This is a genomic window from Amycolatopsis sp. CA-126428, assembly GCF_002904335.1.
Taxonomy (GTDB): Bacteria; Actinomycetota; Actinomycetes; order Mycobacteriales; family Pseudonocardiaceae; genus Amycolatopsis.
The window spans coordinates 1-56206 of the sequence record NZ_PPHF01000082.1 but is presented as its reverse complement, the minus strand read 5'-3'; the positions used below and the strand labels follow the sequence as shown (position 1 = coordinate 56206).

52 protein-coding genes (1 of these 52 cut by a window edge) are annotated in these 56206 nt (G+C 71.5%); 24 read left to right on the top strand and 28 right to left on the bottom strand.

Going from position 1 to position 56206, the window contains the following annotated elements; translation table 11 throughout:
- The 3 genes in view from C2L58_RS22835 to C2L58_RS22825 are tightly spaced (at most 41 nt apart) and all read left to right on the top strand, a layout consistent with a single transcriptional unit that may run on beyond the window.
- Positions 1-446, top strand: partial view of a sensor histidine kinase gene (locus tag C2L58_RS22835; protein ID WP_103339655.1) — the 3' end only. It extends 718 nt beyond the left edge of the window; 446 of the gene's 1164 nt are visible here — the last part of the coding sequence; its start codon lies off the left edge, out of view; the stop codon is at positions 444-446.
- Positions 443-1123, top strand: a complete 681-nt coding sequence (locus C2L58_RS22830; protein ID WP_103339654.1) for a response regulator — start codon at positions 443-445, stop codon at positions 1121-1123. The genes C2L58_RS22835 and C2L58_RS22830 overlap by 4 nt, the downstream gene beginning before the upstream one ends.
- Positions 1124-1164: 41 nt before the next feature.
- Entirely contained in the window at positions 1165-2604 is a 1440-nt protein-coding gene (locus C2L58_RS22825; RefSeq protein ID WP_103339685.1) for an amino acid permease, read from the top strand.
- Here the strand turns inward: C2L58_RS22825 and C2L58_RS22820 are convergent.
- The 3 genes from C2L58_RS22820 to C2L58_RS22805 all read right to left on the bottom strand — a co-directional run bounded on the left by C2L58_RS22820 (position 2582) and on the right by C2L58_RS22805 (position 6175).
- Positions 2582-3364: a DUF6885 family protein gene (locus C2L58_RS22820; RefSeq protein WP_103339653.1), complete on the bottom strand. Its 783-nt coding sequence runs from the start codon at positions 3362-3364 to the stop codon at positions 2582-2584. The two genes, C2L58_RS22825 and C2L58_RS22820, sit on opposite strands and share 23 nt — an antisense overlap.
- 8 nt (positions 3365-3372) lie before the next feature.
- The gene (locus C2L58_RS22815) at positions 3373-4725 is read right to left on the bottom strand and encodes a glutamine synthetase (RefSeq protein WP_199191391.1); all 1353 of its coding nucleotides are present in this window, start codon (positions 4723-4725) and stop codon (positions 3373-3375) included.
- 655 nt (positions 4726-5380) lie between these two features.
- Positions 5381-6175 (bottom strand): EamA family transporter, encoded by a 795-nt coding sequence (locus C2L58_RS22805; protein WP_103339650.1) that lies wholly within the window; start codon positions 6173-6175, stop codon positions 5381-5383.
- A gap of 341 nt (positions 6176-6516) precedes the next feature.
- Between C2L58_RS22805 and C2L58_RS22800 the strand changes: the two genes are divergently transcribed.
- Positions 6517-6696 carry a DUF7455 domain-containing protein gene (locus C2L58_RS22800; protein ID WP_020645063.1) on the top strand — a complete coding sequence of 60 codons (180 nt, stop codon included), beginning with the start codon at positions 6517-6519 and terminating at the stop codon, positions 6694-6696.
- 130 nt (positions 6697-6826) lie between these two features.
- Here the strand turns inward: C2L58_RS22800 and C2L58_RS22795 are convergent, their stop codons facing one another.
- The 5 genes from C2L58_RS22795 to C2L58_RS22775 all read right to left on the bottom strand — a co-directional run bounded on the left by C2L58_RS22795 (position 6827) and on the right by C2L58_RS22775 (position 13790).
- Positions 6827-8008 carry an ROK family transcriptional regulator gene (locus tag C2L58_RS22795; protein ID WP_103339649.1) on the bottom strand — a complete coding sequence of 394 codons (1182 nt, stop codon included), beginning with the start codon at positions 8006-8008 and terminating at the stop codon, positions 6827-6829.
- 11 nt (positions 8009-8019) lie between these two features.
- Complete coding sequence (locus tag C2L58_RS22790; protein ID WP_103339684.1) at positions 8020-9483, bottom strand: sugar ABC transporter permease; 1464 nt, start codon at positions 9481-9483, stop codon at positions 8020-8022.
- Between the two features lie 20 nt (positions 9484-9503).
- Positions 9504-10277 (bottom strand): ATP-binding cassette domain-containing protein, encoded by a 774-nt coding sequence (locus C2L58_RS22785; RefSeq protein ID WP_103339648.1) that lies wholly within the window; start codon positions 10275-10277, stop codon positions 9504-9506.
- Positions 10278-10367: 90 nt separating this feature from the next.
- Positions 10368-11507 (bottom strand): sugar ABC transporter substrate-binding protein, encoded by a 1140-nt coding sequence (locus C2L58_RS22780; RefSeq protein ID WP_103339647.1) that lies wholly within the window; start codon positions 11505-11507, stop codon positions 10368-10370.
- A 546-nt stretch (positions 11508-12053) separates the two neighbouring features.
- A complete protein-coding gene (locus C2L58_RS22775) occupies positions 12054-13790 on the bottom strand; it encodes a DEAD/DEAH box helicase (protein ID WP_103339646.1) in 1737 nt (578 codons plus the stop codon).
- A 244-nt stretch (positions 13791-14034) separates the two neighbouring features.
- Here C2L58_RS22775 and C2L58_RS22770 point away from each other — a divergent pair, with 244 nt between their 5' ends.
- On the top strand, positions 14035-15186 hold the full coding sequence (locus tag C2L58_RS22770; protein ID WP_103339645.1) for a YihY/virulence factor BrkB family protein: 1152 nt from the start codon (positions 14035-14037) through the stop codon (positions 15184-15186).
- Between the two features lie 87 nt (positions 15187-15273).
- On the top strand, positions 15274-18408 hold the full coding sequence (locus C2L58_RS22765) for an efflux RND transporter permease subunit (RefSeq protein WP_103339644.1): 3135 nt from the start codon (positions 15274-15276) through the stop codon (positions 18406-18408).
- Positions 18409-18455: 47 nt separating this feature from the next.
- Here C2L58_RS22765 and C2L58_RS22760 read toward each other — a convergent pair whose 3' ends face one another.
- Both C2L58_RS22760 and C2L58_RS22755 read right to left on the bottom strand, forming a co-directional pair.
- Positions 18456-19295 (bottom strand): hypothetical protein, encoded by an 840-nt coding sequence (locus tag C2L58_RS22760; RefSeq protein WP_199191390.1) that lies wholly within the window; start codon positions 19293-19295, stop codon positions 18456-18458.
- Between the two features lie 163 nt (positions 19296-19458).
- Positions 19459-19701, bottom strand: a complete 243-nt coding sequence (locus C2L58_RS22755) for a DUF3039 domain-containing protein (RefSeq protein ID WP_034284335.1) — start codon at positions 19699-19701, stop codon at positions 19459-19461.
- Positions 19702-19769: 68 nt separating this feature from the next.
- Between C2L58_RS22755 and C2L58_RS22750 the strand changes: the two genes are divergently transcribed.
- The 4 genes from C2L58_RS22750 to C2L58_RS22735 are packed head-to-tail and all read left to right on the top strand — an operon-like array spanning position 19770 to position 22956.
- Complete coding sequence (locus C2L58_RS22750) at positions 19770-20555, top strand: sporulation protein (protein ID WP_103339643.1); 786 nt, start codon at positions 19770-19772, stop codon at positions 20553-20555.
- The gene (locus C2L58_RS22745; RefSeq protein ID WP_103339642.1) at positions 20555-21172 is read left to right on the top strand and encodes an HD domain-containing protein; all 618 of its coding nucleotides are present in this window, start codon (positions 20555-20557) and stop codon (positions 21170-21172) included. Before C2L58_RS22750 ends, C2L58_RS22745 begins: the two co-directional genes overlap by 1 nt.
- Before the next feature lie 9 nt (positions 21173-21181).
- Complete coding sequence (locus C2L58_RS22740) at positions 21182-22087, top strand: pseudouridine-5'-phosphate glycosidase (protein ID WP_103339641.1); 906 nt, start codon at positions 21182-21184, stop codon at positions 22085-22087.
- On the top strand, positions 22084-22956 hold the full coding sequence (locus tag C2L58_RS22735; protein WP_199191389.1) for a carbohydrate kinase family protein: 873 nt from the start codon (positions 22084-22086) through the stop codon (positions 22954-22956). Before C2L58_RS22740 ends, C2L58_RS22735 begins: the two co-directional genes overlap by 4 nt.
- Positions 22957-23007: 51 nt before the next feature.
- Here C2L58_RS22735 and C2L58_RS22730 read toward each other — a convergent pair whose 3' ends face one another.
- Positions 23008-23343 (bottom strand): DUF3099 domain-containing protein, encoded by a 336-nt coding sequence (locus C2L58_RS22730; protein ID WP_199191388.1) that lies wholly within the window; start codon positions 23341-23343, stop codon positions 23008-23010.
- Positions 23344-23360: 17 nt separating this feature from the next.
- Complete coding sequence (locus C2L58_RS22725; RefSeq protein WP_103339638.1) at positions 23361-24626, bottom strand: amidohydrolase; 1266 nt, start codon at positions 24624-24626, stop codon at positions 23361-23363.
- Between the two features lie 28 nt (positions 24627-24654).
- Between C2L58_RS22725 and C2L58_RS22720 the strand changes: the two genes are divergently transcribed.
- From C2L58_RS22720 to C2L58_RS22705, 4 genes are all read left to right on the top strand, one after another.
- Positions 24655-26157, top strand: coding sequence for a DUF7782 domain-containing protein (locus tag C2L58_RS22720; protein ID WP_199191387.1), 1503 nt, complete (start codon positions 24655-24657; stop codon positions 26155-26157).
- Positions 26154-26579, top strand: coding sequence for a D-aminoacyl-tRNA deacylase (gene dtd / locus C2L58_RS22715; RefSeq protein WP_103339637.1), 426 nt, complete (start codon positions 26154-26156; stop codon positions 26577-26579). The genes C2L58_RS22720 and dtd overlap by 4 nt, the downstream gene beginning before the upstream one ends.
- A gap of 289 nt (positions 26580-26868) precedes the next feature.
- A complete protein-coding gene (locus C2L58_RS22710; protein ID WP_103339636.1) occupies positions 26869-27900 on the top strand; it encodes a sigma-70 family RNA polymerase sigma factor in 1032 nt (343 codons plus the stop codon).
- A 711-nt stretch (positions 27901-28611) separates the two neighbouring features.
- Positions 28612-30270: a fumarate hydratase gene (locus C2L58_RS22705; RefSeq protein WP_103339635.1), complete on the top strand. Its 1659-nt coding sequence runs from the start codon at positions 28612-28614 to the stop codon at positions 30268-30270.
- 48 nt (positions 30271-30318) lie between these two features.
- Here the strand turns inward: C2L58_RS22705 and C2L58_RS22700 are convergent, their stop codons facing one another.
- From C2L58_RS22700 to C2L58_RS22685, 4 genes are all read right to left on the bottom strand, one after another.
- Complete coding sequence (locus C2L58_RS22700) at positions 30319-30990, bottom strand: hypothetical protein (protein ID WP_103339634.1); 672 nt, start codon at positions 30988-30990, stop codon at positions 30319-30321.
- A 203-nt stretch (positions 30991-31193) separates the two neighbouring features.
- Positions 31194-31709, bottom strand: a complete 516-nt coding sequence (locus C2L58_RS22695) for a hypothetical protein (protein WP_233225865.1) — start codon at positions 31707-31709, stop codon at positions 31194-31196.
- Between the two features lie 96 nt (positions 31710-31805).
- Positions 31806-32327, bottom strand: a complete 522-nt coding sequence (locus tag C2L58_RS22690) for a hypothetical protein (RefSeq protein ID WP_233225864.1) — start codon at positions 32325-32327, stop codon at positions 31806-31808.
- A 40-nt stretch (positions 32328-32367) separates the two neighbouring features.
- On the bottom strand, positions 32368-33129 hold the full coding sequence (locus C2L58_RS22685; protein ID WP_103339632.1) for a GntR family transcriptional regulator: 762 nt from the start codon (positions 33127-33129) through the stop codon (positions 32368-32370).
- An 80-nt stretch (positions 33130-33209) separates the two neighbouring features.
- Between C2L58_RS22685 and C2L58_RS22680 the strand changes: the two genes are divergently transcribed.
- On the top strand, positions 33210-34427 hold the full coding sequence (locus C2L58_RS22680) for an APC family permease (protein ID WP_199191386.1): 1218 nt from the start codon (positions 33210-33212) through the stop codon (positions 34425-34427).
- 125 nt (positions 34428-34552) lie between these two features.
- Positions 34553-35359 (top strand): S1 family peptidase, encoded by an 807-nt coding sequence (locus tag C2L58_RS22675; RefSeq protein WP_103339630.1) that lies wholly within the window; start codon positions 34553-34555, stop codon positions 35357-35359.
- A gap of 54 nt (positions 35360-35413) precedes the next feature.
- Here C2L58_RS22675 and C2L58_RS22670 read toward each other — a convergent pair whose 3' ends face one another.
- Complete coding sequence (locus tag C2L58_RS22670; RefSeq protein WP_103339629.1) at positions 35414-36514, bottom strand: NAD(P)H-dependent flavin oxidoreductase; 1101 nt, start codon at positions 36512-36514, stop codon at positions 35414-35416.
- A 13-nt stretch (positions 36515-36527) separates the two neighbouring features.
- Complete coding sequence (locus tag C2L58_RS22665) at positions 36528-38144, bottom strand: acyl-CoA synthetase (RefSeq protein ID WP_199191385.1); 1617 nt, start codon at positions 38142-38144, stop codon at positions 36528-36530.
- 62 nt (positions 38145-38206) lie between these two features.
- On the opposite strand from C2L58_RS22665, the gene C2L58_RS22660 reads away from it, so the two are divergent.
- From C2L58_RS22660 to C2L58_RS22645, 4 genes are all read left to right on the top strand, one after another.
- Complete coding sequence (locus C2L58_RS22660) at positions 38207-38995, top strand: crotonase/enoyl-CoA hydratase family protein (protein WP_103339627.1); 789 nt, start codon at positions 38207-38209, stop codon at positions 38993-38995.
- A gap of 81 nt (positions 38996-39076) precedes the next feature.
- Positions 39077-40054: a Zn-ribbon domain-containing OB-fold protein gene (locus C2L58_RS22655; RefSeq protein ID WP_103339626.1), complete on the top strand. Its 978-nt coding sequence runs from the start codon at positions 39077-39079 to the stop codon at positions 40052-40054.
- A gap of 7 nt (positions 40055-40061) precedes the next feature.
- The gene (locus tag C2L58_RS22650; RefSeq protein WP_103339625.1) at positions 40062-41075 is read left to right on the top strand and encodes a thiolase domain-containing protein; all 1014 of its coding nucleotides are present in this window, start codon (positions 40062-40064) and stop codon (positions 41073-41075) included.
- Positions 41072-42238 (top strand): thiolase domain-containing protein, encoded by a 1167-nt coding sequence (locus C2L58_RS22645; RefSeq protein WP_103339624.1) that lies wholly within the window; start codon positions 41072-41074, stop codon positions 42236-42238. Before C2L58_RS22650 ends, C2L58_RS22645 begins: the two co-directional genes overlap by 4 nt.
- 28 nt (positions 42239-42266) lie before the next feature.
- Here C2L58_RS22645 and C2L58_RS22640 read toward each other — a convergent pair whose 3' ends face one another.
- Together C2L58_RS22640 and C2L58_RS22635 are read right to left on the bottom strand one after the other, a co-directional pair.
- The gene (locus C2L58_RS22640; RefSeq protein WP_103339623.1) at positions 42267-43289 is read right to left on the bottom strand and encodes a YhjD/YihY/BrkB family envelope integrity protein; all 1023 of its coding nucleotides are present in this window, start codon (positions 43287-43289) and stop codon (positions 42267-42269) included.
- Positions 43290-43338: 49 nt separating this feature from the next.
- Positions 43339-44130 (bottom strand): transglutaminase-like domain-containing protein, encoded by a 792-nt coding sequence (locus C2L58_RS22635; protein ID WP_103339622.1) that lies wholly within the window; start codon positions 44128-44130, stop codon positions 43339-43341.
- A 35-nt stretch (positions 44131-44165) separates the two neighbouring features.
- Here C2L58_RS22635 and C2L58_RS22630 point away from each other — a divergent pair, with 35 nt between their 5' ends.
- On the top strand, positions 44166-44747 hold the full coding sequence (locus tag C2L58_RS22630) for a dienelactone hydrolase family protein (protein WP_233225863.1): 582 nt from the start codon (positions 44166-44168) through the stop codon (positions 44745-44747).
- Here C2L58_RS22630 and C2L58_RS22625 read toward each other — a convergent pair.
- Entirely contained in the window at positions 44719-45945 is a 1227-nt protein-coding gene (locus tag C2L58_RS22625; protein ID WP_199191384.1) for a cytochrome P450, read from the bottom strand. The two genes, C2L58_RS22630 and C2L58_RS22625, sit on opposite strands and share 29 nt — an antisense overlap.
- Positions 45946-46177: 232 nt before the next feature.
- Between C2L58_RS22625 and C2L58_RS22620 the strand changes: the two genes are divergently transcribed.
- Positions 46178-47335 carry a steroid 3-ketoacyl-CoA thiolase gene (locus tag C2L58_RS22620; RefSeq protein WP_103339619.1) on the top strand — a complete coding sequence of 386 codons (1158 nt, stop codon included), beginning with the start codon at positions 46178-46180 and terminating at the stop codon, positions 47333-47335.
- Here C2L58_RS22620 and C2L58_RS22615 read toward each other — a convergent pair.
- Positions 47332-47718 carry a RidA family protein gene (locus C2L58_RS22615; protein ID WP_103339618.1) on the bottom strand — a complete coding sequence of 129 codons (387 nt, stop codon included), beginning with the start codon at positions 47716-47718 and terminating at the stop codon, positions 47332-47334. The genes C2L58_RS22620 and C2L58_RS22615 overlap by 4 nt on opposite strands.
- Before the next feature lie 43 nt (positions 47719-47761).
- Between C2L58_RS22615 and C2L58_RS22610 the strand changes: the two genes are divergently transcribed.
- Complete coding sequence (locus C2L58_RS22610) at positions 47762-48559, top strand: alpha/beta fold hydrolase (RefSeq protein WP_199191383.1); 798 nt, start codon at positions 47762-47764, stop codon at positions 48557-48559.
- Between the two features lie 78 nt (positions 48560-48637).
- On the opposite strand, the gene C2L58_RS22605 is transcribed toward C2L58_RS22610, so the two are convergent.
- The 4 genes from C2L58_RS22605 to C2L58_RS22590 are packed head-to-tail and all read right to left on the bottom strand — an operon-like array spanning position 48638 to position 52644.
- Positions 48638-49840 (bottom strand): metal-dependent hydrolase family protein, encoded by a 1203-nt coding sequence (locus C2L58_RS22605; RefSeq protein ID WP_103339616.1) that lies wholly within the window; start codon positions 49838-49840, stop codon positions 48638-48640.
- The gene (locus tag C2L58_RS22600; RefSeq protein WP_103339615.1) at positions 49837-51252 is read right to left on the bottom strand and encodes a sodium:solute symporter family protein; all 1416 of its coding nucleotides are present in this window, start codon (positions 51250-51252) and stop codon (positions 49837-49839) included. The genes C2L58_RS22605 and C2L58_RS22600 overlap by 4 nt, the downstream gene beginning before the upstream one ends.
- Positions 51249-51446, bottom strand: coding sequence for a hypothetical protein (locus C2L58_RS22595; protein ID WP_103339614.1), 198 nt, complete (start codon positions 51444-51446; stop codon positions 51249-51251). Before C2L58_RS22595 ends, C2L58_RS22600 begins: the two co-directional genes overlap by 4 nt.
- Positions 51447-51450: 4 nt before the next feature.
- Positions 51451-52644 carry a M20 metallopeptidase family protein gene (locus C2L58_RS22590; protein ID WP_103339613.1) on the bottom strand — a complete coding sequence of 398 codons (1194 nt, stop codon included), beginning with the start codon at positions 52642-52644 and terminating at the stop codon, positions 51451-51453.
- A gap of 68 nt (positions 52645-52712) precedes the next feature.
- Here C2L58_RS22590 and C2L58_RS22585 point away from each other — a divergent pair, with 68 nt between their 5' ends.
- Entirely contained in the window at positions 52713-53777 is a 1065-nt protein-coding gene (locus C2L58_RS22585) for an Lrp/AsnC family transcriptional regulator (protein WP_233225862.1), read from the top strand.
- Between the two features lie 733 nt (positions 53778-54510).
- Here the strand turns inward: C2L58_RS22585 and C2L58_RS22580 are convergent.
- The gene (locus tag C2L58_RS22580) at positions 54511-55437 is read right to left on the bottom strand and encodes an SCO0930 family lipoprotein (RefSeq protein ID WP_103339612.1); all 927 of its coding nucleotides are present in this window, start codon (positions 55435-55437) and stop codon (positions 54511-54513) included.
- 40 nt (positions 55438-55477) lie between these two features.
- Positions 55478-56206, bottom strand: a 729-nt coding sequence (locus C2L58_RS22575) for a DUF1996 domain-containing protein (RefSeq protein WP_146073646.1), incomplete at its 5' end; no start/stop codon positions are given.

The following is a 56206-nucleotide window of genomic DNA, read 5'->3' as shown; positions in this document are numbered from 1 at the left end:
TGGAGGAGATGCGCACGATGATCGGGCTGCTCAAAACGGACGGCGGAGCCGCGGAAACGACCGCGCCGGCCCGGCTCACCGAACTGCTCAAACTGGTGGATTCGGCGCGGGCGAGCGGGCTGGACGTCGCGGTCGGGTCCACTGTGGACGTGGTGCTGCCGGCGGCGGTCGACCTGACCGCGTACCGGATCGCGCAGGAGGCGCTGACGAACGCGGCCAAGCACGCGCCCGGCGGCCGGGTCGACGTCGACGTCTGCTTCGTCGACCAGGTCCTGCAGGTCGAGATCCGCAACGACGTCTTCCACGCCGACACCGAGCCCGCCGACGGCGCCGGTCTGCTGAACATGCGCGAACGCGCGGACGCGGTCGGCGGCACGCTGACCGCGGGCCCGGCCGACGGGGGCTGGCTGGTTCGCGCGGACCTCCCGGTGAGCGACCAGCGATGACCGTCACCGTTCTCATCGCCGACGACCACGAAGCCATCCGCTTCGGGCTCACCACCATCCTCAACCACGCCGAGGGCATCGAGGTCGTGGGCGAAGCCGCCGACGGCGCCGCCGCCGTGCGGAAGGCACGCGCCCTCCGTCCGGACGTCACCCTGATGGACGTCCGGATGCCGGGCACCGACGGCATCGCCGCCACCCGGCAACTGGTCGCCGAAGGGCTCACGCAGGTGCTCGTGCTGACCACGTTCGACCTCGACGAGTACGTGGACGGGACGCTGCAGGCGGGCGCCGCCGGGTTCCTGCTCAAGTCGGTCGAAGCACCGCGGCTGATCGAGGCCGTGAAGCTCGTCGCGGCCGGAAAGGGCGTGCTCGCTCCGCAGATCACCCGGCGGGTGATCACCGCCTTCGCCGCGTCGGGACGGGAGCCGGCGCCGGCACCCCAGGGCCTCGGCGACCTCACCGAGCGCGAGCGCGAGGTGCTCGGCTGCCTGGGCGAGGGTTTGTCCAACGCCCAGATCGGCACCCGGCTGTACATCGGCGAGACGACGGTGAAGACGCACGTCTCGCGCGTGCTCGCCAAACTCGACCTGCGCTCCCGCGTGCAGGCCGCGATCCTCGCCCAGGAGAACGGCCTGACCCGGGAAAACTCCGTCGCCGATCTGCGGGAGGGCCCATGACCTTCTAACTTCTCCTCATGGGTGAGCGGCGAACGCTGAACGTGGACGAGGTCCTGGAACGCCAGGACTCCGGGGAGCTCAAACGGCGGCTGCGCGGACGCGACCTGGTCGGGTTCGGCGTCGGGATCATCATCGGCACCGGCATCTTCACCTTGGCGGGCGTCGAGGCGAAGACCCACGCCGGGCCCGCCGTGACGCTGTCGTTCGTGCTCGGCGCGGTCGTCGCCGGGCTCGCGGCGCTGTGCTACGCCGAGCTCGCCTCCAGCGTCCCGACGGCGGGAAGCGCTTACACCTACGCGTTCGCCACCCTCGGCGAGGTCTTTGCCTGGATCATCGGCTGGGACCTGCTGCTGGAGTTCGCGCTCGGCGCCGCCGTGGTGTCGCGGGGCTGGTCGGGGTACCTGGCGAACCTGCTCGGGCTGTCGCCGGAGTGGTTCGGCGAAGACGCGAAGGTCAACATCGGGGCAGTGCTCATCATCGCCGTGCTGACCGTCGTCGCCGTGCTGGGCATCAAGGAGTCGGCCTGGCTGACCAACCTGCTGGTGTGCGTCAAGGTCGCGGTGTGCGTGCTGGTGCTCGCGGTCGGCTTGTTCTTCGTCAGGAGCGCGAACCTGACGCCGTTCATCCCGCCGGCGAAGGCTCCCGAAGCCGGAACGACGGTGCTGGAACAACCGTTGGTCCAGGCGGCGCTGGGGCTGGAGCAGTCGGTTTACGGCATCGCCGGGATGATCACCGCGGCGGCCGTGGTCTTCTTCGCCTACACCGGGTTCGAGGCGCTCGCGAACCTCGGCGAGGAGACGCTGAACCCGCGCAAGGACCTCCGGGTCGGCATCCTCGGGGCGCTGGGGGTGTGCGCGCTGCTCTACATCGGCGTCTCGATCGTGCTGACCGGCATGATCCCGTTCACCGACATCGACACCGGCGCGCCGCTGGCCGACGCGTTCGACCGGGTCGGCCAGCACTGGGTCGGCGCGCTGATCTCGCTCGGCGCGGTGACCGGGCTGACGTCGGTGATGATGGTCGAACTGGTCACGATCGGCCGGATCGGGTTCGCCATGGGCCGCGACGGCCTGCTGCCCAAGGCGCTCGGCACCGCGCACCCGCGCTGGGGCACCCCGCACCGGATGACCATCGGCGGCGCCGTCCTGATCGCGGTACTGGCCGCGTTCATCCCGATTTCGGAGCTGGCCGACATGGTCAGCATCGGCGCGCTGTCGGCGATGATCATCGTGGCCGTGGCGGTCCCGGTGCTGCGCCGCCGCCGTCCCGACCTCGATCGGCCGTTCAGGGTGCCGTTCTCCCCGGCGATCCCGGTCGTGGCCGCGCTGGCGTGCCTGTACCTGATGCTCAACCTGAACGTGCTGACGTGGCTCCGGTTCGCCGCGTGGCTGGTGATCGGCCTGGTGATCTACTTCGCCTACGGCCGCCGCCACTCCCGCTTCGCGCCCGGGGCGCCGGTCAGTCCCAAAAGGACGGACTGAGCCCGGCGGTGCGAGCCGCCGCGCGGACCACGTCGGCCTGGTCGGCGTCGACGACCACGAGCACGCCGAGGCCGGCCAGCGCCGCCGTCACCCATTCGACCGGCTGGTCGTGGCGGCCGTTGTCGCCGAGGGACGGATAAGTGTCCACAACGGACAGCAGGGTGCCCTCGGCGCCGATGCGGATGCCCGCCAGGAGCACGAAGTGGCCGCCGGGCGGGCGCCAGCGGGACGTCCACAGTGGCGGGACGCCGGTGTCGAGGTAGTCGAGCAGCGCGCGTTCCGGGGTGTCGTGGGCGCCGAGCTCGGCGCCGTCGATCCGGGCGAGCACTGCCACGCGAGGGACGTCCCACAGCCCGACGAGGAGGTCGAACAGGGCCTCGGTGGTCCACTCCCCCGTCACCGGCACCGCCGCGAGCGCGCTCCGCGTCAGCGACCCGACGGCCGCCGCCAGCCCGGAAACCCGGGTGCCGGCCGCGGCCGGGTCGTCGACGACCGGCAGCGGCAGCCGGAAGTCGTGGCGGCCGGGCTCACCCGGCGGCCGCACGGCCGGACCCCGGACCGTGCCCGCGGCCGCCGCGACGGTGTCCTGATCGGCCACGTCGAGCCCGGCCGCCCGCAGCGCGGCGAGGCCGCAGAACGCCGCGGCCAGGCCGTCCTTCTGGGGCAGTTCCGCCTGGGCCACCGCGGCCAGCCGGGCGCCGCCCGGCAGCCACCGCACCCCGGACAGGTCGAGCTGCCCGCCGTCGATCCCCGAAGACATCGGTCCCTTCAGTAGCGCCAAAGGTGGGCGGCGACGATCTCGTCGGCCGTGCGTTCGGCCGCCCACGCCGCGTCGGAGGCCCGGACGGCCCGGAAGGCGCCCAGCAGCTCGTCACCGAGCACGCCGGCGATCCGCGGCGACGCCATGAGCGCGGCGTCCTGCTCGGCGGGGTTCGCCGGCAGCCGGCACACCCCGCGGGCCTCCCGGTCTTCGTCCGTCCAGCCGCCCGGGTCCTCGCCGATCGGCTCGGGCAGCGCGGGCGCGTCCTCGATGCCGGCCATCCCGGCGGCGAGCACCGCGGCCAGCGCGAGGTACGGGTTGGCCGAGGCGTCGGACGTCTTGAGCTCGACGTTCGCGTGGCCCTCACCCAGCATGGCCGAGCCGGGGACGTACCGCAGCGGCGCTTCCCGGTTCTCGACGCCCCAGAACGCGTACACGCCCGCGAAGTACCCGGGCCGCAGCCGCAGCGTCGACGGGACGCTCGGCGCGGTGATCGCGGTCAGGGCCGGCAAGTCGCGCAGCAGCCCGGCGAGGTAGCCGGCGCCTGCCCCGTCCGGCCGCCCGTTGCCGTCGAGCAGGTTGCGACCTTGACGGCGGACCGAGGTGTGCAGGTGCCACCCGTTGCCGGCGGCGCCGAGGCCGATCACCGGCGCGAAGCTGACGGCGAGACCGTGCACCCGCGCGGCGGCGTGGATGGTCTGCCGGGCGAGCAGCTGGTCATCGGCGGCGGACACGGGATCGGTGGCGGCCAGAGACAGCTCGAGCTGCGCGACGCCGTACTCGGCGTGGAGCTGGCCGATCCGCAGGCCGTTGGCCGCGAAGTCGTGCAGGAGGGCGCCGACGAAGCCGTCGAGCCCGATGAGGGCGTGCGGGCTGTAGGCGGGCCCGGGGTGGCCGGGAGCGGCCAGGACGTCGGCACTGCCGGCGGGAGCGACGGCGAACTCCAGCTCGTAGCCGGCCCGGAATTCGAGCCCGCGCCTGCCGGCCTCGGCCACCTGCGCTTCGAGGACGGTGCGCTGGCAGTAGGGCCAGGGATCGCCGTCCCGGGTGAGCTGCCGCACGGGCGCCCAGGCGAGCGCGGGCTGCCCGGCGAGCCGCCGCAGCCGCTCGACGACGGGCACGAGCCGGATGTCGCCGGACGGCGTGCCGAGGTTTTCGTGCCGGTAGGTGATGGCGTCGTGGGTGTCGAAGACGGCGAAGAGCGAGGTCGCCCCGACACCGCGGGTGGCGGCATCGGCCAGCCCGGCGACGGGCACGATCCGCGAGCGCGGAATGCCGTTGTTGTCCGCCCAGGCAAGGTGCACCCCACCCACTCCGGCCGCGGCGAAGTCCTTCGCCGCGGCCGACGCCGCCTTGGTCATGGCCACCCGCTTCCTGCCGCCCGCGCTCAGTATCCCGGGCGCGCGCGGCCGGGGCCATCACGATCCGATCCTGGCACGGGCCACGGCTTGACCGGCTGCCGATCCGGCCGGTCGCGCCGGGGGTGGCATCGCGAGCGAGCCGGGGTCCGCGTGGCCGGCTCCGGGCGGGACGGCGAGGTCGGGGGAACATCGGGAGGTCGCTGGGGCCGGAGCGCTCGCCTCCGGCGGCCCTGACCGGGCGGGGTCGGGGAACATTCGGGAGGTCGGCTGGGCCGCCGCAGAGCCCACCGCCGCAGAGCCCACCGCCGCAGAGCCCACCGCCGCAGAGCCCACCGCCGCAGAGCCCACCCTCCCTGGGGGATCCGCCCCGCTTCAGCCTATCGGCAGCAGCCGACGGAAACCGGCGAAAAGCGCTCCCCGCGGAGCGGTTGTCCACAACGCCGGAGGCATGTGGACAACCCGCCTCGACCACCTGAACCAGGTGCCCGGAGCGCCGCATTCACCTCACGCGGTACCCAGGACGCCCCACCCGGTAAGCCCCTGGCGCTCGAGCCGCTCAGGCGCCTTGAAGCCCCCGCTCGGCACCCCCGGGCCAAAGCCACCCGTTCGCAGCCCCGCAGAGACCCCACCAGAGCCCACCAAAGCCCCCAGAGCGTCACCCCGGCGGCTCCACCGCCCGCGACTCCCGGCTCCGCAACGCCACCCCCGCCACGACAGCCAGCGTCCCCGCCGCCTCCGGCACGCTCGGCACCTGCCCCAAGAGCGCGAACCCCATCACCCCCGCCGTCACCGGGAGCAGGGCCAAGAGCGTCGCGAACCGGGCCTGGCCCACGCGTCGCAGCACCAGCTGGTCCAGTGCGTACGGCACCACCGTCGACAGCACGCCCACCCCGATGCCCAGCCCCAGCAACCGTGGCGAGGACCACACCTGGCCCGTCCCCAGCGCCAGCGGGGACAGCACGACCGTCCCCGCCGCGAAGCCGATCGCCAGGCTGTCGATGCCGTCGCCGTCGGTGGCGACCCTCTTGCCCAGGAGGATGTAGCCCGCCCACGCCGCCGCCGCTCCCAAGGCGAACATCACTCCCGCGAAACTGCCGCCGAGGTGGACGTCCGTGATCGCCACGACCCCCGCCGCCACCAGGAGCAGCGCGAGGACGTCGCGCAGGGTGCGGGAGCCCAGGGCCGCCACCACCACCGGGCCGGCGAACTCCACCGCCACCGCCGTGCCCAGGGGCAGGCGGGCGATCGACTCGTAGAACAGCACGTTCATGCCCGCCGTCACCACGCCGAACACGATCGCCAGCAGCAGGCGCCTGCCCCGCCACGCCGCGCGGCCCGGGCGGCGCCAGGCCAGCAGGACCACCGCCGCGCCCAGGCAGCGGAGCCAGGCCACCCCCGCCGGGGTCGCGTGGCCGAAAAGGTCGACCGCCACCGCCGCTCCGGCGTACATCGAAATTCCGCTGAGAACGAACAAGAGCGGAGCGGGCACCGCGGAAAGCCGTCGTGGGGAAGTCACCGTACTCACCAGCTCATGGTGCCTGACCACGGAAAATGTAACTCTCCGGGTAATCGTCTCCTGGAATGCGGGACTGCGCTACGGCATCCGGGGTAAATCGACGTGACTCAGGTCCCACCGGCGCGGGAACACTTGCGAGCCGCGAAACGTCTGGAACAGTGGAAGCACGAACACGCGGAGCCGGAGGCGATCGCCGTCACCGGCAGCAGTCCCGAAGTGGGCGTAGCTGGATCGATGGCACCGGGCGACCGGTGCCGGGACGGAGGGAGACCCCCATGACATCGCCGACGCTCACCCGCCCCGAACTGACCGCCACCGACCGCTGTGACCGGTGCGGAGCAGCAGCTCAGGTACGAGCCATCCTCAGCACGGGTGGCGAACTACTGTTCTGCGGGCACCACGCCCGCGAGCACGAGGCCAAGCTCAAGGAACTGTCCGCCGACATCCAGCGGTAACCCTGCAGACGCGAAAGGCGGCTGGTGCGCACAGGCACCGGCCGCCTTTCTGCATCTTGCAGATTGCGTGGTATAAATCACGGTTCGGCCGCGATAAGCGGTGATTCCGGACACGAAACCGGACAGGAAATCAGACAGAATCCAGCACGACTTCGAACGCCACCTCGGCGGCGCCGAGCAGCTTCCCGTCGGCCCCCAGCGCCGAGCTGATGATCCGCGTGCCGCCGACCGCCCGGCTCACCAGGCTGCGCCGGCGGACCTCGGTGCCGACGTACCGCAGCACCGGCTCCGGCAGCACCGTCAGCAGGTCGCCGAGGATCACCAGCTGCGGCCCCAGCAGGTTGACGACGTTGATCAGCCCCAGCGTGAGCCACTCGGCGAACTCCGCGAGCCGCGTCATCGCCGTCTCCGGGTCGCGGCCCAGCTCGCGCAGCTCGAACAGGATCGCCCCGCGGGCGGTGTCCTCGGCCAGGCCGAGCGCGCGGCACAGCGCCGCCTCGCCGACCTCGGTCTCCCAGCAGCCGCTGCTGCCGCAGTAGCAGGGGCGCCCGTCGGGGCGGATCACCATGTGCCCGATCTCGCCGACGTACCCCGAGCCGCCGCGCAACGCCGAGCCTTCGGCGATGACGCCGCCGCCGACCCCGACGTCCGCCGAGATGTACACCACGTCGGACGCCCCGCGGGCGGCCCCGCGCAGGTGCTCGGCGACCGCGCCGAACTCGGCGTCGTTGCCGACCAGGATCGGGATCTGCAGCACCCCGCCGAGCCGCTCGCCGAGGGCGACGTCGGTCCAGCGCAGGTTCGGCGCCTCGTGCACGTGCCCGTCCGCGCGCCGGACGACGCCGGGCACCGACACCCCGGCCGCCACCGGGCTCACGTCGAGGTCGCCGGCCAGGATGGCCGTCGACTCGATGATGTGGGTGATGACCTCGTCCGGCTGACCCATCCGGCCGCGCAGGTTCCAGCTGTTGCGGCCCAGGATCTGCCCGCCGAGCCCGACGAGGGCGATCGCGACGTGCTCGACCTGCAGGTCGACCGCGAGCACGACCGCCGCGTGGGGCTGGGGCAGGACCAGGAGCGAGGGGCGGCCCGCCCCTCGTCCCGGCCTCGGCACCTTCTCCTCGACGACGCCGGCTTCGGCGAGCCCGTCGACGAGGGTCTTGATCGTGCTCCGGTTGAGCCCCAGCTCGGCGGCCAGGGTCGCCCGGGTGCTCGGCCCGCCGACGTGCAGCAGGCGGAGCAGGGTCGTGCGGTTGTGCCGGCGCACCTCGTCGGGTCGAGCAACGGGCGAGCTGGTCACGGGTTTGATCATCCCATGCTGGTTCAGCGCGCCGACGCAGCCGCGCGGCGCCGGGACAGCGCGTCGACCGTGGCGGCGAGCAGCAGGACCAGACCGGTGATGATGTTGACCACCGCGGCCGGCTGCTTGAGCAGGCCCAGGCCGTTGATCACGACGGCGATCACGAGCCCGCCGACCACGGCGTCGGACACGCGGCCCTTGCCGCCGAACAGCGACGTGCCGCCGATGACGGCCGAGCCGACCGCGAACAGCAGCGTGTTCAGGCCACCGGACTGCGGGCTGACCGAACCGACCTTCGACGCGGCGACGATGCCGCCGACCGCGGCGACCGCCGAGCCGATGACGAACACGCTCGCCCGGATCTTCGGCACGTCGATACCGGCGCGGCGGGCGGCTTCCTTGTTGCCGCCGACCGCGTAGACGTACCGGCCGTACTTGGTCCGGTTGAGCACGTAGGTCCCGGCCACGAGCAGCACCAGCATGATCGGGATGACGTACGGGACGCCCTCGATCGTGACGACCGCCTTGTTCGGCGAGCGGTTGATCGTCAGCAGCCAGGTGCCCAGCGCCGACAGCACGACCAGCACGGCGACCTTGACCATGACCAGCGCCGTCGGCTGGACGACCAGGCCGCGCTGGAGCCGCTTGAAGTGGCTGATCAGCGTGATCACCGCGAACCCGCCGGCGGCGATGAGGAAGAAGATCCAGCTGCCCAGGATGTTCAGGTTGCCGTTGGCGATCTTGTACAGGACGTCGGAGTTGCTGATGCCGATCGTGCCGCCCTCACCGATGAACTGCAGCAGGACGCCCTGCCACACGATGAACAGCGCCAGCGTCACGACGAAGGACGGCATGCCGATCTTCGACACGAGGAAGCCGGTGATGCAGCCGATCGCGGTACCGACGCAGATGGCCAGCAGGATCTCGAGCCAGGCGTTGGCGGGCACGCCGATCGCGACGATCAGCAGGCCCAGCAGCGAAAGCGCGGCACCGGCCCAGATCCGCTGGTAGGCCGAGAGCAGCATGGCGACGGCGAGGACGCCGATGAACGTGATGAACACGCCGGGCCCGAGGGTCCCCAGCATGTTCCCGGCGTGCACGTAGTGCAGGGCCATCACGGAAGCGGCGACACCGGAGGCCACGCCGGCGGCGAGGTCGATCTCGCCGAGGAGCAGCACGAACACGATGCCCATGGCGATGATGATGACGCCCGCGCCCTGCGGGAACAGGTTGGCGATGTTGGCCAGCGTGAAGAAGTTGTCGGACAGCGCGCTGAACAGGATGACGAGCACGAGCAGGCCGAACAGCGACGGCAGCGCGCCGAGCTCACCGGCCCGCAGGCGGGCGAAGTAGTCGCGGATCGCCTCGCCGGTTGACATCGATGTCGTGTCGATCCCGAAGTCGGTGATCGCCGCGGACGGGTTCTGGGTCTGCGCGAGCGCTTCGGCGGGGGTGCCGACCTCGTGCTTGGCAGGGGTTTCAGTCATTTCCGGTTCTTTCTTCCCGCTCACAGGACCACGGCTTCGGGCCGGGCAAGGCCGAGGTCACCGGAGCGACCCGCGGTGATCAGCTCCACGACCTGGCCGTGGGAAACGTCCTTCGTGTGCACCTCGGCGACGAGCCGGCCGAGGTAGAGCACGGCGATGCGGTCGGCGACCTCGAACACGTCGGCCATGTTGTGGCTGATGAGCACGACCCCCAGGCCCTGCTCCGCCAGCCGGCGGACCAGGTCCAGCACCTGCCGGGTCTGCGCGACACCGAGGGCGGCGGTGGGCTCGTCGAGCACGACCACCTTGCTGTTCCACAGCACCGACTTCGCGATGGCGACGGTCTGCCGCTGGCCACCGGACAGCGACGAAACCGGCGTGCGGACGGACTTCACGGTCCGGACCGAAAGGGAGGCCAGCGTCTCGCGGGCGGCCTTCTCCATGCTGGCTTCGTCGAGCTTCCACGCACTGCCGCGCTCGCGGCCGAGGAACATGTTCTGGACGATGTCGAGGTTGTCGGCGAGCGCGAGGTCCTGGTAGACGACCTCGATGCCGAGGTCGGCGGCGTCGCGCGGACCGCGGATGTGGGCGTCCTGCCCGTTGAACCGCACGGCCCCCGAGTCGTACGGGTGGATGCCGGCGATGCACTTGACGAGCGTCGACTTGCCGGCGCCGTTGTCGCCGACCAGCGCGGTCACTTCGCCCGCACGCACGTCGAAGTCCACGTCGTGGAGGACGTGGACCGGGCCGAAACTCTTGTTCAGACCCTTGATCTCGAGAATGGGCTCACTCATGGATGGCATTTCTCCTGGGTGGGGACCGGGCCGGGACGCGCCGTCGGGGTGCGCGTCCCGGCCCGGCTGTTCATGGGGTACTACGGGCGCTCAGGAGATGCCGAGCGAGGTGCACTTGGCGGCGAGTTCGCCACCGCAGATCTCGGCCGCCTTCACGTAGCCCTGGGTCACGACGGTCTTGATGTCCTTCGCCAGGATCGTCGTCGGCGTCAGCAGCACGGACTTGATGTCGCGGTTGCCCTTCGGGTCGTGCAGCTTGCCGGTGGCGATGGCGTCGGCACCGGCCTTGTCGCCCTTGGCCAGCGCGGCGGCCAGCTTGGCGCTCGCCTCCGCCTCTTCCTTGATCGGCTTGAAGACGGTCATGTACTGCTCGCCGCGCATGACCGCCATGAGGCCGTCCGCGGTGGCGTCCTGGCCGGTGACCGGGATCTTGCCGTTGAGGCCGTTCTTCTTGAGGATGGTGATGACCGCGCCCGCCAGGCCGTCGTTCGCCGCGACGACGCCGTCGACCTTGCCGCCGTTGGCCTGGAAGATCTGCTCGAACGTCGTGCCGCCGAGCTGGTTGTCCCAGTCGTTGATCGGCTGCTTCTGGATCCGCTTGAGCGCGCCGGAGGAGAACAGCGGCTCGAGGACGGAGTCCTGGCCGTTGGTGAAGAGCGTGGCGTTGTTGTCGGTCGGGGCGCCCTCGATCTGGACGACGCCCGCGCCCTTCTTGTCCTTGAGCGCGTCCGCCATGGCCTGGCCCTGCAGCTGGCCGACCTTCTCGTTGTCGAACGAGACGTAGTACTCGGCGCTGCCGCCGAGGCTCGGGCGGTCGTAGTTGATGACCGGGATGCCCGCGGTCTTCGCCTTGGCCTCGACCGCGGCACCGACGGCCGGGTCGGACGGGGCGATGATCAGGACCTTGACGCCGGAGCTGATGAAGCCGTCGGCCAGGGTCGAGAACTTCTGGGCGTCGCCCTGGGCGTTCTGGACGTCGGCGTCGAAGCCCTGGGCCGCGAGGGCGGCCTGCAGCATCGGCTTGTCGAAGGCTTCCCAGCGGGCCGAGCTGGCGGTCTCCGGCAGGATGACGCCGACCTTGCCGTTGGCACCGCCCCCGGCGGCCGGGGCCGAGGAGGAAGCGGAGTTGCTCCCCGTGCCCCCGCTGTTCGAACTGTTGGTACCGCAGGCGGTCAGCACCAGGCCGGCGCTCACCGTCGCGGCGAGGAGGGTAAGGGTTCTGCTGCGCATCCTCGTTCCTTCCGGATCCAAGCATTGGTGACGAGTGGCCGTCGGCGTGTGCGTCGGGCCGGCGCTGCGGTGATCCGGGGAGGCCCGGCGCACCGTCGCGCATATGTTGTGGGCGACAACATATGCCGCTGAGCGGCTGCGGGGAAGATAGCTGGATCGATTAAATGACACCAATTGGACACGGTTCGGCAACACAGGCTGCCCCTCGCCCGGAAAGAGTAGATCCGCTGACGATGTGATCGCCAGCACTCACGGTAAGTTACATCCAGGTTTCACGAGGGCGCCAGGTTGCTCCGGTCGTGTGCACCGAGCGCAACCCGTGGCCGATCCACGACCCGCCGGCGCGATTGGTCGCCGACTTGCGAAATCGGGGCGAGGAGGTGCCCGGGAGACCATCCGCCAGGGGACGGAGGGGCAGCCCGCTCGTGACAACGGGATACGCAGCGTCACAAGCCTGGCGGTGGGGTGAAGCCGCCGTCCCGGAGACGGACGGTGATCACCGGAACTTCAGCCTCCCGGGCGACAGCGCACCGGGACCGGCCGCCCTCACCAGGATCGCAGCGTGACGATCCGTTCTTCCAGCTGCTCGACGGTCGCCATGGCGGTGACCGGGCCGCCGCACACCCGCCGCAGCTCGTTGTGGATCGCGCCGTGCGGCTTCTTCGTCCGGTGGTGGTACATCCCCACCAGCGCGTTCAGCTCCTTGCGCAACGCACCCAGCCGCTCGCTCACCGACTGCGGGCGGGCCGTCGGCGGTGGGGCTTCCTCCTTGGCCGGCTTGCGGCGCTTCTCGTCCGCGACCTGCTCTGCCTGCCGCTTCCGCAGCAGCGCCCGCACCTGGTCCGGCTCCAGCAGCCCCGGCAACCCCAGGTACTCCTGCTCTTCGTCCGACCCGGAGAACACCGCCGTGCCGAACGAGTTGCCGTCGTAGATGACCTGGTCGAGCTCGGCGGAGGCGCCCAGGGACGTGAACGCCTTCTCCTCCTCGCCCGGCTCGTCCTCGGTGCGGTTGGCCTGGGCGAGGAGCTCGTCCTCCCAGCCTTCCTTCTCCCGGTGCGGCTTGCCGAGCACGTGGTCGCGCTGGGCCTCCAGCTCGCTGGCCAGCTCCAGCAGCACCGGCACCGACGGCAGGAACACGCTCGCCGTCTCGCCCTTCTTGCGCGCCCGCACGTACCGGCCGATCGCCTGGGCGAAGAACAACGGCGTCGAGGCGCTCGTCGCGTACACGCCCACCGCCAGGCGCGGGACGTCGACGCCTTCCGAGACCATCCGGACCGCCACGATCCAGCGCTCGTTCGTCTCGGAGAACTCCTTGATCCGCCCCGAGGCCTTCGGGTCGTCCGAGAGCACCAGCGTCGGCATCTCGCCGGAGATGCGTTCCAGGATCTTCGCGTACGCCCGCGCCGACTCCTGGTCCGTCGCGATCACCAGGCCGCCCGCGTCCGGGACGCTCTGGCGGACCTGCGACAACCGGGTGTCGGCGGCCTGCAGCACCGCCGGGATCCACTCGCCCGCCGGGTCGAGGGCCGTGCGCCACGCGCGGGCGTTCTGCTCCGCTGTCAGCGGCTCGCCGAGCCGGGCGGTGAACTCCTCCCCCGCGCTGGTGCGCCAGGAGGCCTCGCCCGAATACGCCAGGAAGACGACCGGCCGGACCACGCCGTCGGCCAGCGCGTCCGCGTAGCCGTACGAATGGTCGGCCTTGCTGCGCTGGAAGCCGCCCGCGTCGGGCTCGTACGTCACGAACGGGATGGCCGAGTCGTCGGACCGGAACGGCGTGCCGGTCAGCGACAGCCGCCGCACGGCCGGGGTGAAGGCCTCGCGGATCGCGTCACCCCAGGACTTCGCGTCGCCGCCGTGGTGGATCTCGTCGAGGATGACCAGCGTCTTGCGGTTCTCCGTGCGCACCCGGTGCAGCGTCGGGTGCGCCGCGACCTGCGCGTACGTCAGCGCGACGCCGTTGTAGTCGGACGAGGTGACGCCGGTGGTGTTGCGGAAGTTCGAGTCGATGGCGATGCCGGCCGCCGCGGCCGAGGCCGCCCACTGGTGCTTGAGGTGCTCGGTCGGGGTGACGATGGTGACCGCCTCGATCGTGCGGTCGCTGAGCAGCTCCGCGGCGATCCGCAGGCCGAACACCGTCTTGCCGGCCCCCGGCGTCGCCACCGCCAGGAAGTCCTTGGGCTTGCGGGTCAGGTACTTGGTGAGCGCCCGCCGCTGCCACGCCCGCAGCGGGCGCGCGGTCGAGTCCTTCTCCGCGGGAGGCGCCCCGAGCTGCGTCTCCGTCATCGCCGGTCCTCCCCCTCGCTCAACTGCCTCGACTGCCTCAAGTGCTGTGACGTGCGAAAACCCTCACTGTGGTACCGACTTCTGCTGCGTTGACCGGTCGGCGACTGCGGTGAGGGCACTGGAGCGAGTCTACCGGCCGGGTCCGACAGTTCCCGGCACCGGCACGGGTGACGTCCGCCGACACGCCCGGCCGCAGGGGGCGTGACGAGCCAAATCAGCGCCGATGGACCATGCTGGACACGTCATGGGTGAGGTGCAGCCGTCCACAGCGACGAAGGTGGCCCGCAAGGGGCCGTGGCGGCTCGTCACGCGCACGTTCGCCAAGGCCTGGGAGGGCAACATCTTCTCCGAGGCCGCCGAGGCGGCCTTCTGGCAGACGCTGTCGCTGCCGCCGCTGCTGCTCGGCCTGCTGGGCAGCCTGGGCTTCGTCGGCGAGTGGTTCGGGCAGGACGTCGTCGCCGCGGTGCACGACCGGATCATCGGCTTCTGCCGGACGGTCTTCAGCCAGAACGCGGTCCACGACATCATCGAACCGACCGTGAACAGCATCCTCACCGTCGGCAAGGGCGAGATCGTCTCGGTCGGCTTCCTCATCTCGCTGTGGGCGGGTTCGTCGGCGATGTCGTCGTTCGTGGACGCCATCACCGTCGCGCACGACCAGTACGGCGTCCGCAACGACGTCTGGCAGCGGATCTTCGCGCTCCTGCTGTACCTGTGCGGCCTGGTCATCCTGGTGGTCGGGCTGCCGCTGCTGGCGATCGGCCCCGACCTGCTGCCGGAGTTCTTCCCGGCCGCGTGGCGCCCGACCGTGACGTCGTGGGTGAGCGCACTGTACTTCCCCGCGCTCGGCGCGATGATCACCCTCGCGCTGACCACGCTGTACAAGCTCGCGCTGCCGCGGAAGCTGCCGTGGCACCGCGGGCTGCCGGGCGCGGTGCTCGCCATGGTCGTGTTCCTGCTGTCCTCGGTCGGCCTGCGCGTCTACCTGAACTGGATCACCAAGACCGGCTACACCTACGGTGCGCTGGCCGCGCCGATCGCGTTCCTGCTGCTGATGTTCTTCATCGGGCTGGCCGTGGTCGGCGGCGCGTACTTCAACAGCGCGATCCAGGAACTGTGGCCGGCGAAGGCGACCCGGCGGCAGCGGCGCAAGTGGCGGCGGCTGGAGATGGAACGCGCCTCCGAGCGGCTGCGCTCGGAGGAGGGCCGCAAGCTGTGGGACCGCTCGACCACGCCACTGCGGCGCCCGCGCGCCGAAGACGCCGCCGCGAACGGCGGCGAGCCCGAGCCGTCCGAAGAGGACACGTCGTCACCGAGCGCGCCGGAACCGGCACCGAGCGCAGCTCAGGGGCGCGGGTCCTCCGAAGGGACGACCCGGAATCCACCCTCAGACTGAGTCGCTCTCAGCAACGGCGTGAAAAGCTCAGCGGGCCATTGACGCCGGCGGGGGCCGCCGCGTCTTTCCCGAGGGGGTTTTCACGTCATGTCCGTGCTGGCCAGACTGAGCCTGCGCAACCGGAGCCTGATCGGCCTGCTCGCGCTGGTCGTCGTCGGCTTCGGCGCCTTCGCGCTGCCGCAGCTCAAGCAACAGCTCTTCCCGTCCCTGCAGTTCCCGCAGGCGCAGATCGTCACCGCGTACCCGGGGGCGTCGCCGGACGCGGTCGACCGGCAGGTCTCCGAGCCGCTGGAGGGCGGGCTCCAGGGGCTGAAGGGCCTCGAGCAGGTCACTTCGACGTCGTCGGACGGCGTTTCGCGGGTCGTCGCGCAGTTCGAGTTCGGCACGGACATCGACGCCGCCGTCTCGCAGATCCAGCAGGTGGTGAACCAGGTCCGGTCCCGGCTGCCGCAGAACACCGAGCCCGCCGTGTCCGCGGGCAGCACCGACGACCTGCCGGTGGCGCTGGTCGCCGCGGGCACCGCCGGGGACCCGCAGGCGCTCGCGCCCGCGCTGACCGACCAGGTCGCGCCGGAGCTGCGGAAGATCGAGGGCGTCCGCACGGTGACCGTCACCGGCGTGCGCCAGCCGCGCGTCACCATCACGCTCGACTACGCGAAGCTCGCCGCGGCGGGGGTCGACCCGGCGTCGATCGCGACCACGCTGCAGACCGCCGGCGCCTCGGTGCCGGCGGGGACGCTGAGCGAAAACGGCAAGACGCTGTCGGTGCAGGTCGGCGGCGGACAGACCACTGTGGACAGTCTCCGCAACCTGTACCTGACCCCGGCCGCCCGGGCGGGCGCTCCGGCGCGCGGCCCGGTGAAGCTGGGTGACGTCGCCGACGTCCAGGCCGGGTTCGCGCCGCCGACGTCGATCACGCGCACCAACGGCAAGCCGAGCCTCGGCCTGTCGATCACCATGGTGGACAACGGGAACGCCGTCGCCATTTCCGGCGCGGTCCGCGACAAGCTGCCGGACCTGGCGAAGAAGACCGGCGCCGAGATGAGCGTCGTGTTCGACCAGGGCACCCCGGTGAAGGACGCGATCAGCGGCCTGACCACCGAAGGTCTGCTGGGGCTGGCCTTCGCCGTCATCGTCATCCTGCTGTTCCTGCTGTCGGTGCGCTCGACGCTGGTGACCGCGGTGTCGATCCCGCTGTCGGTCGTCGTCGCGCTGCTGGCGCTGTGGACCGGCGACCTGTCGCTCAACCTGCTCACCCTCGGCGCGCTCACCATCGCGATCGGCCGGGTGGTCGACGACTCGATCGTCGTGCTGGAGAACATCAAACGCCATCTCGCGTACGGCGAGGAGAAGGAACGCGCGGTGCTCGACGGCGTCCGCGAGGTGGCCGGCGCGGTCACCTCGTCCACGCTGACGACCGTCGCGGTGTTCCTGCCGATCGCGTTCGTCGGCGGGTTCGTCGGCGAGCTGTTCTCGCCCTTCGCGATCACCGTGACGGTGGCGCTGCTGGCCTCGCTGCTCGTGTCGCTGACCGTGGTTCCCGTGCTGGCGTACTGGTTCCTGAAGCGGCCCGCGGTCCCGGCGGACGCCGTCGAGGCCGAGCGGGCGCGCGAGGCGGCCGTCGAGAAGGAACGCCGCAGCATCCTGCAGCGCGCCTACCTGCCGGTGATCCGGTTCGCGACGCGGCGGCGGCTCACCGTCGTGCTGCTGGCCCTGCTGATCTTCGCCGGCACGGTCGGGCTCGCGACGCGGCTGAACACGAACTTCCTCGACCAGTCCGGCGGCACCACGCTGAACATGACGCAGAAGCTGCCGGCCGGCACCAGCGTCGAGGCGAAGGAAAAGGCGGCCACGGCCGTCGAGCAGGCCCTCGCGGCCGAGCCCGCGGTGCAGACCTACCAGGTCAGCATCGGCGGCGGCGGGGCGTTCGGCTTCGGTGGCGGGACCAACACGAGCATCTCGGTCACCGTCGCCAAGGACACCGACCTCGACGCGCTGTCGGACCGGCTGCGGTCGAAGCTGACCTCGCGCCCGGAGCTGGGCGAAATCAAGATCGGCGCGGACGCGTCCGGGTTCAACTCCGACCAGGTGTCGGTGTCGGTGACCGCGCCGTCGGAGGCCGCGCTGAAGCCGGCGTCCGACCAGGTGGTGCAGGCGCTGCGCGGGGTGTCCGGGCTGACCGAGGTCTCGAGTGACCTGGCCGTCGGCTCGCCGCGGGTGCAGGTCGAGGTGGACGACGCCGCGGCCGCGGCGCGTGGGCTGTCGGCGAGCACCATCGGGCAGATCGCCAACCAGGCGATCGCCGGGCGCACGGTGACGCAGCTGCCGGTCGACGGGCAGCGCACGGACATCGTGCTGCGCGCCGGCACGGCGCCGGTGACGGTCGACCAGGTGAAGGGCCTGCAGATCCCCGGCCCCGGCGGCGTCGTCCGGCTCGACGAGGTGGCCAAGGTGTCCACTGTGGACGGGCCGGCGTCGGTGCATCGCACCGGCGGTGACCTGAGCACCACGGTGACCGCGAAGAACACTGGTGACGACCTGACCAAGACCACCGCGGACATCAAGTCCAAACTGGACGGACTGACGTTCACCGGCGGGGCGGCGTACTCGCTCGGCGGCGTCAGCCAGGATCAGCAGGAGGCGTTCTCCAACCTGTTCCTGGCGCTGCTCGCGGCCATCGCGATCGTGTTCCTGATCATGGTGGCGACGTTCCGGAGCCTGATCCAGCCGCTGATCCTGCTCGTGTCGATCCCGTTCGCGGCGACCGGCGCGATCGGGCTGCTGCTGGCCACCGGCACCGCGCTCGGCCTGCCGTCCCTGATCGGCATGCTGATGCTGGTCGGCATCGTGGTCACCAACGCGATCGTGCTGATCGACCTGATCAACCAGTACCGGGCCGAGGGGATGAGCGTCGCCGACGCCGTCACCGAAGGCGGCCGGCGCCGGCTGCGGCCGATCCTGATGACCGCGGCGGCGACGATCTTCGCGCTGGTCCCGATGGCGCTGGGCATCACCGGCCAGGGCGGGTTCATCGGCCAGCCCCTGGCGATCGTGGTGATCGGCGGCCTGGTCAGCTCGACGCTGCTGACCCTGGTCCTGGTCCCGACCCTCTACACGATGGTCGAGACCCGCAAGGAACGCCGTAAGGCCCGGCGCGCGGCTCGCCGCACCCCGGCCCAGGCCCCGGAATCGGAGTCCCTGGACCCCGCCCCGACCGCCTGACGAACGCACGAAGGCCCGGCACCGGACAGGTGCCGGGCCTTCGTGCGTCAGCGCTGCTGGAAGCGGTAGGTCTTGCTGTCGAAGAGGATGCAGATGCTCGGGGACATCACGACCACGCGGAGGGTGCTGTCGCGCTCGTCGAAGTCGATGCCCTCGACCTCGAACGAGCCCGAGCACCCGCTGCGGAGCGGGAGCTGGCCCAGGGACGTCACGTGGCCGGCGACGTCCGAGCCGGAGAGCGGGCCGGCCAGGTCGACCTGCAGCAGCGGCTTCGTCGTGCCGAAGAGGCTGCCGTCCGGGTCGTCGGACGAGCAGAGCAGGCGGGTCGCGGTCCGGAAGTCGCAGCCCTGGACGTCGCGGACCGGGTGGTCCAGGCGGATGGTGCCGGCCAGAGGCAGGTTCTGGGCCGGGTTCGTGGCGACCACGCCGGGCATCGGGTGCACCAGCAGCCGGTCCATGGTGCCCCACTCCCCCGCCACCAGCCAGCGCGCGTCCGGCGACACCGCGGCGAAGGAGTTGTTGTTCGCTTCCCACGACTCGAGGGTGTGCTTGTAGTTGGCCCACGAACCGTCCGGGGCCTGGACGCGGAAGAGCTTCGCGCCGCGGTCGTCACGCTGGTAGGGCTCGACGTACCAGCCCTGGGCCGAGCCCGGGTCGCCGACGTGGTTCCAGCCCTGCGAGTTCAGGTCGGCCGGGATCGTGCCGATCCCGGTGTAGCGGATCGTCGTGCCCGACGGGCGCACGATCGTCGCGAGCCCCTGGCTCTCGTCGAGGGCCCTGGCGTTGTCGGAGCCGACCTCCGTCCAGCCGGTGACGGCCTGGGCCAGCGCGGGTGCGGCCACGGCGAGCAAGGCGACGAGGGTGAGCACGATCCCGGTTCTGCGCATGTGCGACTCCGGTGGGTGAGGGAACCTGGTCCGCTGGATCTACCAGGACTCCCGCACCCGGCACACCCGCCGAATGAAGGTTTTTCACGTTTGTTCGGCTATCTGTACGTTTCCGGACAGCCGAAAGACCCGGCGGGCTCACCCGCCGGGATTCAAGCCCGGATCACTTACCGGGGCGGAGGCTGTCGTAGATCTCCTTGCAGGCCGGGCAGACCGGCGACCCGGGCTTCGGCGACTTCGTCACCGGGAAGACCTCGCCGCAGAGCGCCACCACGTGAGTGCCCATGACCGCGCTCTCGGCGATCTTGTTCTTCTTCACGTAGTGGAACATCTTCGGGGTGTCGTCGTCGGTGGTGTCCGTGCCCTCGGGCGTGGTTTCCGGCTTCGTCAGCGTCTCGGTGCTCACCCGCCCATTGTGCCCGAGTCCCGCCGAACCTCCCGCGATCGGCCCCTCGGCCTGGCAGGATCGGCCGCATGTTCCAAAAGGTGCTCGCGACGTTCGGCTCGGGCGGAGCGCGGATCGACGCCCGCCTGCTGGAGTCCACCGCCGCTCCCGGCCACCCGCTGCACGGCGAGGTGCTGCTGCTCGGCGGCGAGGTCGACCAGGAGATCAAGGGGCTCGCCGTCACGCTGCTGGCCCGCGTCCAGGTGCCCGGCGACCGGACCGAAGACCTCCCGTTCGAGACCCGGCAGCTGGTCGGCAGCGAAGTCATCCGGGCCGGGCAGCGGATCCGGGTGCCGTTCGAGGTGCCGCTGCCCTGGGAGACGCCGGTGACCAGCGTCTACGCCAAGCCGCTGACCGGCACGGCGGTCGGCGTCCGGGCCGAGCTCGACCTGGCCGCCGCGGTCAGCGACCCGTTCGACGCCGACGCCGTCGCGATCGAACCGCTGCCGGCGCAGAAGCGGATCCTCGACGCGCTGAGCCGGCTCGGCTTCACCTTCCGCGAGGCGGTCCTCGAGCAGGGCCGGGTCGACGGCGCCCGCCAGCAGCTGCCGTTCTTCCAGGAGATCCGCTTCACGCCTTCGCCGCGCTTCGCCGGCGTCTTCGCCCAGGTCGCGGTCACCTTCCTGACGTCGGCCGAGCGCACCGACGTCGTGCTGGAGGTCACCAAGCGGGTCCGCGTGAGCAAGAGCGGCGGGTTCGGCGGCCGCGGCCAGGACTTCCTCGGGATGTTCACCGTGCGGCCGGACGTGCAGTGGGAGAAGCAGCTCGAGGACTGGCTCGACCAGGTGGCGCGGCCCCGCGGGATCTTCGACTGATGCGGTGGCACGACGCGGTGGCCGCGCTCGGCGGCGAACCCGAGGCCTGGCCGCGGCTCGAAGCCCGGTACGCCGAGCCCCACCGCCGCTACCACACGCTCACCCACGCGGCCGCCGTCGCGCGCGACTCCGCGTGGCTGGCGGCGGGCCTCGGGGAGACCGACCGCGCGATCCTCGCCGTCGCGGCCTGGACGCACGACGTCGTCTACGACGCGAAGCCCGGCGAAGACGAACGCGCCAGCGCCGCCTGGGCTCGCGAAGCCCTGGCGGGGGTGGCCGCGGCGCACGTCGAGCGCGTCGAAGGCCTGATCCTCACCACGATCAAGCACGACGCACCGCCGGACGACCTCCTGGCCACCGCCCTCCTCGACGCCGACCTCGCCATCCTCGGAGCGCCCGAAGAGCAGTACGCGGAGTACGCCCGCGGCGTGCGCGAGGAGTACGCGAAGTACCCCGACGACGTCTGGCGCGAAGGGCGCATCGCCGTCCTCGAGCGCCTGCTGTCCCGGCCGCTCTACCGCAGTGAAACCGCGAGAACACGCTGGGCGAGCGCCGCCGGAAAGAACCTGACCGCCGAGCTGACCCACTGGCGCCGCGCGCGAGGCGATCACCGATGATGGTCCCTCGTGACTACCGCACTCTCCCTGCACGAAGAGGTCGCCTCGGCGCTGCGTGACGGGCACCCCGTCGTCGCGCTGGAGAGCACCATCCTGTCCCACGGCCTGCCGCCGGGCCGCAACCTCGACGTCGCCCGCCGCCTCGAAGGCGTGGTCCGCGACGGCGGGGCCGTCCCGGCCACGATCGCGGTGCTCGACGGCCGGGTCGTCGTCGGCCTCTCCCCCGCCGAACTCGAGCGCGTTTGCGCCCCGGACGCCGGGCTCGACAAGCTCTCGCTGCGCGACCTCGGCCCGGCCGTCGGCCTCGGCCGCTCCGGCGCGACGACCGTGGCGAGCACGTCGGCGCTGGCCGCCGCGGCCGGGATCGGGATGTTCGCCACCGGCGGGCTCGGCGGCGTGCACGTCGGCGCCGCGCAGAGCTGGGACATCTCGGCGGACCTCGGCGTGCTGGCGAAGGTGCCGACCGTGGTCGTCTGCTCCGGCGTGAAGTCGGTGCTCGACATCCCGGCCACCCTCGAAGTCCTCGAGACGAACTCGGTGCCGGTGCTCGGCTACCGCACCGGCGACTTCCCGGCGTTCTACCTGCGCTCGTCGGGGCACCAGGTCGGCTGGCGGGTCGACGACCCGAAGCAGGCCGCCGCGGTCATCGACGCGCACCGCGCGTACGCGAATTCCGGCGTCCTGCTGGCGAACCCGATCCCGGAAGCGTCCGAAATGGACAAAGAACTGCACGACCGGCTGCTCGCCGAGGGCCTCGCGCTCGTCGAGGAGCGCAACGTGCACGGCGCCGAAGTCACCCCGGGGCTGCTGGAGCACTTCCACACCGCGAGCGGCGGGGTCAGCATCGACGCGAACGAAGCGCTGGTGCTGAACAACGCGAAGCTGGCCACCGAGGTCGCGGTGGCGCTGGCATGAGGGGGATCGTGGTGGTCGGTGACGCGGCCCTCGACGTGATCGCCCGGCACGACAAGCCGTTGCCGCACGGCGGCGATGCCCGCGCGAAGATCCGCTTCACCGGCGGCGGCGCGGGCGCCAACACGGCGCTGTGGCTGCGGCACCTCGGCGCGGAGACGACGCTGCTCGCGCGGATCGGCGACGACCCGGGCGGCCGGCTGATCAAGGCCGAACTGCAGGCGGCGGGCGTGCGGTGCGCGTTCTCCGTCGACCCCGAGGCGCCCACCTGCTGCGTCGTCGTCATGGTCGACGGGTCCGGGCAGCGCAGCATGCTGGCCGACCGCGGCGCGAACCAGCGCTTCGCGCCCGGGGACGTCACCCTCGAGGCCCTGTCCGGCGCGAGCCACCTGCACCTTTCGGGGTACGTGCTGCTCGACCCGCCGTCGCGCGCCGCCGGTCTGGCCGCACTGGCCGCGGCCAAGGAAGCCGGGTTGACCACGTCGGTCGACCCGCAGGCCGCCGCGCACATCACCGACCCGGCCGCGTTCCTGGCCGACGTCCGCGGGGTCGACCTGCTGATGCCGAACACCGAAGAGCTGGTCGCGCTGACCGGTTCGGCCGACCCGGTGTCGGCGAAGGAACTGCTCGGCACGGTCGGCGCGGTGGTCGTCACCGCCGGGCTCGGCGGGGCCAGCTGGGTCGACGCGGGCGGCGTCACGAGCGTGCCCGCGGTCGAGGCGGAGTGCGTCGATTCGACCGGCGCGGGCGACGCCTTCGACGCGGGCGTGCTCACCGGCTGGCTGGCCGGGGAGTCCACTGTGGACGTCCTGCGGCACGGGACACGGCTGGGCGCGCTGGCCGTCGGGAAGGTGGGCCCCCAGCCGTCGTGAGTGGTAAGGCGGGTTCTAACCCGCCTTACCACTCACGACCCGCGGTGGGGTTCAGCCGTCGATGACGCGGTGGGTGGTGCCCTCGATCGCCGTCGCCTCGCGCCGGTAGGTGTTGACCTGCTCGGACTTGCGGGGCGGGCGGTCGTTGGCGATCAGCACCGCGATCCACGGCAGCGGTACCGAGATCGCCAGGAAGCCCAGCGCCAGCCACCACACGTGGTAGGTCAGCCCGGCCGCGATCAGGCACGGGATGCGGCAGCCCATCATGATCACGTACTTGCGTTTGCGCGTGGCGAGCTGCTGTTCGTACGACGGGGCTGCCGCGGTGATCAGCACCGGGTCCGAGTCGTTGGCGGGCATGGTCACTGCACCACCTCCGCTGTCCATCGTCCCACTTGCGGGGTTCATCCGACACCGGGGTGACGCAACTTGCTCAACGCGGCCAGCACCAGGGTTTCGATGCCCGTGCGCAAGGTCGGGTGCAGGAGCGGCGCGAACCGCGGCGAGTGGTTGGACGGGATGTCGCGCTCGAACCGGCCCTCGGTCATCGCGGTGATCACCGTCTGCGGGTCGAAGCCGCCGACCAGCCAGAACACCGACGGCACGCCGGCCGCGCGGCCGAACTCGCTGAAGTCCTCACTGCCGGTGATCAGCGGCGCCGGCAGCACCACGTCGGTGCCGAAGTGGCCGCGGAAGACCTCGGTGAGCGCGTCGTTGGCGGCTTCGTCGTTTTCGGTGATCGGGTACGAGCCGGACCGGACGATTTCCGGCGGCTTCGGCGCGCCGGCCGTCGCCGCCTCGCCGTTGACGATCCGCTCGACCGCGGCCAGCACGCGCTCGCGCACGGCCTGGTCGAACGACCGGACGTTGACTTCCAGCACGGCGTCGTCGGCGATCACGTTGCTCGCGGTGCCCACGTGCAGCGAACCGACCGTGACCACGGCCGAGTCGGTGGCGGCGATCTCGCGCGACACGATCGTCTGCAGCTTGAGCACCACGGACGCGGCCAGCACGGCCGGGTCGACGGTGGTCTCCGGGCGCGAGCCGTGGCCCCCGCGGCCGTGCAGGGTGACGCGCAGCGTGTCGGTGGCGGCCATGATCACGCCGGGCCGGGTGAGCACCCAGCCGGCCGGGCCGGGGACCAGGTGCTGCCCGAACACGACGTCCGGCTTCCCCGCGACGTCGAACAGGCCGTCGCGGACCATCGCCACGGCGCCGCCCGCGCCCTCCTCCCCCGGCTGGAACACCACCAGCAGCGTGCCGGCCCAGGTGTCGCGGCCCTTCGCGAGCAGCGCGGCGGCGCCCGACAGCCAGGTGGCGTGCATGTCGTGCCCGCAGGCGTGCATGACGGGGACGTCGTTGCCGTGCTCGTCGGTGCCGCGGACCGTGCTGGCGTAGGACAGCCCGGTCTTCTCCTCGACCGGCAGCGCGTCGATGTCGGCCCGCAGCAGCACGGTGGGCCCCTCGCCGTTGCGCAGCACGCCCAGCACGCCGGTGCCGGCGATGCCGGTGTGCACCTCGTAGCCGTCGCCCTCCAGCCGCCGGGCCAGCTCGGCGGCCGTCCGGATCTCGGCGAACGACAGCTCCGGGTGCCGGTGGAGGTCGATGTACAGCGCTTCGAGCTCGGGCAGCGCCGCGTCGAGCGGGGCGAGGACGCGTTCAAGGGTCACGGGGGCCATCGTGGCAGCATTACCCACCGTGAGCACGCGAAGCGTACTGCCCGACCTGTCCGACGACGTCTGCGCGCGGCTGCGCGAGGCCTTCCGGCGCACTTCCTACGACGCCGACGGCGTGGTGGCCGCCCTCGGCGGAGCCGCGCACGCGGCGCTGGGCCGCGGCGAGCCGGTGCCGGCCGAACGCGCGAGCCGGGACGCGGGGGACCTCGGCACGCTGATCCGGCTGTTCCTGCTGGGCGGCACCGAGCCGGAGACCGCGGTCAAGGCCGCTTTCGCGCCGCTCGCGCCCGAGGACGCCGTCTCCGCCGGGGTGCTTTCGGCGGCCGACGGCGGCTACCGGGCCGCGCTGGACATCCGGCCGCACGGCGACGAAGAGGGCTCGTGGTGGGTCGTGTCCGACCTCGACGCCGACGTGCTCGGCACCACCGTGCCCGAGGACCACGTGCTCGGCGTCGGCCACGCGTCGCTGTCGCTGATCCGCGCGACCAGCCGCCGCCCGGTCGGCACCCTGCTCGACCTGGGCACCGGCAACGGCGTGCAGGCGCTGCACGCGACCCGGCACGCCGGGCGCGTCACCGCGACCGACGTCTCCGCGCGGGCCCTGACCCTGGCCGCGGCGACCTTCCGGCTGAACGAGCTGGACGTGGAGCTGGTCCGCGGGGAGTGGTTCGCGCCGGTCGCGCGGCGGAAGTTCGACCAGGTCGTGTGCAATCCGCCGTTCGTGGTCGGCCCGGCCCGCGTCGACTACACCTACCGCGACTCCGGGCTGGCCGGCGACGACGCGAGCGCGCTGGTCGTGCGGCAGCTGCCGGGGTTCCTGAACGACGGCGGCACCGGGCACCTGCTCGCTTCGTGGCTGCACACTTCCCGCGAGGACTGGGCCGACCGGGTGAGCCGCTGGCTGCCCGCCGAGACCGACGCCTGGTTCGTGCAGCGCGACGTCGCCGACCCGGCCCTCTACGTCGGCACGTGGCTGCGGGACGCGGGCCTCGACCCACGCTCGCCGGAGGGCCGGGCGAAGGCGGCGGCGTGGCTCGACTGGTTCGCCGCCAACGACGTGCGGGGCATCGGCTTCGGGTTCGTCACGCTGCGGCGCGCGTCCGGGCGGACACCCACCGTCGTGTGCGAGGACCTGCGGCAGGCGTACGACGACCCGCTGGGCCCGGAAGCGGCGGGCTGGCTGGACCGCGTGGAATGGCTGCGCGAATCGGGTGATTCGCTGCTCGATGTCCGATTTGTGGTGCCCGACACGGTTCTGCTCGAAAGCGTCGAGGAACCCGGTGACGAAGGCTGGGCGACGTCCATCCGGCGGCTGCACCGCACCGACGGCCCGGGCTGGCAGCACGAGGTGGACGAACTGGCCACGCGGCTGCTGGCCGGGTGCCGCGGCGCGCTGCCCCTGGAGGACCTGATCGAGCTGCTCGCGGCGGCGCAGGGCCTGTCGTCCGAGGAGCTGGCGGCCGCCGCGCTGCCCGTCGTCCGGGAGCTCGTCCGGCACGGCATGCTCGTCCCGGCGGGCCGGTGAGGGCGGTCGCGGCCCGCGTCACGCGGGCGGACGTCACCGTCGGCGGCGAGGTCGTCGGCGCGATCGACGAGCCGGGATTGCTTGTGCTGCTGGGAATTCACGTCGATGACGACACCGCGAAGGCCGTCACGATGGCGCGCAAACTGCACGAACTGCGGGTGTTGCGCGACGAGGAATCATGCGCCACCGCGAATGCACCGCTGCTCGTGGTGAGCCAGTTCACGCTCTACGGCGACACGAAGAAAGGGCGGCGGCCGTCGTGGACGCAGGCCGCCCGGCCGGAGGTCGCGGAGCCGTTGGTGGACGCCGTCGTGGCCGAGCTGCGCGGCCGCGGTGCCACGGTGGCGACGGGCCGTTTCGGGGCCATGATGGCGGTCTCGAGCGTCAACGACGGTCCGTTCACGGTTTTAGTAGAGGTCTAGACCACTGAAATCCGGTTCAGTTTCTGACCGGATTCATAGGGAATTCTCAGGTTCCCCGGTCACGGAACGTTCTCAGCAAAAGCTCAGCATTGGTTGAGCAACCGGATCGCTCCGGCAGCCGTCTTCTCCTATGACGAGCCGGGAACGTTTTGGGAACCCGGAGCGTTGTGCCAGATGTCCAGCCAAGCCGGCCGGACCGGCGTACCGGGATCCACAGGCCTCGGTGCGCGGGTGCGCACACCGGTGGACGACCGCAGCAGCACGTTCAGCCCGTGACCGGGGAGGCAGAATGTCAGTCCAGACTCTCGAACGCGAGTCGCGCGGGATTCGCGAGCGTATCCCGGCTCAGGCGACCGAGGAGCCGCTGATGAGCGTGGGGACGCTCACCGACGCCGACCTCGACGCCCAGAGCCCCGCCGCCGACCTCGTCCGCGTCTACCTCAACGGCATCGGCAAGACGGCCCTGCTGTCCGCGGCCGACGAGGTCGAGCTGGCGAAGCGCATCGAAGCCGGCGTGTTCGCCCAGCACATGCTGGACACGGCCGAGGAGCTCACGGCCAAGCGCCGCACCGAGCTGGCCGCGCTGGTCCGCGACGGCCACGTGGCGAAGAACCACCTGCTGGAGGCGAACCTCCGCCTGGTGGTCTCGCTCGCCAAGCGCTACACCGGCCGGGGGATGCCGCTGCTCGACCTGATCCAGGAGGGGAACCTGGGTCTCATCCGCGCGGTGGAGAAGTTCGACTACTCCAAGGGGTTCAAGTTCTCGACCTACGCCACCTGGTGGATCCGGCAGGCCATCACCCGGGGCATGGCCGACCAGGGCCGCACCATCCGGCTGCCCGTCCACCTGGTGGAACAGGTGAACAAGCTGGCCCGCATCAAGCGCGACCTGCACCAGCAGCTCGGCCGCGACGCGACGCACGAGGAGCTGGCGGCCGAGTCGGGCATCCCGGCGCACAAGATCTCGGACCTGCTCGACCACTCGCGTGACCCGGTAAGCCTGGACATGCCGGTCGGCGCGGAGGAGGACGCCCCGCTGGGCGACTTCATCGAGGACTCCGAGGCCACCGACGCCGAGAGCGCCGTGATCTCGGGCCTGCTGCAGGACGACCTGCGCCGGGTGCTGGCGACGCTGGACGACCGCGAGCAGCACGTGATCCGCCTGCGCTACGGCCTCGACGACGGCCAGCCGCGCACGCTCGACCAGATCGGCAAGCACTTCGGGCTGTCCCGCGAGCGCGTCCGCCAGATCGAGCGCGAGGTCATGTCGAAGCTGCGCCAGGGCGAGCGCGCGGACCGGCTCCGCGCCTACGCCAGCTGATCACTTCTCGTCCGAGGGCGGGTGCACCATGTGCACCCGCCCTCGGTCATTTCCGCACCTCGCTGACCAGGCGTTCGGCCAGTCGCGAAAATCTCCCACGAAAACCGGGTTTCACCCTTCACGGGCCTGGGTAGCAACCCTCCGCCAGCACCCGTTCGGCGGCGTTGACTTATGACCTGCGTCACGACAGCCTTCGAAGTGCCGGCGCAGGCCTCGCGACCGGGTGTGCACGCATCCGGGAGCTTTCCCCGGGAGGTCGGGTCCGTCGGGGTGGACCCGGCCTCCCGACCAGCTTCCCGCAGCAGCGCACCCGGCCAGCCAAGGCTCGTACCCAGCCAGTCGGCCCGCGTACCCAGACAGTCGGCCCGCGTACCCAGACGGTCGGCCCGCGTACCCAGACGGTCGGCCCGCGTACCCAGACGGTCGGCCCGCGTACCTGGATGCCGAACGGCCGCAAACGGCATCACCGGCACCCCACCCCGCCCTCCCCCACCACCCCGATCCGAAGCCAGAACGCGGACGGTGGTGCCGGGTCAAGGCACCTTTCCCGCCTTGACGCGGTACCACCGTCCGTAGTCACAATCGGGCTTCGGGGTGGTGGGCCCACGAAAGACGCGTGGGGTGGCCCACAGTGACCACATACCTCTTCGGCGTGGCCGCCGCACCTGCGTAGGGTGGACCGATCCCGGAGCTGGCAAAGGAGCCTGGCAAGTGCCGTCCACCCCGTTTCAGCACACCGAAGTCCTGCCGCTGGGCAAGGACACCACCACCGAATACCGGTTGGTCACCGACGAAGGCGTCGAGACCGTCGAAGCCGCCGGGCGCACCTTTCTGAAGATCGCCCCGGAAGCGCTGACCACCCTCGCGCGCACCGCCATCACCGACATCCAGCACCTGTTGCGCACGTCACACCTGCAGCAGCTGCGCGCCATCGTCGACGACCCCGAAGCCAGTGGCAACGACCGGTTCGTCGCCATGGACCTGCTGCGCAACGCCGCCATCTCCGCCGGCGGGGTGCTGCCCATGTGCCAGGACACCGGGACCGCCATCGTCATCGGCAAGCGCGGCGAAGGCGTGCTCACCGGCGGTGACGACGAGCGCGCCCTCTCGCAGGGCATCTTCGACGCCTACCAGCAGCTGAACCTGCGGTACTCGCAGATGGCGCCGGTCAACTTCTGGGACGAGCGCAACACCGGCACCAACCTGCCCGCGCAGATCGAGCTGTACCACAAAGACGGGCAGCAAAACCCGGCCTACGAGTTCCTCTTCATGGCCAAGGGCGGCGGCAGCGCCAACAAGACGTTCCTCTACCAGGAGACCAAGGCCGTCCTGAACCCGAAGCGGCTCGCGCGGTTCCTCGACGAGAAGCTGCGCAGCCTCGGCACCGCCGCCTGCCCGCCGTACCACCTCGCGATCGTCGTCGGCGGGATGTCGGCCGAGTTCAACCTCAAGGTCGCGAAGCTCGCCTCCGCCCGCTACCTCGACACGCTGCCGCAGGAGGGCTCCGAACTGGGGCACGCCTTCCGCGATCCGGACCTCGAGCAGCAGGTGCTGGAGATGACCCGGCAGTTCGGCATCGGCGCGCAGTTCGGCGGGAAGTACTTCTGCCACGACGTCCGGGTCATCCGCCTCCCCCGGCACGGCGCGAGCTGCCCGGTCGGCATCGCCGTCTCGTGCTCCGCCGACCGGCAGGCCAAGGCCAAGATCACCGCCGACGGGGTGTTCATCGAGCAGCTCGAGCGCGACCCGGCCCGCTTCCTGCCCGACGTCACCGAGGAAGACCTCTCCGACGACGTCGTCACCGTCGACCTCAACCGGCCGATGGCCGAGATCCGCGCGCAGCTCTCGCAGCTGCCGGTCAAGACGCGGCTTTCGCTCACCGGGCCGCTGGTCGTCGCGCGGGACATCGCGCACGCCAAGATCGCCGAGCGCCTCGACGCCGGCGAGGAGATGCCGGACTACCTGAAGGACCACCCGGTCTACTACGCGGGCCCGGCGAAGACGCCCGAGGGCTACGCGTCCGGTTCGTTCGGCCCGACCACGGCCGGGCGGATGGACTCCTACGTCGAGCAGTTCCAGGCCGCCGGCGGCTCACTCGTCATGCTGGCCAAGGGAAACCGCTCGAAGCAGGTGACCGCCGCGTGCCAGGCGCACGGCGGGTTCTACCTCGGCTCGATCGGCGGCCCGGCGGCGCGGCTCGCGCAGGACTGCATCAAGAAGGTCGACGTGCTCGAGTACGCCGAGCTCGGCATGGAAGCCGTCTGGAAGATCGAGGTCGAGGACTTCCCGGCGTTCATCGTCATCGACGACAAGGGCAACGACTTCTTCGCCAGCACCGGCGATCCGGTGCTGCAGATCAGTTTCCGTTAGGGAGCAAGGGAAGGGGACACCGGCCCGCCGCCGGTGTCCCCTCCTCGCTCAGCCGACGCGCTCGATCCGCGCGCGCCGGATGAGGAACTTGCCGGGCTCCCGGACCTGTTCGAAGGCCGCGTTGTTGAGCAGCGTGCAGCTGCCCGACACCGACGTCACCGACACCGTGGTGGACTTCGAGTTGTCCAGGTTGGTCACCTTGAGCTTCGTCCCGGCCGGGAACTGGTTGCTCGACGCGGCCGGCGCACCGCCCTCGCCCGACAGCGTCACGGTCGAGCCGGGACACACGACCTGGCCCACCGCCGCGCCCGCGCCGGCGGCCGGCTGCTCCTGCTTCTTCTGCTGCCCGGGCGCCTGCGCCTTGCCCGGCGCGTTGCCGGAGTTCCCCGGGGCCGCGGCGGCCTGACCGTTGTCGGCCGCGACGTTCGCCGTGCAGCCCGCCACTTGCCGCCGCTGCTGGATCAGGTCCACCACGGCCTGCCGGTTGGTGATCCGCGCGGCCGACTGCGCGTCCGGGTTCGCCTGCTGGCCCGCGATGAAGTTCAGGTTGTTCTGCAACGCGGTGTCGAGTCCACCGCAGTTCTCCTTGGGCGCTTCGGCCGCGTTGCCCGCGGGACTGCTCAGCGCGATGGCGGTCGCGGTGATGCCGGCGACACCCAGCAACGCGGCCATTCCGACGGTCGCCTGCTTGCGGTGCCGGCCACTGCTCAACCGGGGCATGGGCCCCTCCTCTCTGATCGCCACCTCACTCCTGGACACGGCCGGGGTCACGGCGGCGGTTCAGCGGGAGCCCTGACAATTTTCGACAACTTCGACGAACCGGACCACCGGCGTCTCGTGGTCCGGACCACCGGCGGGCAATCGTCCACTGCGGACAGCAAGCGGCCCCCGGGGCGGTTTCCCGGGGGCCGCGGCGCGGCGGTTTACTTCGGCGGCGTGGTCTTCAGCACCACCATGCGCTGATCGAGCGGCGCGGCGAGGGCGACCGAGATCACCGGGTACCGGATGTCCATCGTGCACATCTGATTGGTCTGGGCCTTCGTCTCGCTCAGGTTGACGACGACGTGGTCGCCCGCCTGTTCGGCCGCTTCGCCGAGCGCGTGCCCGCAGCCGCCTTCCTGGGCGCGGATGTTGAGGACCGTGCCGCCGTTGGCCGTCCACACCTCGCGCGGGAACCCGGCGGGCAGCGCGGTCGCGTCGAGCTGGCCCGCCGGCACCTGGGTGCTGCCCTCGGGCACGGTCAGCCGGGGCTTGCCGGGCGGGTTGGGCTCGGGCGGCGCCGGCAGCACCGATCCACTCGGCGACGGCGACGCCGGTGCGGGCACCGACACACTGCCGGTCGATCCCCCGGGCCGGTTGGTGGGCATGTCCTGGCCGGCGCAGGCCGTCACCATCAGCAGGAGTGCGCCTGTCCCGACCACCTTCGCTGAGTACCTCATGCCCCCAAGACGGAACGGGGGCGGCGCGGGGTTGCACCGGAATGGTCCGGGAGGGCGTCCCGGGCATCCCGGGGCCGCCCTCCCAGCGTCCGGGGGTCAGCCCTGGCGGAGCACGACCGTGCGCGTGCCGAGCGGCGCCACGAGGGCGAGCGGCACCTTGATCTCCTTGATGTAGTCCGGGCACATCTGGCCCTTGGGCGCCGACGCCACGGCGACCAGCACGACCACCTGCTGCGCGGTCTGCTCGCTGACGCGCGCCGAGACGCGGCGGCAGCCGCCCTCCTCGGCCTGCAGGATCAGGGTCCGGCCGTCGAGGCTGCGGGTGAGGCTGCGCGGGTAGCCCTCGGGCAGCCCGCGGGCGTCGACCTGGGTCTCGGCGACGACGTCGTCGCCCGGCGCGATGCCCTGCGTCGGCCGGCCGGCCGTCTGGGACGGCGGCCGGCCGGCCGCCGGGGACGATGACGGGCCGAGGGTGGGCGTCACGGTCCCGGGCACGCTCGTGGACGTGGTGGGCGCCGAGCTGGTGCCCGCCGGGGCGCCGGCGCCGGAATTCGCGGCGCAGGCCGTTGCCGTGAGCAGCAGCAGGCCCGCGCCCAGCAGTTTCACCGTGGTACGCATACCTGCCAGACGGAGTGGACCCCCACCGGGTTGCATCGGGTCACCGATGGGCGGCGGCGCGGCCCAGGCGGGTCGTGAAGCTCAGCCGGTCGCCGCGGTAGAGCGACCGCACCCGCTCGAACGGCACTCCGTCCGGGCCCCACGAGATCCGGTGGGTCAGCAGCATCGGCAGCGCCGGGTTCGTCCCGATCAGCATCGCCTCGCGCGGCGTGGCGAGCACCGTTTCGACCCGCTCCTCCGCCCCGGCCGGCTCTACGCCGAGCTGCTCGCTCAACGGTTGATCCGGGGCGAACGCGTCGAGCAGGTCGGGGCACCGCGACGCCAGGAGATATGTCGACTCGAGCCCGACGCGCTCCTCGCCGGCCAGCAGGACCCGCTCGAGGTGGAACACCTCGGCGTCCGACGGCACCTGCAGGTCGGCACCCAGTGCGCTGCCCGCCACGCGCCGCTCCAGGGTGATCGCGCGGCGGCCCGGCCGGATGCCCGGCCGCCGCCGGCTCTCCGTGGCCAGCGGCTGGACGAGCTTCGGGCCGGCGATGTACGTGCCGCTCCCCTGGCGGCGGCTGAGGCGGCCCTCGAGCACCAGCTCCGCGACCGCCTGCCGTACCGTCGCCCTCGACACTTCGAACCGCTCGCACAATTCCCGTTCCGTGGGCAGCACCGCTCCTTCGCCGAGTTCCGCGATCACCGCCAGCAGTTCGACCTTGACCGCGTAGTAACGCGGGACACGGCCGTGTTCGGGAATCCCGTCGAGGACGGGACCGTCGGCGGACAGGCGGGAATGGTGCGAAGGGGCAGGCACGGAATCGACCCTATTCGGTTCTTCGTCCGCCGTGGTTCGCTGTGGCGCGCAACACGGCCGACCGCTGGAGGATCACCCGGATGCCCCCGACTTCCCTCACCCGCCGGCTCGGCCTCGCCGACGCCGTTTTCCTCGGCCTGGGCTCGATGATCGGGGCCGGCGTGTTCGCCGCGTTCGCCCCGGCGGCGCGCGCCGCGGGGGGCGGATTGCTCATCGCCTTGGTGCTCGCGGCCGTCATCGCTTACGGCAATGCGACGTCGTCGGCGCGGCTCGCCGCGATTTACCCGGAATCGGGGGGCACCTACGTTTACGGCCGGGAAAGGCTCGGTGAATTCTGGGGCTACCTGGCCGGCTGGGGATTCGTCACCGGGAAGACCGCCAGCTGCGCCGCGATGACGCTGACCGTCGTCGCCTACGCCGCACCCGGGCTCGGGCAGCCGTGGCGGAGCCTGCTCGCCGTCGCGGTGGTCGCCGCGCTCACCGCCGTCAACTACTTCGGCGTGCACCGGTCGGCGCTCGCCACCCGGGTGATCGTGTCGTGCACCCTGCTCGTGCTCACGGTCTCGGGCGTGGCGATGGCCGCCGGGCCGTCCGCCGGCGGCCCGCTCGTCGCCTGGCCGGGTGGCGGCGGCGTGCTCGAAGCGGCCGGGCTGCTCTTCTTCGCCTTCGCCGGGTACGCGCGGCTCGCCACCCTCGGCGAGGAGGTGCGCGACCCGGCCCGCACGATCCCCCGGGCCATCCCGCTGGCCCTCGGCATCACCCTCGTGGTCTACGCCGCGCTGGCCGTGCTGCTGCTCGTCCGGCTCGGGCCCGCCGCGCTCGCCGCGAGCCCGGACCCCATCGCCGCGGCCGTCCCGGGGTGGCTCGCCCCGGTCGTCCGGGTGGGCGCGGCCGTCGCCGCGCTCGGCTCGCTGCTCGCGCTCATCCTCGGCGTCTCGCGCACGACGCTGGCGATGAGCCGCGACGGCCACCTCCCCCGCTTCCTCGCCGCCGTGCACCCGCGCTACCAGGTACCGCACCGGGCGGAGCTCGCCGTCGGGCTCGTCGTCGCCGTGCTCGCCGCGACGATCGACCTGCGCGCCGCGATCGGCTTCTCGTCCTTCGCCGTCCTGACGTACTACGCCATCGCCAACGCCGCCGCCCTCACCTTGCGCGGGAAGGCGCTGCCGGTCGCCGTCCTCGGCCTCGCCGGGTGCGTGGTGCTCGCCTTCAGCCTGCCGCTGCCGTCGGTGCTCGCGGGCTGCGTCGCGTTGTTGCTCGGCGGTTCGGCCTACGGCGTTCGCCGGATGCGCCGGTGAGAAATCACCCAACCGCCCGAAAGATCCGAAGAAAGTCGGTTGTCCCGGTCTTGATCACCTGGTGTAGTCATGAGGGCCGCCGACGGCAACGGCTTCCACTGTGGACACTGGAAGGACTGATCCCCTTGGTTCCCAAGCGCTGGTTCACCCTGCTCAGAAACGCCACCACCACGCTGGCCGCGGTCGCCGCGGCCGCGGCGTTCGCCACCCCGGCGATCGCCACCGCCGCCCAGCCGCCGTCCACCGACGTCGTCGGCGGCACCCGGGCCGCCCAGGGCGAATTCCCGTTCATGGTGCGGCTTTCCATGGGCTGCGGCGGGGCGCTCTACACCAAGCAGATCGTCCTGACCGCGGCGCACTGCGTCAGCCGGACGGGTTCGAACACCTCGATCACCGCCACCGTGGGCGTGGTCGACCTGCAGAGCTCCAGCGCGCAAAAGATCCGCTCGACCTACGTCTACCAGTCCCCCACCTACGGCTCCTCGACCGGCGGCGACTGGGCGCTGATCAAGCTGGCCAGCCCGGTGAGCGGGCTGGCGACGATGCCGATCGCGACGACCAGCGCGTACAACACCGGCACGTTCACCGTGGCCGGCTGGGGCGCGGCCCGCGAAGGCGGCTCGCAGCAGCGGTACCTGCTCAAGGCGACGGTCCCGTTCGTCGACGACGCCACCTGCGCCGCCCAGGGCGGCAGCTACCCCGACCTCATCCCGAGCGCCGAGATCTGCGCGGGCAACCTCGCCTCCGGCGGCGTCGACACCTGCCAGGGCGACTCCGGCGGCCCGATGTTCCGCCGGGACAACGCAGGCGCCTGGATCCAGGTCGGCATCGTCAGCTGGGGTGACGGCTGCGCCCGGGCGCACGCCCCCGGCGTCTACACCGAGGTGAGCACGTTCGCGTCGAAGATCGCCGCGGCCGCCGCCTCGCTGTAACCGTTCACGCACGAGAAAGGGGGCCCCGCCGCGGCGGGGCCCCTTTTCTCCAGTTCAGCGGGTCTTGTCCAGGCGGGAAAGCGCTTCTTCGTAGCCGGCGACGAGCTCGGCGACGACGTCGGCCACCGGGCGGACCCGGTTCATCCGGCCGACGATCTGCCCGACCGGCATCGACACCACGCTCGGGTCGTTCGCCGCGTGGATCCGGTTGTGGGCCGGGGAAACGAGCAGGTTCTGCAGCGGCATCGGCAACGGCTCGGGCGCGTCCGCCGCCGCCCACGCCTCGGTCCAGCGGGTCTTCAGCAGCCGGGCCGGCTTGCCGGTGTAGATCCGCGTCCGCACGGTGTCCGACGACGTCGCCGCGACGAGCGCCTGCTGCATCGCCACCGATTCGCCCATCGTCTGCAGGTACTCCTCGGTGGCCAGCCACATCGACCCCATCCAGACGCCGGACGCGCCGAGGGCGAGCGCCGCGGCCATCTGGCGGCCGGAACCGATTCCGCCCGCGGCGAGCACCGGCACGTCGACCGCGTCGACGATCTCCGGCACCAGCACCATGGACGCGATCTCGCCGGTGTGCCCGCCGGCTTCGTAGCCCTGCGCCACCACGAAGCCGACGCCGTTCTCGACGTGCCGCACGGCGTGCTCGGCCTTCCCGGCGAGCGCCGCGACCGGGACGCCCTTGTCGTGGCACTGGCCGATCACGTCCACCGGCGGCGAGCCGAGCGCGTTGGCGATCAGCTTGATCGGGTGGTTCAGCGCGACCTCGACGTGCGAGCGGGCGACCGAGTGCAGCCAGCCGAGCACCCCCGCGCGCTCGTCGGTGTCGTCCGGCAGGGGCGGGACCGAGAGCTCCTTCAGGACGCGGTCGACGAACGCGCGGTGCCCGTCCGGGATGAGCTTCGCCAGGTCGACCTGCGTGCCCTCGGCGGGCACCTTGGCCGGCATGACGATGTCGACGCCGTACGGTTTCCCGCCGGTGTTCTCGTCCATCCAGGTGAGCACCCGGTCGAGCTCGGCGGCGTCGTTGAACCGCACGCAGCCGAGCACGCCGAGCCCGCCGGCGCGGCTGAGTGCCGCGGCGACGTGCTCCGACGGGGTGAACCCGACGATCGGCAGGTCGATGCCGAGCCGGTCGCACAGGGGTGTCCGCACGGTGTTGTCCTCCTCAGACGGGCTTGGCCGCGGCCGGTTCGTGCTCGGCGGCGTAGCGCTGGGCCCACGGGTAGTCCGGCTTGCCGCTGGGCGAACGGCCGATCTCGCCGGCCAGCCAGACCGTCCGCGGCACCTTGTAGCCGGCGATCTCGCCGCGGACGTGCTCTTCGATCGCCGTCAGGTCTCCTTCGGCGCCCTCCCGGAGCTGGACGACGGCGGCGACGCGCTGGCCGAGCCGCTCGTCCGGGACGCCGATGACGAGCGCGTCGAAGACGTCGGGGTGGGACTTGAGCGCCCCTTCGACCTCTTCCGGGTAGACCTTCTCGCCGCCGGTGTTGACGCACTGCGAGCCACGCCCGAGCAGCGTGACGGTGCCGTCCTCCTCGTAGCGGGCGTAGTCGCCCGGGACGACATAACGGACGCCGTCGACCTCGACGAAGATCTTCTTGCTCTTCTCGGGATCGCCGTAGTAGCCGAGCGGGACGTGCCCGCGGCGGCCGATCAGGCCGACCGCACCCGGCTTCTTTTCGACGAGGTTGCCGTCGTCGTCGAGCAGGATGGCGTCCTTGCCGAAGCTGACCCGCGGGCCGGCGCTGTGGTCGGAGCCCTTGGCCACCATGCCGATGCCGGTGAAGCCGCTCTCCGACGAGCCGATGGCGTCGGTGATCACGGCGTGCGGCACGAGCTCGACGAACTCCTGCTTCACCGACTGCGAGAACAGCGCGGCGTGGCTCGAGACGGCGACGATCGACGACGCGTCGTAGTCCCCCTCGCGGAAGGCCTCGATGAGCGGCCGCGCCATCGCGTCGCCGACGATCGTGAGGACCTGGACCTGGTGCTCCTGCACGGCCTTCCAGATCTCGTGGGCGTCGAAGCGGGGCACGAAGACGACGGGGCTGCCGGTGAACAGCGCCCCGAACGCGGCCCACTGCGCGGCGCCGTGGATCAGCGGCGCGGCGGGCAGCCGGGTCAGGCTCCCGGCCTTGCCCTGCTCGGCGAGCGTCCACTCGTCCGGGATGTACTCGCCGGTGACGAAGTTGATCCCGCCGCCGAGCGCGCGCCAGACGTCCTCCTGCCGCCAGAGCACGCCCTTCGGGTAGCCCGTGGTGCCGCCGGTGTAGAGGATGTAGAGGTCGTCGTTGCTGCGCTCCTCGAAATCGCGCTCGGGGCTCTGGGCCGCCAGCGCGGATTCGTAGTCGACGCCGCCGTAGCTCTCGTAGTCGCCGTCACTGCCGTCGTCGATCACGACAACGTGTTTCAGTTTCGGCGCCTCCGGCAGCACCGCGGCGACCTTGCCGGCGTAGCTGCGTTCGTGGACGAGCGCGACGATCTCGGCGTCGTTGAAGAGGTAGGCGAGTTCGCCGTGCACGTACCGGTAGTTGACGTTGACGGCGATCGCGCGCAGCTTGTACGCCGCGATCATCGCCTCCAAGGCCTCGATCGAATTGCGGGAATAGACCCCGATGTGGGACCCGCGTCCCACGCCGTGCGCGGCGAGGTGGTGGGCGAGCCGGTTGGCCCGCGCCTCCAGTTCGGCGAAGGTGACCCGCCGGTCGCCGCACACGACCGCGACGCGCTCCGGCACGGCGTCGACGGCGTGCTCCAGAAGATCCGCGATGTTGAGTGCCACGCCCTCAAAGTAGAACATGTTATCGTTCCGGGCAATGGTACTGCTCCTTCAGGAGGTCTTCCGTGGGTGAACCGCACGCGCTGGTGACGCAGGAGGGGCAGACCCTCGTCGTCACGATGAACCGGCCCGAGGCGCGCAACGCGATCACCGGCGAGATGATGTCGATCATGGTTTCCGCGTGGGACCGCGTGGACTCCGACGACTCGATCCGCAGCTGCATCCTGACCGGCGCGGGCGGCGCGTTCTGCGCGGGCGCGGACCTGAAGTCGATGTCGCGCAACTCGCCGTCGGAGTCGTTCGCGTCGGGCAAGTTCGACCCTTCGCGCATCCCGGGGCTCCTGAAGGGCCGCCGGTTGACGAAACCGCTGATCGCGGCGGTCGAGGGCCCGGCGATCGCGGGCGGCACCGAGATCCTCCAGGGGACCGACATCCGGGTGGCGGGCGCGTCGGCTCGCTTCGGCGTGTCGGAGGCGCGCTGGGGCCTGTTCCCGATGGGTGGGTCGGCGGTCCGGCTGCCACGTCAGATCCCGTACACGCTGGCCGCGGACATCCTGCTGACCGGCCGCCACCTGACCGCGGCGGAGGCGCTGGCCATCGGCTTGATCGGGCACGTGGTGCCGGACGGTACCGCCCTCTCTCGCGCCTTGGAGCTGGCTGAGCTGGTGAACGCGAACGGGCCGGTGGCGGTGCGGGCCATCCTGCGGACCATGCGGGACACCGAGGGGCTGCACGAGGAAGAGGCGTTCAAGCTGGACTCGCAGTACGGGATCGAGGTGTTCGCTTCGGAGGATGCCAAGGAGGGGCCGCGGGCGTTTTCGGAGAAGCGGAAGCCGGACTTCAAGGGCCGCTGACCGAGAACGCGTTCTATTCATCTTGACCTGCTCCACGGAGGCACCTTGTCGGCACAACAAGAACGTGTTTCACTCAACGATGTGACCGAGACACCACTAGCGGCACCGCTGAACGTCGGCTTCGACTACACCCGCTCGACCGGGCCCGTCCTCGGCCGGTTCGTCGCCGCGCTGCGTGATCGCCGGATCGAAGGCGTCCGTGGCAGCGATGGCCGGGTGCACGTTCCGCCGGTCGAGTACGACCCCGTCACCGCCGAACAGCTCAGCGAGTTCGTGCCGGTCGCCGAAGAGGGGACCGTCGTCTCGTGGTCGTGGTGCCCCGAGCCTCTCGACGGGCAGCCGTTGAGCCGGCCCTTCGCCTGGGCGCTCGTGAAGCTCGACGGCGCGGACACCGCCATGCTCCACGCGGTCGACGCCGGCGAGCCCGGCAACATCCACAGTGGACAGCGGGTGCGCGTGCGCTGGGCCGACGAGGTCGTCGGGCACATCCGCGACATCGCCTACTTCCTGCCCGTGGACGCCGAGGACACCACGCCCACCGAGCCCGCTCCCCCGGTCGCCGACCGGGAAGAGGGTGCGCCGGTCAGTGTCGTCATCACGCCGGTTCATCTCAAGTACATGCACTCCGCCTCCCCCGAGGAGAGCACCTACCTGCGCGGGCTCGCCGAAGGGAAGCTGATCGGCCAGCGGTGCCCCGCCTGCGGCAAGGTCTACATCCCGCCGCGCGGGGCCTGCCCGACCGATGGCGTGCCGACCACCGAAGAGGTCGAGCTGCCCGACACCGGCATCGTCACCACGTTCTGCATCGTCAACGTCCCGTTCCTCGGCCAGCGGATCAAGCCGCCGTACGTCGCCGCGTACATCCTGCTCGACGGCGCCGACATCGCCTTCCTCCACCTCGTCCTGGGCTGCGCCGCCGAAGACGTCAAGATGGGGATGCGGGTGCGCGCCGCGTGGAAGCCGCGCGAGGAGTGGTGGACGTCGCTGGAGAACATCAGCCACTTCGAGCCGACCGGCGAGCCGGACGCGGCTTACGAAACCTTCGCCCACCACCTGTGAGGTCCTGATGCCAGACGTCGCGATCGCGGGCTTCGCGAAGGCCCCCAACGTCCGCGAAACCGCAGGCACCACCAACGGCGTGGAGATGCTCGTCCCGATCTTCGCCGAGGTCTTCGCGCAGACCGGCTTGTCCAAACAGGACATCGGGTTCTGGTGCTCCGGCTCGTCGGACTACCTGGCCGGCCGCGCGTTCTCCTTCATCGCCGCCGTCGACGCGATCGGCGCGTTCCCGCCGATCCACGAGTCGCACGTCGAGATGGACGCCGCCTGGGCGCTGTACGAGGCGTGGCTGAAGATCAAGATGGGCGAGGTCGAGACCGCGCTCGTCTACGGCTTCGGCAAGTCCAGCGCCGGGCAGCTGCGCCGGGTGCTCGCCCTGCAGCTCGACCCGTACGTCGTCACGCCGCTGTGGCCGGACTCGGTTTCGATCGCCGGGATCCAGGCACGGCTGGGCCTGGAGGCCGGGCTCTGGTCCGAAAAGGACCTCGCCGCGGTGGCCGCGCGCGGGACCGGCAAAGACGTCGCGGAACTCCTCGACACGCCGTACTACGCCAATCCGTTGCGCAAGCACGACATCGCCCCGATCACCGACGGCGCCGCCGTCGTCGTCCTGTCCACTGTGGAACGGGCGCGGGAGATCGTCGAGCGACCGGCGGTGATCACCGGCATCGAGCACCGCGTCGACTCCCCCGTGCTCGGCGCCCGCGACTTGACGCGGAGCCCGTCCACCGAAGCCGCGGCCAAGGCCCTGGACCTCGACGGCGCCGACCTCGCCGAACTGCACGCCCCCTTCACCCACCAAGAGCTCATCCTGCGCACCGCGCTCGGGCTCGGCGACGGCGTGAAGATCAACCCCTCCGGCGGGGCGCTGGCCGCGAACCCGATGTTCTCCGCCGGGCTCGCCCGGATCGGCGAAGCCGCGGTCCGGATCCACCGCGGCGAATCCCGCAAGGCCGTGGCCCACGCGACGAGCGGCCCGGCCCTGCAACAGAACCTGGTGACCGTGCTGGAGGCCCGATGACCAAGCAGCTCACCGCCGTGCTCGGCACCGGCCAGACGCACCACCGCGCCAAGCGGCAGGACGTCTCGATGCCGGGCCTGCTGCGCGAGGCGATCGACCGCGCGATGACCGACGCCCAGGTCGAATGGGCCGACATCGACGCCGTCGTGCTCGGCAAGGCCCCGGACCTGTTCGAGGGCGTGATGATGCCCGAGCTGTTCCTCGCCGACTCGCTCGGCGCGACCGGGAAACCGCTGCTGCGCGTGCACACCGCCGGTTCGGTGGGCGGTTCGACGGCACTGGTGGCGGCGTCGCTCATCCAGTCGGGCGTGCACCGGCGCGTGCTGACCGTGGCCTACGAGAAGCAGTCCGAGTCGAACGCGATGTGGGGGCTGTCGATCCTGCCGCCGTTCCAGATGCCGGTCGGGGCCGGCGCGGGCGGCTACTTCGCGCCGCACGTGCGCTCCTACATCCGCCGCTCGGGCGCGCCCGAGCACGTCGGGGCCATCGTCGCGGCGAAGGACCGGCGCAACGGCGCGCTCAATCCGTTCGCGCACCTGCGGCAGCCGGACATCACCGTCGAGTCGGTGCGGGCGTCGCAGATGCTGTGGGACCCGATCCGCTACGACGAGACGTGCCCGTCGTCCGACGGCGCGTGCGCGATGGTGCTCGGCGACGAGGCCGCCGGGGACGCCGTCGAAGGCGGCGCGGCGTGGATCCACGCGACGGCGATGCGCACCGAGCCGACCACGTTCGCCGGCCGCGACCAGGTGAACCCGCGGGCCGGGCGCGAGGCCGCGGCCGCGCTGTGGGCCGAGGCGGGCATCACCGACCCGATGTCCGAAGTGGACGTCGCCGAAATCTACGTGCCGTTCTCGTGGTTCGAGCCGATGTGGCTGGAGAACCTCGGTTTCGCCCCCGAAGGCGAGGGCTGGAAGGTCACCGAGAAGGGCGAGACGGCGATCGGCGGCCGGCTGCCGTGCAACCCGTCCGGCGGAGTGCTGTCTTCCAACCCGATCGGCGCGTCCGGCATGCTGCGGTTCTCCGAAGCCGCGAAGCAGGTCATGGGCCGGGCCGGGGACTACCAGGTGGACGGCGCGCGCCGCGCGCTCGGGCACGCCTACGGCGGCGGGTCGCAGTACTTCTCGATGTGGCTGGTCGGCTCGGAGAAACCCGCCTCGTGAGTGGAAAAGCGGGTTAGAACGCGCTTTTTCACTCACGACGGGAGCGGCGCCAGCGGAGGGCGAGCAGGGTGCCGAGCACGCCGGTGACCACGCCGACCGTGGCGGGCACGGCCATCGGCGGGTCCACCACGACGACCGGCTCCAGCACCACCGGCGCCGGCGGCTGGACCGGCTTCGGGGGTGCGTCCGAGCCGGTCGCGGTCCACGCCGTGACGAACACGAGCAGCCGTGCCACCAGCGAGATGAAGAAGATGAGACCGATGACCGAGCCGAACGCGATCCCGGTCGGCGAGTCGCCGATCAGCCGGAGGTAGAACCCGCCGAGCAGCTTCAGCACCTCGAACCCGACGGCGAGGGCGACCGCGCCGCGGACCGCGCTGCGCACGCCGACCTTCTGCCGCGGCAGCCGGGTGAGCACCCAGAGGAACACCAGCCAGTCCGCGACCAGCGACAGCGGCACCGACGACGCCGAGACGAGCTGGTGCCCCCAGCTGGTGTCGTCGAGACCGACGAGGCGGAGCAGGTAGCTGCCGAGCGCGGTGCCGGAGATGGTGAGCGTGAACGACACGAGCAGTGCCGCGGTCAGGCCGAGCAGGGCGAGCAGGTCCCCCAGGATCAGCCGCGGCAGCGACTGGTCCGAGCGGTTCTGCCCCCACAGCGCCGTCAGCGAGTCCCGCAGCGCGTTCATCCAGTTCCAGCCGGAGTAGAGGCCGATGGCCAGGCCGACCACCCCGACGCTGGTCCGCTGCTCGACGAAGCCGGTGAGCAGTTCCGTGGCCTTGTCGCCGAGCCCGCCGGGCAGCGTGCTGACGATCGCGTGCACCAGCGTGTCGAGCAGGCCCGGCTGGGTGGCCAGCACGAACCCGGCGACCGACGAGGCGACCATCAGCAGCGGCACCAGCGACAGCAGGCTGAAGTAGGTGATCGAGGCGACGTAGTGGTAGCCGCCGGACTCGATGTAGCGGTTGGTCGCGCGGGCGATGTGGTCCAGCCACCGGTACCGGGCGCGCGCCCGGGCCCAGGGGCTCGGCGCCTTGGGGGAACTCTTCACGAAGACTGTCTACCCAGCCTGAGCCGTCTTTGCGCAGGCAACACGCGGATCAGCCCAGAACGACCAATCCGGATCCGTCGTCGACGGGCAGCGCGGTGTCCGTCGTCGCGAAGATGGTGCTGCCCAGGAAGTCGAGCTCGCCGCCGAGCGTGGCGAGGAAGGCGGTGTCGGCGGCGTCGCGGCCGGTGGAGATCCGCAGCATGGTCTGCCGCGGCGCGAGCCGGGTGGCGTCGAAGACGTACCAGTGCCCGTCGACCGCGGCTTCGAAAACGGCGTGGAAGTCCATCGGCGCGAGCCCGGGCGCGTAGACGCCGACGTAGCGGGCGGGGATGTCGAGGAACCGGCACAGGGTGATGCAGACGTGCGCGAAGTCCCGGCAGACGCCTTCGCCGGCGAGCAGGGTGTCGATCGCGTCGTCACTGGGCCGGCTCGAACCGACCACATAGGACAGTCGCTCGTGGACGTGCCGGACGACGGCTTCGACCTGTTTCCCGGGGTTTTCGATCCCGAGCAGCTCCGGCGGCACGAGCCCGGCGACGCGATCGGACGGGCAGTACCGGCTCGGCCGGGTGAACACGACGAGGTCGGCGAGCGTGACGAGCTCGGGTTCGGCGTCGGTGAGCGCGCGCTCGGCGTGGTAGGTGATCTGGTGCTCGCCGGTGGGCAGGTCGAAGACCTCGGCCCGGGTGCCGTGCGGGAACTCGACGGACCGGCTGTCCCCGTGCCAGGACACGCGCAGTTCCTCGGTGTCGGCGTGCGCCGCGGAGACCGAGATCGCCGCGGGCCCGGGCTGGGTGACGTGGATGGCGAATTCGACGTCGACGGTCGCTCGCGAAGGCATCGTCCCATCATGGCACCCCCTGGCAGAATCGCCGCGTGAGCGACATCGTGGTGTTCCACTCCGTGCTGGGGCTGCGGCCCGTCGAACTCGGTTTCGCCGACCGGCTGCGGGCGGCCGGGCACCGCGTCACCACCCCGGACCTCTACGCCGGCCGCACGGCGGCGACCCTCGAGGAGGGCTTCGCGGTGAAGGACGCCGTCGGCTGGGAGGCCATCACCCGGCGAGCCCGCGACGCGGTGCGCGACCTGCCCGCGGAAACGGTGCTCGTGGGCGTGTCGATGGGGGCGGGGGTCGTCGAGACCGTGCTGCCGCACCGGCCCGGCACCGCCGGTGTCGTGCTGCTGCACGCGGTGGGGGCGCTGCCGGCCGGGCACCGCGCGGGCCTGCCGGTGCAGGTCCACGTCGCCGATCCCGACCCGATCGCGCCGCCGGCGCAGGTCGCGGCCTGGCGCGAAGCCGCCGTGCGGTCGGGCGCCGACGCCCGGGTGTACACCTACCCGGGCCTCGGCCACTTCTACACCGACGCGGACGGCCCCGACCACGACGTGGCCGGGGCCGGACTCACCTGGGAGCGCGTCGCCGCGTTCCTCAGCCGTAGTGCACGGGGTAGTGCTTGATGCCGTTCAGCCAGCTCGACCGCAGCCGGACCGGGGGTGCCGCCTCGGTGATGTCCGGCATCACGTCGGCGATCGCGTTGAAGATCAGGTCGATCTGCAGCCGGGCCAGGTTCGCGCCGATGCAGTAGTGCGATCCGGTGCCGCCGAACCCGACGTGCGGGTTGTCCTCGCGGAGGACGTCGAACTTCTCCGGCTCGTCGAAGACCTCGTGGTCGAAGTTGGCGGAACTGTAGAACATGCCGACGCGGTCGCCCTGGCGGATGTGCGCGCCGCCGAGCTCGGTGTCCCGGGTGGCGGTGCGCTGGAAGGCGATCACCGGGGTGGCCCAGCGGACGATCTCGTCGGGCGCGGTCTTCGGCCGCTGGTCCTTGAAGATCTCCCACTGCTCCGGGTGGTCCAGGAGGGCCTTCATGCCGTGGGTGATGGAGTTGCGCGTCGTCTCGTTGCCGGCGACGGCGAGCAGGATGACGAAGAAGCCGAACTCGTCGGAGCCGAGCTCTTCGCCGTCGACGTCGGCCTGGATCAGCTTCGTGACGATGTCGTCCATCGGGCACTTGCGGCGGTCCTCGGCCATGTTCCAGGCGTAGCCGATGAGCTGGGTGGACGCCTCCAGGGGCGCGACCTCGTACTCGGGGTCGTCGTAGGCGACCATCTGGTTGGACCAGTCGAAGATCTTCAGCCGGTCCTCCTGCGGGATGCCGATCAGCTCGGCGATCGCCTGCAGCGGCAGCTCGCACGCGACGTCGGTGACGAAGTCGCCCGTCCCCTTCTTCTTCGCCTCGGAAACGATCCGTTCGGCGCGATCCCGCAGCGTGTCCTCGAGCTTCGAGATGGAGCGCGGGGTGAAGCCCTTCGACACGATCCGCCGCAGCTTGGTGTGCTGCGGGGCGTCCATGTTGAGCAGCACCAGGCGGTTCGCTTCGAGGTTGTCCTCGGTCATGTTCTCGTCGAAGCGGATGATGGCGGTCTTCTCCCGCGACGAGTAGAGCGTGCTGTCGCGCGAGACCTCCTTGACGTCCGCGTGCCGCGAGACGACCCAGTAGCCGTCGTCGCGGAAGCCCGCGGTGTTGTGCTTCTGGGGGTTCCACCACACCGGGGCGGTTCGCCGGAGTTCGGCGAACTCGGCGACGGGTAGTCGCTCCGCCAAGAGATCCGGATCGGTGAAGTCGAACCCGGCGGGGATGAGCGGAGCGGCCACGTTGCCTCCCACGGTTCGTCTTGGAACACGTTCTAAGTTGGATTGAAGCATACGGCGTTAACCAACGGAAGACCGTAAGTGAAACCCGTTTACTTAACCGATGATGCCAGGTGAGCGTGCGCTCACCGAATGAAGATCAAGAAGGGGGTCAAGCCTGCGCAGACTTGCGCAAAACGATAACTCGTTCTAGTTTTGGCGGTAGTGAACAGTGTTTCCCGACGGAAGGGACGACATGGGCGTGCCGGTCATCATCGAAGCCGTGCGAACCCCGATCGGCAAGCGGAACGGGCTGCTGGCCGGCCTGCACGCGGCCGAGCTGCTGGGCGCCGCGCAGCTCGCCCTGCTGGACCGCGCCGGGATCGACCCGGCCCTCGTCGAGCAGCTCATCGGCGGCTGCGTCACGCAGGCCGGCGAGCAGTCGAACAACGTCACGCGCACGGCGTGGCTGCACGCGGGCCTGCCCGAGACGGCGGGCGCGACGACGATCGACGCCCAGTGCGGCTCGGCGCAGCAGGCCACCCACCTCGTCGCCGGCCTGATCGCGGCGGGTGCCATCGAGGCCGGTGTCGCGTGCGGGGTCGAGGCGATGAGCCGGGTGCCGCTGGGCACGAACCGGGCCGGCGCTTCACCGCGGCCGTCGTCGTGGTCGATCGACCTGCCGAACCAGTACGGCGCGGCGGAGCGGATCGCGGTCCGCCGCGGGCTGACGCGCGAGGACGTCGACGCGTTCGGCGCGGCGTCCCAGCAGAAGGCGGCGGCCGCCTGGGCGGCGGGCCACTTCGACCGCGAGGTGGTGCCGGTGAAGGCCCCGGTCCTCTCCGCCGACGGGGCGCTGACCGGGGAAACGCGCTTGGTCGCCCGCGACCAGGGCCTGCGCGAGACGACCGTGGACGGCCTCGCCCGGCTCAAGCCGGTGGTCGAGGACGGCATCCACACGGCGGGCACGTCGTCCCAGATCTCCGACGGCGCGGCCGCCCTGCTCCTGCTGGACGCCGACCGCGCCGCGGCGCTGGGGCTGCGTCCGCGGGCCCGGATCGTCGCGCAGGCGCTGGTCGGCGCCGAGCCGTACTACCACCTGGACGGCCCGATCCGCGCGACGGAACGGGTGCTGTCCCGGGCCGGGATGACCGTGGGTGACGTGGACCTGTTCGAGGTGAACGAGGCGTTCGCTTCGGTCGCGTTGTCCTGGCAGCAGGTGGTTTCGCCGGATCCGTCCCGGGTCAACGTCAACGGCGGCGCCATCGCCCTCGGCCATCCGGTGGGCAGCACGGGAGCCCGGCTGCTGACGACGGCCTTGCACGAGCTGGAGCGCCGGGACGCGTCGACGGCGCTGGTGACGATGTGCGCGGGCGGCGCGCTGGCCACCGCGTCGATCATCGAACGGCGCTAGCCCGGCAGGTGGGCGTCCACCTCGATCTCGATCTTCATGCGCGGGTCCGCCAGGCCGCACTCCAGCATCGTCGCGGCCGGGCGGACGTCCGCGAACGCCTTGCGCAGCACCGGCCAGCACGGCTCGAAGTCCTCGCGCGCAGGCAGCAGGTACCGGACGCGGACCACGTCCGCGAACGTGCAGCCCGCCTCGGCCAGCGCCGCTTCGATGTTCCGCAGGCACTGGGCGGCCTGCTCGACGACGTCGCCGGAGATGGTCATGGCCGCGTAGTCGAAGCCGGTCGTGCCCGAGACGTACACGCGGTCGCCGTGCACCACGGCGCGGGCGTACCCGATCCGTTCCTCGAAAGCGGACCCGCTGAGGATCGCTCGCCGTTCCGTCATACCGCGCACATTAGCTTGCGGCCCTTGTGCTTCACTTCGATGCATGATCTCGGAAAGCCGTTGCCCGGTGGAGGACGGTGAGCTCCTCGTCCGCCGCGGCGGCGAGGGCCCGGCACTGCTGCTGATCGCGGGCGGCACCGGATCGGGCGAGGCCTACCGCGCGCTGGCGAAGCAGCTGTCCGCGGCGTACACCGTGATCACCTACGACCGCCGCGGCCACTTCGGCAGCACGGACACGACGACGGGCCCGGTCCCGGTTTCCCGGCAGGCGGACGACGCCCTCGCCGTCCTGGACCACGCGGCCGACGGCCCGGCCCGGGTGTTCGGCTCCAGCGCGGGCGCCCTGATCGGCCTCGACCTCGTCGCCCGCCACCCGGACCGCGTGACGACGCTGGTGGCGCACGAACCCCCGGCGGTCCACCTGATGCCGGACGCGAGCGGCTGGCTCGAAGCGGCGGCGGAACAGGTCCGGCTGGCCCGTTCGGGTGAGCTGATGGCCGCGGTGACGCGCTTCGCGGACGCGATCGCGGGCGCGGCCCTGCCGAACCTGCCGAACCTGCGCCTCCCCCACGAAGCCGAGTGGATCCGGTTGTTCGACCGCGAGCTGACGGAGTTCTTCGACTACCTGCCGGACCTGCGCGCGTTGCGGAAGGCGGCCACGGAGATCTTCCCGGTGGCGGGCGAGGGCAGCCGGGGCCGCTACCACTACCAGCCGGCGAAGATCCTGGCTTTGGAGCTGGGCTTGCCGTTCACCGAGCTGCCGGGGTCACACCTGGCACCGCAGCGGAACCCGGCGAAGTTCGCCGCGGCGCTGAAGGACCTGCTGAGCCCGGAGTCCTGACGGCCGGCACGCGTGCCTGGGCGGCCGACACGCGTGCCTGAATGGACGACACGCGTGCTTGGGAGGACGACACGGGGGTCAGACGACCCGGATGCCGTCCTTCCAGACCTCCCGGATGTTCGACGCCAGCGCCGGGAAGTCGTACGGGTTCCCGGCCACCACCACGACGTCCGCCCGCAGGCCCGGCGCCAGCCGGCCCAGCTCGCCGTCCAGGCCCATCAAGCGGGCCGCCGATGAGGTCGTCGCCTCCAGGACGTCGGCCGGGGTCATCCCGCACGCCGCCATCAGGGCCAGCTCCTCGAGGTTCGTGCCGTGCGGGCCGACGCCGCTGTCCGTGCCCATCGCGATCCGGACGCCCGCCGCGTACGCGCGGCGGACCGAGTCCCGGTGCGCCTCCACCACTTCACGCGCCTTCGCCACCACCGCCGCCGGGAGGTCGACGCCCGCGTCGGCCGCGCGGACCACGTTGACCGGGGCGATCAGCGTCGGCACCAGCCAGGTTCCGTGGCCGAGCATCAGCTCGATCGCTTCGTCGTCGAGGTAGATCCCGTGCTCGATCGACCGCGCGCCCGCGCGGACCGCGTTCTTGATGCCCGCCGCGCCCTGGGCGTGCGCCATCACCGGGCGGCCCTGCATCGCCGCCTCCGTCACCAGGACGTCCAGCTCCTCCGGCGTGAACTGCGAATGCCGCGGGTCGTCGCGCGGGGAGAGCACGCCGCCGGTCGTGCACACCTTGAGCACGTCGGCGCCCGCGCGCAGCAGCGTCCGGGCCACCCGGCGCATCTCGTCGGGCCCGTCGACCGTGGTCTCCGGCCGGCCCGGGTGCGGGACCATCAGCGGCACGCACAGCCCCGAGGGGTTCCACGCGTCGCCGTGGCCGCCGGTCGGGCTGATCAGGCCGATCGAGATCTGCAGCCGCGGGCCGGGGATCAGGCCGTCGTCCACCGCCTCCTTGATGCCGAGGTCCGCGCCCGCCGCGTCGCGGACCGTCGTGATCCCCAGCCCGAGCGTCGCCCACAGGTTCCGTGCGGCTTCGTAGAACTGGTAGGAGAACGGCTTCTGCACCCGGGACAGCAGCCCGATGTCCGAGATCGTCACGTGCACGTGGCAGTCGAACAGCCCGGGCAGCAGCACCGTGCCGGTGCAGTCGACGCCCTCGTCGCCGTCCAGGTCCGTGCCGACGTCGACGATCCGGCCGTGCTCGACGACGACGTCGGCCGGTGCCGGGTCCGCGCCGGTGCCGTCGAACACCGAGCCGCCGGTGAACACCGTGCGCGTCACGCCGCCTCCACGAGAGAAGTCCGTCGCGGCGCCACCACCGCGGCCAGCGCGAGCACGACGACGTTCGCGCCGAGCCCGACCAAGCCGACGTTGACCGTGCCGACGAGATGGGTGTCCACAAAGGTCAGCCAGAGGACCACGAGCTCGCCGGCGACCAGCCCGGCCAGCACCGGGCCCTTGCCGACCGGCACGCGCCGCAGGAACCCCAGCAGGTTGGCCGGCGCCAGCTGGACCGACCCCGAATAGGTCAGCAGCAGCAGGTTGGCCAGCAGGTCCGGCCGGAAGATCCCGAGCACGAGGGCAAGAGTACTCGCGACCACAACCGTGCCGTGGTTGATCCAGAACTGCCGGCGGCCACTGCGGACGCGGACGATGTTCCGGGCCACCAGCGACGAGATGCCGATCAGGATCCCGGCCGCCGGGACCATCGCGGTGGCCGTCGCGGCGACCACCACGATCCCCGTCACCCAGCCGGGCAAGGCGTCCTTCGAGAGCGTCAGCAATACTCCGTTCGGGTCACTCCCCTTGGGTACCACGAGGATCGCCGCGAACCCGATCACCATCGGCAGCAGCAGACACAGCTCGTACACCGGCATCCAGGCGTAGTTGCGCCGCAGCACCTTCGGGTCGCGCGCGGACATCAGCGCCGGCCACGAGTGCGGCAGCGTCATCAGCCCGACGCCGATCGCGCTGACCAGCATGCTCGTCACGAACCAGACGTGATCGTTCGCTCCACTGTGGACGATCAGCTTCTCCGGGTGCAGCTGCTCGATCTTGTGGAACACCGCGGGAATGCCGCCCGCGAAGTGCGTCGGCACGGCGATGATCAGCACCACCAGCGCGACGAGCATGATCCCGTCCTTGAAGTAGGACGTCGCCGCGACGCCGCGCAAGCCGGCCCACAGCACGAACGCGACCACCAGCACGCTGCCGGCCACCATGCTCAGCGTCCCGGACGCGGTGTCGCCGGTGACCAGCCGGACGATCAGCCCGAGCCCGGTGATCTGCAGCTGCAGGTAGGGCAGCACGAACACGACGCCGAGCACCGCGGACAGCGTCCCGAGCGTCCGGCTGCGGTAGCGGTCCTCGAGGAAGTCGCCCTGGGTGAGGTAACCGCGCTCCTTCCCCAGCGTCCACAGGCGTTTCGCGAGGAAGAACAGCACGACGTAGGCGATCGGGACGTACGGCAGCGCGTACATCGCGGCGACGCCGCCGGAGAAGGCGAGGCCGGCCATGCCGAGGAAGGTGAAGGTGGTGAACACCTCCCCGGCCTGGAGGAACCACATCGTCATGGCACCGAAGCGACGGCCGCCGACGGTCCATTCGGCCAGGTCGGCGACGGGTTTGCGCCGGCCGACGAAACCGAGCACACCGATCAGCACGATGCCCACGAGGGTGAAGGCGAGGATCATTCGCCGTCCTCCCCCGCGCGCATCAGGCGTTCCGAGAGCAGCAGCGCCGGGGTGAACATGAGGCACCAGAACGCGCCCCACACGATCATCCGCGGCAGCCCGAGCCACAGCCCGGTGGTGTTGACGAACGGCAGGAACGGCATCAGGACCAGGGCGACGACCGGCAGCAGCGGCGGCCAGTGGTAGCTGCGCACGGGGTCACCGGGCCAGGAGCGCGAGCCGGCGGACGGCGAGTTCGGCCAGCAGCGCGGCGCCGTCGCCGAGCACGCTGTCGTCGAAGCGGGCCCGCGGAGAGTGGTTGTCCGGCGCGCTCGCCGGGTCGCCCGGGCACGCGCCGAGGAAGAGGTACGCGCCGGGAACCCGTTCCAGGACTCGGGAAAAGTCCTCCGAACCGGTGATCGGATCGGCCATCTCGGTGAAGCGCTCCTCGCCGAAGACGTCACGGATCGTGCCGGCCACGAAGGCATAGGCGTCGGCGTCGTTGACCGTCGCGGGGTACTCCGGTGCGTAGGTGACTTCGATGTCGAGGCCGTGGGCCTGGGCGATGCCGCGGCAGACCTGCTCCGCGCGCTCGCCCACCCGGGCCGCGACTTCCGGCGAGAACGACCGCAGCGTCGCCTCGAACACCGCGTCGTCCGGGATGATGTTGCGCCGGGTGCCGGCGTGGAACGAGCCGACGGTGATGACGACCGGGTCGAAGACGTCGAAGGTGCGCGTGACCATCGTCTGCAGGGCGGTCACCATCTCGCAGGCGGCCGGGATGGGGTCGCGGGCGTCGTGCGGGGACGAGCCGTGGCCGCCGTCGCCCTTCACCCGGACTTCGAGGGCGCCCGAGGCCGCCATCAGCGTGCCCGGCCGGGCGGTGAACTGGCCCTTCGCGTAGCTCGCGGCCGAAACGTGCAGGCCGTAGGCGGCGTCGACGGGCCTGCCGGACGCCGTCAGCACGCCTTCGTCGATCATGTGGCCGGCGCCGTCCCAGCCCTCTTCGCCGGGCTGGAACATGAAGACGACGTCGCCGGGGAGGTCTTGCCGGCGGGCGGCGAGCAGGCGGGCCGCGCCGACCAGGCCCGCGGTGTGGAGGTCGTGGCCGCAGGCGTGCATGGCGCCGTCGAGGGTCGAGGTGAACTCCTCGCCGCCGGCCTCGGTGACCGGGAGCGCGTCCATGTCGCCGCGCAGGAGCACGGTGCCGCCGGGTTTGGTCCCGCGGAGGACCGCGGTGATCGACGACAGGTTCTTGCCGAGGGTGATTTCGAGCGGCAGGCCGTCGAGGGCGGCGAGCACCCGGTCCTGGGTGCGCGGGAGGTGCAGACCGATCTCGGGGATGCGGTGCAGGTCACGGCGCAGGGTCTGCAGGTCGGCGAGCATGGCGGCGGCGTCGGAGCGCAGGGTCATGCGCCGATCATGCGAGTGTCGAGCACAATAGCCGGGGAAAATCGCCGAAACCACCGTTTCGAGGTCTGATGAGCGAAGAATCCGCCATGCTGGCCGAGCAGGACCTCAAACTGGCCGACGCCCTCCAGGCGGCGCCGCGGGCGTCGTGGTCGACGCTCGGGGACGCGCTCGGCCTGGGCGCGGTGACCGTGTCCCGCCGCTGGGACACCCTTGTGGAGCGCGGCGACGCCTGGCTCACCGCCTACGCCGGCGGCGAACTGATCGAGCGGCTGGCACTGGCCTTCGTCTCGATCGACTGTGAGCCCGGGGCGGTTTTCCCGGTCGCCGCCGCGCTGGCCGCGGACGTCCACGTGGCCACGGTCGAGCACGTGGCCGGGCCGGGCGATCTGCTCGCCCACGTCGTCGCGCCGTCCCTGCGGGAGCTGGGCGCGCACGTGGCGAGCCGGGTGGCGGCGATCCCCGGCGTGACGCGGGTGCGGACGACGCTGTCCCCGCGGATGTTCACCGAGGGCAGCCGGTGGCGGGTGCGGGCGATCTCGCCGGGCCAGCGCGAGGCGTTGTCGGCGAAGCCGGCTCGCCAGCGCGCACCGCTGCGGTTCGACGCGGCGGACCGGGCCCTGATCCTGGCCCTGGGCACGGACCCCCGCGCCTCGGCGGCGGCCCTGGCGGCCTCGCTCGGCGTCGGGGCGACGACGGTGCGCCGCCGGCTGGACGGGCTGCTCGGCCGCGGCGCGATCCGCATCCGCTGCGAGATCGCGCGGTCGGTTTCACCGGCGCCGGTCACGGTGACGCTGTGGCTGCGGGTGCCGCCGGACAAGCTGGAGACGACGGCCCGGTCGCTGGCGATGGTCCCGGAGGTCCGCATGTGCGCGGCGTTGACCGGGGCGGCGAACCTGATGCTGGTGCTGTGGCTGCCTTCGGCGCACGACGTGCTTTCCGTGGAGGCGCAGCTGGCGGCGAAGCTGCCGTGGCTGGAGATCACCGGCCGGGCGGTGACGCTGCGGAGCGTCAAGCTGATGGGCCGGTTGCTCGACGCCGAGGGCCGGGGAACGGGCCGGGTGCCGCTGGACTTCTGGGCCGCGGTCCCCGTGCCGGAGCACGGGGACCGCAGCGTTCACCGGTCCGGGGGATGAGGGGGGTGAGGTGGAGGGAAGCACCCCCCGGAGCCGGAGTTTCGTGAGCCCCGAAGCCTGGTCGGCCCGGTGACCGAGGGGCGGCCACCGGCCGGGGCTTCGCGGCGGGGTTCGCGATTCGGGGCGTCGTGTGCTCGGCCGCGGAAGTCGCGTGATGGGGGACGGATCTCGCGTGATTCGGGGCGGATCTCGTGGGGTGGGCGGGGTGTTTCGCGTGGCTGGTGGGGCATCTCGCGTGATTGGAGGGGCATCTCGCGTGTCTGGAGGGTCAACTCGCGTGTCTGGAGGGTCAACTCGCGTGATTGAAGGGTCAACTCGCGGGTCTGGAGGGTCGGAGTGCGTACCGGAAGGGTCGGTTCGCGGGTCTGGAGGGTCGGGTTGCGTACCTCGAGGGTCGGGGTGCGTACCTGGGGGTCGGTTCGGGAGGGGGGAAGGGTTCCGGCGCGGTGGACGGGGGGGTGAGGTGGAGGGAAGCGTCCACCGGGCCGGAACTCGCGGGCGGGAGTGACTCCCGCTTTCTCCTCCTTCGCTGATCCGGCTGGGCCGGATCGGTGGGGTGAAGAATCCCGGCCCGGTGGACTGGGGGGGGTGAGGTGGAGGGAAGCGTCCACCGGACCGGGGCTCGGGCGCGGAACCGAAGTCCCGCGATTTCCTGCGGTGAAACAACCGGCCCGGCGGACAAGGGGGGTGAGGTGGAGGGAAGTGTCCGCCGGGCCGGGGATCGTGGGGCGGGTCAGTACCCGCCGGGGGAGGTCGCCAGTGCCTGCTGGACCGCCGGCCGGCGAGCCGGGTCCGCCCTGCAGCCGTTGGGTTCCAGTGCGTACCAGGTGCCGCCCGCGCCGTGGCCGGTGGCCACTCCCGGCTCGTCGTCGGAGGCGTACCGGTACACCGGCCAGCCGCCGACCGTCACCTGGCTCGTGCCGTCCGGGCGGCGGATGCGGCCGACCAGTCCGGCGTCGATGCCGTCGGCGACGGTGGTGCGGCCGCCGGCCGCCAGTGGTGGCCACTTCTGCGCGCAAGGCCCGTCGCAGGTGGACTTTCCGGCACCGCGGCCGTCCTTGGTGAAGAGGTACAACGTGTGGCCGGCGGTGTCCGTGAGAACGGGTCCGAGGCCGTCGATCTCCTTGGTGCCGAGGGTCGGCGGCTCGGTGCCCGCCTTCTCCCCCGTCGGCGCCACCGCCGCCCAGTCCGCGCCGGCCGCCCGGCCGAGCGCGATGCCCGGCCCGGTGTCCTTCGCGTACCGGTAGACCGGCCAGCCGGCGACCGTCACCTGCTTGCGGCCGTCGGGCCGGGTGACCAGGCCCACCAGCGCGCTGTCCACCCCGGCGGCGAGCACCGGGACGTCGGAGACCAGCGGCGGCCACGTCATCGCGCACGGGCCGGCGCAAGTGGCCTTCGACGGCTTGGCCGAGTCCTTCGCGTAGCGGTAGAGCGTATGCCCTTCCGCGTCGGCCAGGACCGTACCCAGTCCGTCCACAGTGGAGGATATCAGCTGGGCCGCGGAGCCGGCCGGAACCGCGCTCGCCGGCTGCTGCTGCGCCCCGAGCACCACCGGCTGGACGGCACCGGAGGTGGCGTACGGGTTGGTCCCGCAGGCCGCGACCAGCGCGAGTCCGGCAACGGCGATCGGTGCGGCAACAGCCGGGCGAGCACGGTTCATCGGAAGTTCTCCTTCCCGCGGTACAGGTGGCCGGTCGTCGTTATTCGGCGCAGGCCTTGCCGGAGTTGACGCAGTTGACCAGGCGGCCCATGATCTGCTTGCTCATCACGTTCGCGAAGTCGTCGTGGTCGGACCGCGGGTTGTGCTTTTCCTGGGCGAACGCGTCCACTTTGTACTCGCCGTTCTGCTGGACGTCCTGCGGGACGTTGTAGACCAGCGTGACCTGCAGCTGCGGCACGTTCTTGAACCCCTGGGGGCACTTGCCCTGCTGGTTGGCGAACACGATGTGGGTGCGGTGGTTCGCGCTGTCGGTGTTCTTGCCGTCCCAGCAGTTCGGGAAGGCGTGGATGCGCTCCACCTTGCTGCCCGCCGGGCAGATCGGGTAGAGGTCGGTGAGCCGGTCCTCGAACCCGGTGCAGGTCCAGCTGGGCCGGGCGTTGGCCGGGCCGTTGGTGCTCTGCTTGGCGTCACCGTAGAGGATCTTCAGGCCGAGCGGCATCGCGACGACGTTGTCCGCGCCGCCGCCGATGAACTTCAGCGTCGCGGACTCCGGCTCGATGATCGTGCCGTCGTTGTCGCCGACTTCCTTGTTCTCACCCTGGATGCCGCCGAGCTCGTCCTGCTGGGCCGCGTCCTGGCCGGCCTGGCCGGCCTTGTCCTGATTGGCCTTGTCCTGGTTGTTCTGCTGCTGCTGGTTCTGGTTCTGCTGCTGGTTCTTGTTCTGGCCCTGCTTGTTCTGGTCCTGCTGCTGGTTCTGGTCCTGCTGGTT

What these genes read in the sequence shown, in the direction of transcription:
- C2L58_RS22820 (WP_103339653.1), bottom strand. Translation starts at nt 3,364, where the DNA reads ATGTCTTCGGGGATCGACGGCGGGCAGCTCGACCTGTCCGGGGTGCGG.
- C2L58_RS22635 (WP_103339622.1), bottom strand. Translation starts at nt 44,130, where the DNA reads ATGCCTTCGCGAGCGACCGTCGACGTCGAATTCGCCATCCACGTCACC.
- C2L58_RS22620 (WP_103339619.1), top strand. Translation starts at nt 46,178, where the DNA reads ATGGGCGTGCCGGTCATCATCGAAGCCGTGCGAACCCCGATCGGCAAG.
- C2L58_RS22780 (WP_103339647.1), bottom strand. Translation starts at nt 11,507, where the DNA reads ATGCGCAGCAGAACCCTTACCCTCCTCGCCGCGACGGTGAGCGCCGGC.
- C2L58_RS22710 (WP_103339636.1), top strand. Translation starts at nt 26,869, where the DNA reads ATGTCAGTCCAGACTCTCGAACGCGAGTCGCGCGGGATTCGCGAGCGT.
- C2L58_RS22745 (WP_103339642.1), top strand. Translation starts at nt 20,555, where the DNA reads ATGCGGTGGCACGACGCGGTGGCCGCGCTCGGCGGCGAACCCGAGGCC.
- C2L58_RS22580 (WP_103339612.1), bottom strand. Translation starts at nt 55,437, where the DNA reads ATGAACCGTGCTCGCCCGGCTGTTGCCGCACCGATCGCCGTTGCCGGA.
- C2L58_RS22600 (WP_103339615.1), bottom strand. Translation starts at nt 51,252, where the DNA reads ATGATCCTCGCCTTCACCCTCGTGGGCATCGTGCTGATCGGTGTGCTC.
- C2L58_RS22750 (WP_103339643.1), top strand. Translation starts at nt 19,770, where the DNA reads ATGTTCCAAAAGGTGCTCGCGACGTTCGGCTCGGGCGGAGCGCGGATC.
- C2L58_RS22645 (WP_103339624.1), top strand. Translation starts at nt 41,072, where the DNA reads ATGACCAAGCAGCTCACCGCCGTGCTCGGCACCGGCCAGACGCACCAC.
- C2L58_RS22695 (WP_233225865.1), bottom strand. Translation starts at nt 31,709, where the DNA reads ATGAGGTACTCAGCGAAGGTGGTCGGGACAGGCGCACTCCTGCTGATG.
- C2L58_RS22815 (WP_199191391.1), bottom strand. Translation starts at nt 4,725, where the DNA reads ATGACCAAGGCGGCGTCGGCCGCGGCGAAGGACTTCGCCGCGGCCGGA.
- C2L58_RS22735 (WP_199191389.1), top strand. Translation starts at nt 22,084, where the DNA reads ATGAGGGGGATCGTGGTGGTCGGTGACGCGGCCCTCGACGTGATCGCC.
- C2L58_RS22790 (WP_103339684.1), bottom strand. Translation starts at nt 9,483, where the DNA reads ATGACTGAAACCCCTGCCAAGCACGAGGTCGGCACCCCCGCCGAAGCG.
- C2L58_RS22830 (WP_103339654.1), top strand. Translation starts at nt 443, where the DNA reads ATGACCGTCACCGTTCTCATCGCCGACGACCACGAAGCCATCCGCTTC.
- C2L58_RS22615 (WP_103339618.1), bottom strand. Translation starts at nt 47,718, where the DNA reads ATGACGGAACGGCGAGCGATCCTCAGCGGGTCCGCTTTCGAGGAACGG.
- C2L58_RS22765 (WP_103339644.1), top strand. Translation starts at nt 15,274, where the DNA reads ATGTCCGTGCTGGCCAGACTGAGCCTGCGCAACCGGAGCCTGATCGGC.
- C2L58_RS22800 (WP_020645063.1), top strand. Translation starts at nt 6,517, where the DNA reads ATGACATCGCCGACGCTCACCCGCCCCGAACTGACCGCCACCGACCGC.
- C2L58_RS22795 (WP_103339649.1), bottom strand. Translation starts at nt 8,008, where the DNA reads ATGATCAAACCCGTGACCAGCTCGCCCGTTGCTCGACCCGACGAGGTG.
- C2L58_RS22690 (WP_233225864.1), bottom strand. Translation starts at nt 32,327, where the DNA reads ATGCGTACCACGGTGAAACTGCTGGGCGCGGGCCTGCTGCTGCTCACG.
- C2L58_RS22650 (WP_103339625.1), top strand. Translation starts at nt 40,062, where the DNA reads ATGCCAGACGTCGCGATCGCGGGCTTCGCGAAGGCCCCCAACGTCCGC.
- C2L58_RS22785 (WP_103339648.1), bottom strand. Translation starts at nt 10,277, where the DNA reads ATGAGTGAGCCCATTCTCGAGATCAAGGGTCTGAACAAGAGTTTCGGC.
- C2L58_RS22680 (WP_199191386.1), top strand. Translation starts at nt 33,210, where the DNA reads ATGCCCCCGACTTCCCTCACCCGCCGGCTCGGCCTCGCCGACGCCGTT.
- C2L58_RS22730 (WP_199191388.1), bottom strand. Translation starts at nt 23,343, where the DNA reads ATGGACAGCGGAGGTGGTGCAGTGACCATGCCCGCCAACGACTCGGAC.
- C2L58_RS22590 (WP_103339613.1), bottom strand. Translation starts at nt 52,644, where the DNA reads ATGACCCTGCGCTCCGACGCCGCCGCCATGCTCGCCGACCTGCAGACC.
- C2L58_RS22610 (WP_199191383.1), top strand. Translation starts at nt 47,762, where the DNA reads ATGATCTCGGAAAGCCGTTGCCCGGTGGAGGACGGTGAGCTCCTCGTC.
- C2L58_RS22775 (WP_103339646.1), bottom strand. Translation starts at nt 13,790, where the DNA reads ATGACGGAGACGCAGCTCGGGGCGCCTCCCGCGGAGAAGGACTCGACC.
- C2L58_RS22585 (WP_233225862.1), top strand. Translation starts at nt 52,713, where the DNA reads ATGAGCGAAGAATCCGCCATGCTGGCCGAGCAGGACCTCAAACTGGCC.
- C2L58_RS22805 (WP_103339650.1), bottom strand. Translation starts at nt 6,175, where the DNA reads ATGTACGCCGGAGCGGCGGTGGCGGTCGACCTTTTCGGCCACGCGACC.
- C2L58_RS22700 (WP_103339634.1), bottom strand. Translation starts at nt 30,990, where the DNA reads ATGCCCCGGTTGAGCAGTGGCCGGCACCGCAAGCAGGCGACCGTCGGA.
- C2L58_RS22770 (WP_103339645.1), top strand. Translation starts at nt 14,035, where the DNA reads ATGGGTGAGGTGCAGCCGTCCACAGCGACGAAGGTGGCCCGCAAGGGG.
- C2L58_RS22760 (WP_199191390.1), bottom strand. Translation starts at nt 19,295, where the DNA reads ATGCGCAGAACCGGGATCGTGCTCACCCTCGTCGCCTTGCTCGCCGTG.